This window comes from Staphylococcus sp. HMSC065D05 (assembly GCF_001813195.1).
Taxonomy (GTDB): domain Bacteria; phylum Bacillota; class Bacilli; order Staphylococcales; family Staphylococcaceae; genus Staphylococcus; species Staphylococcus epidermidis.
The window spans coordinates 1,272-58,942 of the sequence record NZ_KV811774.1 but is presented as its reverse complement, the minus strand read 5'-3'; the positions used below and the strand labels follow the sequence as shown (position 1 = coordinate 58,942).

Sequence of the window (57,671 nt, the reverse complement as noted above, 5' to 3'; positions counted from 1 at the left end):
GGCTTTGGTGCAATGAGAAAACAACCTCCTCTAAAAGCCAAGTTGAAATTATATGAGCAAATGCTTGAAAATTCCAGCACTTTATCAGACCAAGGTATGTTCGTTTCGGCAGAAACAATGCTTAATCAAAGCACAGTCCCTTATCTAAATAAAATACATAACGAAGTGGTAAATGACATGAAATGTAGCCGTCATGAGATTCACCCAATGTATCCATCTGATTTTGCTAGTCAATTAAATGTATTATCTCTTAAAGAAATGAAAGAAGCTATTCATCATTTATTAGATATACGTGATGAAAACACATGGATGTTGTTTGGTACTCTACCTATCTATCCTTGTTTAAATGATGAATATGATCAACATTTATTGCAACGTTTAAGAAAATCAAAGAATGTTACAATGAGAAATGACCCAGATGGTCGTAGCCGTTTGAATGTTAATGTATTTACTGGCGATGTTATTGTGACTGACTTTGGTGATGAAAATGGTACAATATCTAATATACAAAAGGATAAATTGACAGATGTATTCAACAAGTGGTTAAACACTGATCTTGCACAATCTTTAAATTGTCATTGTGCAGAATATCACTGTCTTGGTCCAAATGTTTTAGTTAAAAATATGTATTACCCAAATACTGATTTCAAGAAAAAAGAACAAAAAATGCATCAATATCAAATATTTTCGTAATTAATTTTGGTATAAACAAACAGTAACCACTCTATGTAGTTTTTAACATTCATAGAGTGGTTACTGTTTTATTAAAAGAGAAAACTTTATTGTTAAAATTATATTATCTTATCATTTAAATTAATTACTAAATTCTTACTTTTCGATATGTCTAACTCTAGATAAATATTCAATTGTATCTATACTTTCTTTACGACGTTCTTTACGTCTAGCAACACGTTGTGGTGCAGTTTCATGGAACCATTTTTCTACAGATGTTTCAGGTTCAACATCAGGTACTGATGTTGGCTTTCCATCACTATCTAATGCTACAAAAGTTAAAAAACTTAAAGCAGCCAAATGGCGCTCGTTCTTATAAACATCATCGATAACAATTTGAACACATATCTCCATTGAACTTGTTCCAGCATAAGAAACCATTGCTTCATATGATAAAATATCTCCTGTTGTAATAGGTCTTAAAAAGTCAACAGAATCTGTTGATGCAGTAACAACTGGGTTCCCAGCGTGCTTCATAGCAGTAATAGCAGCTATTTCATCTATATTTGCCATTAAAGTTCCACCGAACATTGTGTGATGATGATTGGTATCTTGTGGATATACCTGTCTTGTTTTGACGCATTTAGCATCTGACATTTTTTTGCTTTTTCTATTTGTGTTAGCCATAAATCATAATCTCCCCAATTTATAATATTTAAACAAACTCCCAATTCATTTCAATAAATTGATTGTTTATTCCACTTATACTATTTAGCCCAATTTCCATTTTTAAAAACTAATTCTTTTGTTTCATCTTGCAATATCCCATAAATTGTTAAATCAGGACTACCAATCATGAAATCTTCATGAATATTGGAATCATTAAGTCCATTTGTAATTTTTTCTTCTGTAGTCATTTCAGTACCACCTTTGATATTAAAACTATAAGCTGACCCAATAGCTAGGTGGCATGATGCATTTTCATCAAAAAGAGTGTTATAGAATATTGTGCGTCGGTTTGATATTGGTGAATCGTCGGGCACTAGTGCTACTTCCCCTAATCTACATGCACCTTCATCAGTTGCAATCAAATCTTTAAGTAATTTCTCACCTTTTTCTGCTTTGACATCAACTATCACACCATCTTTAAAAATCAATGTAAACCCGTCTATAATGTTACCATTAAGATTTAAAGGTAATTTGTTTGTTACATATCCATTAACATTGTTTCTATCTGGAGCTGTAAAAACTTCTTCTGTAGGGATATTAGCAATAAAAGGTTGACCGTCCCCATTTACATAACTTGTTGCATCTTCCCATATGTGTCCTTCAGGTAACCCTACTATTAAATCCGTGCCTTCTGATATGTAATGTAAAGCTTGATAGTTTTTCTCTTGTAATCGTTTAGCGTGAACACTTAAATCTTTAACGTGTTTTTCCCAATTTTCAATTGGATTTTGTCCATCTACACGAACAATATCAAATACTTCATCAATGAATTTAATATATGCCGATTCAACATCCAACTCAGGATAGACACGATGTGCCCAATCTCGCGTAGGAAAAGCAGCCACTACCCATGGAAACTGGTTTTTTTGACTTGCTTCCATATATGGTTTAAATCCTTTTGAGTATACAGTTTGATACGCTTTTAACTTATGCGCGTCTATTCCACTTAATAGCTCTGGATCTTCAGCAATGAGTGCCAAGTTCGCTGCACCACGATTAACATAATCAAGACGCTCTTCAATATCATATTGTTTGAGTTCTTGGTTTTCAAAGTGTTCAACTGATTCGTTTTCAAATTTTAATCTTTTTAATCTCGGGTCTGTGTAACTCACTCGAACATCTTCTGCCCCTGCTTTATATGCTTCCTCAACGATTAAATGAGTTAATTCTAAAGCTTCGACAGATGAACGTATAAATACTGGTTGATGTGGCTGTACATTCATTCCCACTCTTACTAATAATTCTGCATATTGTTTTAACTTATTATGATAACTCGTCATATTAATCCTCCATATCTTGTCTAAGTTGTCCTAAATGGTCCGCAATGGCCGTAACCTCACTAGGCGAGAATGAATCTTTAGACATTACGAATTCATATATTTCGCTTATGTCTTGATGAGGTGTTGATTTAAATTTTTCCGGATTAAGTAATGCTTGATTTACAATATTTAATTTTTGTCTAATATTAGAAATCATTTCTTCATTAGATAATGACATTTAATTCACCTCTTTAGTTCAATATTCTATCAAAATATCATATTTTGTTAAACTTTGATAGAATTTGAGGTTAAGTACTTTCTTATTGTTTAGATAGTATATAAAATGGGCATATAAATACATAGTTTGGAGTGAATACTTATGATACATGTAGCATTTGTATGTCTAGGTAATATATGTCGTTCTCCAATGGCTGAAGCTATCATGAGGCAAAGACTACAAGAAAGAGGCATTTCAGATATAAAAGTTCTTTCTAGAGGTACAGGACGTTGGAATTTAGGCGAACCTCCACATAATGGAACACAAAAAATTCTACAGAAGTACCATATTCCTTATGATGGTATGGTGAGCGAACTTTTCGAACCTGATGATGATTTTGACTATATTATTGCTATGGACCAAAGTAACGTAGACAATATCAAACAAATCAATCCAAATTTACAAGGACAATTGTTCAAATTGCTAGAATTTAGTAACATGGAAGAGAGTGATGTACCAGATCCATACTACACTAATAATTTTGAAGGTGTTTTCGAGATGGTGCAATCATCTTGTGATAATTTAATTGACTACATCGTAAAAGATGCAAATTTGAAAGAGAGGTAATTCAACTATGGAAAATAAATTAGTGCCTGGTATTTTAATTGGTGCCGTAATTGGTGGCGCGGCTGCTCTTGCTGATAAATCTACACGTCATTCTTTAAAACAATCATTCAAAGACATCAAAGAAGGAAATCGTACACGTAAACCTTCAAAAATAAGTAGCATCAAAGATGAAGTAATGTATTGGAAGGATACATTAGAAGAAATACGTCGCAATAATCCTGAATTAGAACGTTCAATTAAAGATGCTAAAGAAACTTTTGTAAATCGTAAAAATCAACGCTTAGGTAAATAAACTTTTAAATACGTAGCATTTTCTGAGAAAGTAGGACTTCAATTGGAAAATGTAGGCATATAAGTTTATGATATTCAATGACTATGAAGTGGAACGGAATTCATTCTAAATGAATTCTGCTCCACTCTTTTTATCTTTGTTGATTATAAACTCTACATTGATTGTTAAACTTTGACTCGCCCTTGTTTAATACTTTAACTCGTGTTTAAAACTATAAATCAATATTCAAAAACTATTGCCTTTCTATTTAATTTAGGCCAAAATAATCATTGAGTGTTAAAAATACATTACTTTTTAAAGGGTATTGGATTTATCATATATAAATAAAACCATTTTTGTTTTACTATACCGCAAATATGGGAATACAAGTTTAAATGTAAAACATAAAAAGCGAAGGAGATTGTTATGTCAAAAAAAGAGAAAACAACTTCTAAATATCTTAATTCAATAGAAGATAAAGAGCATAAAAAGAATAAAAAAATAGAAGTTGACCGTACATATATAGAACCGCAAGAATTCCAATCGAAGAAACCTAAAAAAAAGAATCAAGTATTTTTTGTTTCTCGGCTGAATAAACCAGCAAAATACACCGAAAACTCTAATTTCTTTTCCTACCTTATTTATAGGATAGGTAAAGATGACGCTGCAGGTTTAGCAGCACAGATGACGTATCATTTTGTATTAGCACTTTTCCCAATGCTAATTTTTTTACTTACGCTACTTGGTCAATTCATCACGATTGATGCTAATCAGATTAATCAAAAAGTAAGTCAATATGTCCCTGATCAAGAAACAGCTAGTATCGTTGGCGGAATTGTTAAAGATATCTCTGACACTGCCAGTGGAGGTATTTTGTCAGTTGGGTTAATTTTAGCTATTTGGTCAGCATCAAATGGAATGTCCGCTATCATTAACTCATTTAATGTTGCTTATGACGTTGAAGATTCTCGAAACGGTATAGTAGTTAAATTATTAAGTATACTATACACACTTGTTTTAGGTGCAGTATTTGTTGTTGCTGTTGTACTTATTACACTAGGTCCAGTCATTAATAAATTTTTATTTGGACCACTAGGTATTGATAATCAAATTGAATGGATTTTTAATTTAGTACGAATTGTTATTCCATTGATTATTATTTTCATCATATTTACTGTACTTTATTCAGTTGCACCTAATGTTAAAACAAAATTACGTTCCGTTATTCCTGGCGCTATTTTCACTTCCATTATTTGGTTACTAGGGTCGTTTGCATTCGGTTACTATATTTCAAACTTTAGTAACTATTCGAAAACATACGGAAGTTTAGCTGGTATTATCATTTTATTCTTATGGTTGTATATCACAAGCTTTATTATTATTATCGGTGCTGAAATCAATGCAATTATTCACCAAAGAAAAGTCATAGCTGGTCACACACCTGAAGAAGCTGCTATTAAACATGAGGATAACAATGAAAATCATTATAACGAAAATACGACTTATGAATACTACAAAGATAATAAAGATGTAGATATTTCTAATGAAGATGATACTTATAATATCAATCATCAATCTAAAGAAGAACATCACACAACCGACTGATAATATCGAAAGGCGAAAGTATCGGTAGATGCACCGTTACTTTCGCCTTTAATAATTTATTGAATTAAATTATGCTGAAACGCATAGATTACTGCTTGTGTTCGATCTTGTACTTCTAATTTACTCAGTATGTTACTTACATGAGTTTTTACTGTTTTGATGGTGATATGAGAGGCGCTTGCAATCTCTTGGTTAGAGTATCCTTTAGCTATAAGTAATAAGATCTCCATTTCTCTTTCTGTTAACATTTCATAAAGCTCGGCACGTTTTTTCATACGGTTGCGCATTTTTACTAACACTTCTGGTTCAAATACTGATTCACCTTCATACGTTTTACGCACAGCGTCAGCTATATCACTTGCACTTGTTGTCTTTAAAATATAACTATCTACTCCAGAATCAAGTGCACGATAAACTTCTTTATCTTCTATAAAGCTTGTTAACATGACTACTTTAATTTGAGGTAAATCTTTTTTTATTTCAGTAGTAGCTTCTACACCATCCATATCGTCCATAAGTAAATCCATTAATATTAAATCTGGTTTTAGCTCATGCGCTTTAGTGATAGCCTCCTTACCAGAAGCACCCTCACCTACTACTTCTATATCTTCTTGTGTTGAAAGATAGCTTGAAATACCGATTCTTACCATTTCATGATCATCAACAAATAAAACTTTAATCGCCACTTGAATTCTCCTCCTTATTCAATGGTGCCTTAACTTCAATTCGTGTACCTGAATCAGGTAAAGATACAATATGAAACGTCGCACCAATTTCTAACGCTCGTTCTCGCATATTTTTTAAACCATAACTTTGTTCAAATTTTTCATCTACATTAAATCCTTTTCCATTATCTTGAATTCTTAGTAAAAGATAATCCTCTTGATTAAATAATTCCACAGTTACTTTCGTACCATTTGAATGTCTCAATGTATTTGAAATAGCTTCTTGTGTAATTCTGAACAAATGATCTTCAATACCTTTTGGCACTTCAAAATCTTGAATTTCATGCAAAACTTTCATTGGTACTTTCTTTTGTAAATCGATGACTAAATCTTTAATACCTTCACCTAGAGACTTATCTTTTAAACCTATCGGTCTTAAATGTAACAACAAAGCTCTCATTTCAAGTTGTGAGTCTTGAACCATTTTTTCAAGAATTGGTATCTGTTGATTTAAAGGTGGTTCTAATTTCGACTCTTTTATTGCTGATAGCATCATGCTCGCAGCAAATAATTGTTGGCTAACAGAATCATGCAATTCCCTAGCAAGTCGCTGTCGCTCATCTTCGATAATCTTTTTGACTTTTACATCATTAATATTGTAGTTTTCATTAGTTAAATTCTGAGTCTTCATTCTAAGTCGATGTAATTCTTGATTTAATGGAACTAGTGTATGATAAATATCTATCGTTTCTATATATAATTCGATATTTTGATCATTGATACCCACTGTTTGTCCTTCTATTGATCTTTCTATTTGGGAAATAATCCAATCATTTTGTTGATTAATTTTATAAGCTAAAACAGATCCAACTATAATACATAAAAAAACTATTAATAAATTTAAAAATAGAAAAACAGGTATTCCAAATATTTGTGTATAAAACATCCCTTGAAAAAAGATAATATTTACAAACACTTTATCAATAAATAAAAAAGCAATAAACATACTATATACTAATATAAGCATTGAGCCTATAGCTCTTATGTAGTGATTCATCTGTAAATCACCTCTACGTCTCCAATGAATGATGAAACGTAAACATTAACAGTATAATTATCATCTTTCGTTTTTTCTTCAATTTGAACATGGTTATTCTCAATCTTATAAGATTTATCATTCACATAAGCAGTACCGTAGAAGAGAGTCGCACGTAAATTTATATTATAATTAAGAGGTACAACTACTTGTACTTTACCTAAAATATGACGCACAACTATGGTATTTGTTTCCTTAATATTTGCTGCTTTTGTCATATCAATGTGTATGTCTCCTATACCGTGTTGAATTTGTACGTCTTCCCATTTATATACATACACTGGTGTATGTTGTTCACCAAACCATTTTTGTTTAATGAAAATGGGTGATGTGATGTCTTCATCTGTAGCAATCACTTTTAAAGGTCTAAACTTATAAACCAAGTAACGTATGATGACTACAATTAAAAAGACAAATAGAATAATAATCGTATACTTATTAGACAAAAGTGTAAAAGCAATTAATAAAGTTCCTATCCAAAAAGATAATAGTCCTCTAACTTTATGGAAATACACATATCCTACATATACAAGTACACATCCTAATAGGAGTACTAGTAAAAAACCAATTTTCTCAAAAAATATATAATAAAAATTGGCAATAATCATTAAAGCAGTAAAAATAATCAACATTTCAGTTGATATATATTTGCGTGTCATATTTCGCCACCTTTCTATGCTACAGCACTCATATGATATATAAAGTGGAATGCTTCTTCAGTAGTTATTTTCATTCTAGATTGTAAATTTATATCCGCTTCAATTCTCGCATAATAAGACTCAGCATCATTTAATTGTGATTTAATCATATCAATATCATTATCATGTATTTCCTCAGCACAATAGATTGCTTGATTGTTTACTAAATCTATATATTTATTTTCTAATGAGAGCGTGAGGGTGTCAATTAACTTCTTTAGTTGTAATCTTTTTTCTCTTAAATAATTAATATAAGTATCAATATTTTTAATTTGCTTATCTAATGACATTTTATAGTCATTGATACTTTTTTTAGTAATACGTTTTATAAATTGTTGTAAATATGAATCTAAAATATTCAATGATATCACCTCGTCACTGATTAAGCTTTATTATAAAACAATTCCGAAACCTAATGAAATAGGCTTCGGAACCATATACGCTTCATACTTTAGTCTGACGAGATATGAAAAAAGTAAATCATAATCTTAAATTCTAATTTGAATTACTAATATTTAATTAATCATCAATCTTAGTTGTAAGTAACGGACCATCTTTAGTTACTATAACCGTGTGTTCAATTTGGGCGACATAACTTTTATCCTTAGTTTCAAATGCCCATTCATTTTTACCTTCAGTTACAAATGTAGCATGTGTTGATATGAATGGTTCTACTGCAATGACTTGCCCTTCTTTTAATAATGTTTTATCTTTAGGATCAAAATAATTCATGACATGATTAGGTGCCTCATGAAGTGATTGTCCAACACCATGTCCAGTTAAATTCTTAATCACAGTCAAGTCATTTTGTCGTGCCGTTGCATGAACAGCTTTTCCAATATTACTCAATTTTGTACCTGGTTTCACCTTTTTCATAGCATTTTCAAAAGCCATTGTGGCTACGTCACAGACCTTTTGCTTAAGAGGTTGATCTGATTTCCCTACAACAAATGAAATACCAGTATCAGCATAATACCCATTTTTTAAAGCTGATACGTCAATATTGACTAGGTCACCTTCACGAATTACTCGTTTACCAGGGATTCCATGTGCGACCTCTTCGTTAACACTAATGCAAGTTTGACCTGGGAAGTTTTCATCATGAATAGGCGCTGATATCGCTCCATGCTCTTCAAATAAATCTTTGGCAATGTGATCTAATTCACGGGTAGTCACTCCAGGTTGAGTAGCTTCTTTCATAGTATCTCTGACTTTTGCACAAATGTAACCTATTTCTTTTAACGCTTGTAATTCTTCATCAGTTTTAACAATCATTTTATCCCGTTCCTTTATAAATTATATTACATCTTATTATAGCAAAAATTTTTTGATATACTAAATATGAATGTATAACGATTCGTAATAGTTAAATTAATTTTCAAAGAAAGAGAATTTGTCTAAAGTAAAGTCTTTTCGAATTTCCTTTTCTTAAGAGGAGTCAGTATGATATGAATGATAAATGGTATAGACATATAATTGGAGCGCGAACTATTAAAACTGGTTTGGCTACTTTTTTTACGTCTTTATTTTGTATGTTGTTAAACCTCACTCCAATTTTTGCCATACTTACTGCAATTGTTACAATTGAACCTACTGCTAAAGCATCATTAAAAAAGGGGTATAAAAGGCTACCAGCAACAGTTATCGGTGCGTTATTTGCTGTTGTCTTTACATATGTCTTCGGTGATCAATCGCCGTTAAGTTATGCTTTAAGTGCTACATTTACCATTTTGATTTGCACTAAACTTAATTTACAGGTAGGAACAACTGTTGCAGTATTAACTTCCGTTGCGATGATTCCAGGTATACATGAAGCATATGTATTCAATTTCTTTTCACGGTTACTTACAGCTCTTATAGGGCTTGTTACGGCTGGATTAGTCAATTTTATCATCTTACCACCTAAGTATTATCATCAACTTGAAGAGCAATTAGCCCTTAGTGAGAAAAAAATGTATAATTTATTTTATGTACGCTGTAATGAGTTATTATTAGGAAAATTTAGCTCAGAGAAGACTAGTAAAGAATTATCAAAATTAAACATAATTGCTCAAAAAGCTGAAACATTAATGAGTTATCAAAGAGATGAACTTCATTATCATAAAAATGAAGATAATTGGAAATTATTAAATCGCCTTACAAATCGCGCTTATAACAACCGTTTATTTATTTCACATTTATCTAACATTATTTATTTACCCAAACATACGTCTATTGCATTTGATGCTAATGAGAAGATAGCATTGATTAATATTAGTAATAGTATTAATGGCATCATTCAAAAAGGAAGCTTTACTCGTCAAAAAGAATCTATTGCAACATTAAAGTCTTCTGTTAAACAGATGGATGAGTTTGACCAAAATCAAATGAAAAGTACACTCATATATGAAATTCTACTCATATACAAAATTTTAGATTCACGTTATGCAAAATAATATGACGTTAAAAATAATTACTTTATTACCTATTCAAAAAATAATTAAATATGATACAAAGCCGTAGAACAAAGTTTATCTACGGCTTTCTTGATACATATAAATATACGCATAAATCTCGTTAACGCTTTAAATTTGAATGTTTGGCAAACTATTCATCTACACCTTCACCTATCGTCACGCTCGTAACAAATCCTTGTGTCACTTTGTATTGTAATTTAATCATTTTACCATGATACACATATATACCGTCTTCTGGATATTGTGAATCACTGCTTGTATGTGGAATATGATTCAATCTCTCTTTTGGGTATGCATCTTTCATACTTTCAAGTGATAGTGATTGATTATTAATACTGAAACGTACACTTATCGCTGTATGATTGCTTGTAGCTCTGATTTCTTGATCATAAATCTTTTTGTATTCAATATCATTAGTATCATCTTGTTGAATCTGATAACCATTAATATTTAAATGACCATTATCTAGAGAAGTAATAAATTGAGGTTGAGTTAAAAATGTTGGATTTTTACCTGCCTCACCTTCTAATGAAAAGCTATGAGATTGTTTGGTTTCGTTTGTTTGATGATGCTTTTCTAAGTAAGTATGTGCTTGTGCGACATGTGAAAACGGAAAGGCTAACGTTAAAGCAGCTAGAGTCAATGACGTCAATTTAAAAATCTTCATATTTTCACTCCTATATTTATTGTATGGTTCAATTACAGTTTAACAACTATTATATGTTTCAAAGTATTTTTTTCGTAGATAATAGAAATTAGCACTTGAGTGTCAATGTTTCAAGGTCAATGAACATTAACGTTTCCTAAATGTATATCAAAAGGTGCTACGTATTCATATAGAAGAAATTGTTTTTTTCATCTCAACACATCCCACTTTCCACATTTTCTTTAGCGTTTTAGAAGAAAATGCTCATCACTTCGTTCCTGACCTTTTGTTAATTAACATCTTCATAAGTTATTTACAATTCAGTCAATGGCTGCTAATACGTTAAAATGCCACTAGAACATGCATTGATGTTCTAGTGGCATTAATATAATAAGTTTTTTACAAATAATCAATTATCGTCATGATTAACAAGCATTATTAAAAATTAAGTTATATTGAGTTATTTTTTATTTTCTTTTGCACGTTTAATTAGAATTTGCTTAGCAGCTTCTTCCTCAGTGTTATCAATCTTTTTAGGCTCAAATTGTATTCCTTTTCTTTCACATGCTTTCTCAAGTAGATAATCAGTTATTTCATGATTTTTTGGTAAAATTGGGCCGTGAAGATAAGAACCTAATAGATTTTTATAGTGTATACCTTCTTTTCGATCGTTATCATTATTACCATAACCATACGTTACTCGACCTAATGTTCCATACGGATGATATGTTCTACCACCATGATTTTCAAATCCAACAATCGTGCCAAAAGTATCACTCTCTATAATGATATCTCCAGTTAAGCGTTCTTTTTTAGACTCGGTATAGAAATCAAGAACACCCAATCCTTCTAACTCGGTACCATCAGGAGTAATATACTTATGACCTAAAAATTGATAACCACCGCATATAGTTAACCCAGGCATACCATCTTCAATTGCATTTTTTAACGACGTTTTAATCTTACTTAATTCCTTTGTGGCAAGCGCTTGTTCCCTATCACTCCCACCACCAATGAAGAAAATATCGCAATCATCAAATGTGACTCCTTCAGTCTCATTGATTTCTTTAACATTTATTTTAATATTTCTTTTTTTAGCTCTTTGTTTTAATGCCATGATATTACCAATATCACTGTATAAATTAAGCTTATCTGACATGAAATGATAAACCGTTAGTTCATTCATCTTACGATTGCCCTCCTTCAAATGAGCGATTAAGTTGTTCAAGCATTGGTGTTAATGATGTATAGTTTGGAATTGCTACCGTAAATGAACTGTATTTCATAGTTAATGCAGTCGCTTTGTAGATATCCTTTTCAACCTTAATAGGCACTTCAACTTCAGCAAGTTTGAGACGTAATTGTAGTTCCTCAGCACGTGTACCACTTACAATGATAGCTTCGATATCTTGGGTAGCCAGCTTTTCAAAGTCAGCATCGTATATCCATGAAATATCTCGACCATCTGCCGCGTTGTCATTAAGACTAATCACATAAACTTTTTTATCATCAATTTGTTCGCCTACTGATAGGCTTGCATTCATTCCAGCTGGATTTTTTGCTAGATTAATCATAGCTTCCTTCTTATTTTTTGAAAAATACTGCATTCGACCATTATCAGACGTATATGTTTCAAAACCTTTGCGTATTGCATCATCATTTAATCCCAATTCTCTTAATACGGTATAAGCTGCTATTGCATTATAAGAATTAAAATCTCCTGCAATTTTCATATTAAACTCACTTTGGTTTATTATCATTTTTAAGAATGGTGAAGCTTCAAATGATGACACTTCATATGTAGGTACTTCTCGTTTAAATCCACACTCACAGTGATAATGTCCAATTTGATTATAATGTATATAGTCATATTGCAATAATCGTCCACAATTAGGACAATATTTACTTTCATTCATTGTACTTTGTTCAAATTCATGTGCAAATTTTTTCATTCCGTAATACACAATGGAATGACTTGCAATTTTCAAACGACTCACAAACGGATCATCTGCATTTAATAATAATTTTATCCCTTTGTTACTTATTGATTTTGCAATATTATCAACCATAATATCGATTTCACCAAATCGATCCATTTGATCTCTAAAGAAATTTGTAAACACCATCATAGAGGGTGTAATTTCGTTTAAAACACGTGGTATAGATCCTTCATCTATTTCAATTATCGCAATATTAGTATCCTTAGAGCTTTGCATAATGAAAGCAGAAGTTATCCCTGCTGCCATATTTGCCCCTTCATTATTGTGAATAATGTTTATTTGATTTTTCTTTAAAGTATGTCCAATTAAGTTAGATGTAGTCGTTTTACCATTAGTCCCACTAATAAAAACAATGTCATCTACTTGTTTAGCTAATTTTCTTAAAATATTATGATCCACACGTCTTGCAATCTGTCCCGGCAAGTCTGTACCCTTTTTACCTACAGCTATACTTGCTTTCCTTGCTAACTTAGCCATGTGGGTTGCAGTCCATTGTCTCATGCGTTTCCTCCTCCAATTTGCACTCGAGTAATTATAACACGTAAAGGGTATAACAAAAAAGATTCTCATCTAAGATGTGCTATTCATTTCACAAATTAGAATAATTATTAATAAAAACGATAATCACTACTTATAGATTAGAATAATTATTATTTGCTATTGAGAAATGTTTTGTTATAATATACAAGAATCTTATTTTTATTTATACGGGGTGATTGAAGATGTTAAGTAAAGAACTATTAGCAGCTTTAAATGAACAGATGAATCAAGAATATTTTGCAGCGCACGCATATATGGCAATGGCGGCATACTGTGATAAAGAATCTTATGACGGATTTGCAAATTTTTATATAGAACAAGCTAAAGAGGAACGTTTCCACGGTAAAAAAATCTATGACTATATCAATGATCGTGGCGAACATGCTATTTTTGATACAATTAAAGCTCCTAAAGTAGAATTTTCTTCTATTTTAGAAACATTTAAAGATAGTTTAGCTCAAGAACGTGATGTTACTCAACGTTTCTATAATCTATCGGAATTAGCTCGGAATGATAAAGATTATGCTACAATTTCATTTTTAAACTGGTTCTTAGATGAACAAGTTGAAGAGGAATCTACATTTGAAACTCATATAGATTACCTTACTCGTATTGGTGACGATTGTAATACACTTTACTTATATGAAAAAGAATTAGCAGCGCGTTCATTCAACGAGTAATAATTACAATAACTTATTCCTAAATATTGTGTTATTTACCCTTAAATCTCCTCAAAGATAAATGATTTAAGGGTTTTTTTAATGCATAAATCATTTGTTTTAACCCGTTTTACTATCTATAAAATTGTTATTGTAATAAAATATTGACATTAAATACTCACATAACCAAAAATAATTGAAAGGAATGAAATAATGGCACAAAATGCATTTGTTGCACTGGACTTTGAAACTGCTAACGGTAAACGAACAAGCATATGCTCTGTAGGAATGGTCAAAGTTATTGATAATCAAATAACAGAGTCATTTCATACCCTTGTGAATCCTTTTGACTACTTTACTGAAACAAATATTAATGTACACGGCATCCACCCCGAAGATGTGCAAGATGCTCCTGGATTCAAGCATGTCTATCCATATATGTTACAATTTATTGATCAACTTCCTGTTGTTGCCCATAATGCTGCTTTTGATATGAATGTGTTACATCAAAGTTTAAAAAGTCTTAATATAGATACTCCTTCTTTGACATACTTTTGTTCATATCAATTAGCTAAACGAACAATTAATGCATATCGATATGGACTAAAACATTTAATGAACCATTACCATTTAGATTTTCACGGTCATCATGATGCGTTAAATGATGCTAAAGCTTGTGCAATGATTACCTACCGCTTATTGAAACATTATGATGATCTTCAAAGCATGTTAAGTATATATGGAAAAAATCTTAAAGATAAAGGCTGATTGTCCACTTAACCTGTGTTCATCAGCCATTTAAATAAAATCATATATTGTTAAATTTTTAAAATCAGATTGCTCTAAACTCCCGACCGTAACACCTATTAATCGAATCGGAATCTCTGGATCTTTTAAGTCGTTATATAAAGTATATGCAATATTATAAATATCAGTTTCAGTACGAATAGGATCTCTCAAACTTTTTTGTTTTGAGATTGTTTCATATTGATAAGTCTTTATCTTTACAGTGACTGTTTTTCCTGATTTTTGAATTTTATTTAAACGCTCTGCTGTTTTTCCTGAAAGCTCTCTTATTTTTCTTAAAATAACATCATCATCGTTAACATCTGTAGAAAATGTCCTTTCAGTCCCAACAGATTTACGAACTCTACTCGCCTTTACTTCATTATGGTCTATACCTCGAGCTTTATTATACAAACCTCGTCCTCTTTTACCGAACAAGCGTATTAATTCAAATTCATCTTTATTATATAAATCTTGACCTGTATATATATGATGTTGATGCATTTTTTTCTTCGACGCTTTGCCTACCCCTGGAAAATCTCCAATATCTAATTGCATTAATATTTCATGTACATTATTGTAATCAATAACTGTCAAACCATTTGGCTTGTTCATACCACTCGCTAACTTAGCTAAAAACTTATTATAAGACACGCCAGCTGACGCAGTTAAACGTGTTACTTCGTATATATCTCTGCGAATATAATTTGCAATAGTTGATGCTGATAAATCCGGTCTCACTAAATGTGTAATATCTAAATAAGCTTCATCTAAAGACATAGGTTCTACTAATTCTGTATAACTTCTGAATATTTCCATGATTTGACCAGATACCTCTCTATAAGCATCAAAACGGCTTGTTACATAATAGCCATTGGGGCACAGCTTATGTGCTTGAGTCATAGGCATAGCAGAGTGAACACCATAAGCTCTTGCTTCGTATGATGCCGTAGAAACAACGCCTCGATGACTCGCTTTACCACCAACGATGACAGGTTTTCCTTTTAATTTAGGATTATCTCTCATTTCAACTTGAGCAAAAAAATAATCCATATCTATATGAATAATTCTTCTTTCAGTCATCGACTCACCTCACTATGTCTTCCAAAAAATAGCTTTATACTATTATACGCCATCAGTTTTATCATTACATGTATTGTGCACATGATAATACTTGTATTGTTTATTTACTTAATGTAATAGCAAAAAATAGGACTACAATTTTAGAATAAATTCATAGTCCTATCCTTTCCTACATAAGTGGTTATGTGAATGTAGTTGCATATTTTAATGAGATATTTGTTTATTACGATGGAAACGAGTTGAAAAATAAGAAATGAAATTTTTAAATCAATTATCAACTTTAATATATGCGCTTGTCAGTATAATTAGTGATTATTCATAATAGGTTTGAGTGGGCTTTTGTTGATAAAGATACAAACCTTCTCCATAAGTTTGTATATATTTGAATTTGCTTTGTAATGCCAATGCTACTAAAAACACATCTATCATGCAATAACTTGTATGTATACTAAACATAAAGATTAAAGATGAGAAGGAATATATTTGAATAAGTGCTAGTAAGGTCGCACTTATGATAACAAGTGGTGCTATCATGATAATTGTAAATTGCCACCGATGAAAACAAGTCTGAGAGAACTGTACAATAATTTTGTTTTTATCATATTTTAAAGATGGTTTTTCACCTTTAGAAAATATAATGAACAAAATACGATGGATAAACTCGTGCAAAATAACTAACACTGCGAAACCTACAAAGCCCAAAATAAGATTCATGACAAGATTTTGTTCAATGATATGTGTTGTTTGATAAGCCCATTTATAAGTAAATAGTATTGTAAATAGCGCCAATACAATTTGTAACAGAACAAATCGTTGGATTTGAAATTTATTGCCTGATAAATCTATTTTATGCACATTCACCCCTCCAGTTCTCTATTTTCAAAAATAGTATACAATTTTTATTATAGCTAAAAAAGACCTTTTTCAATAAAGTAAGTTGCCTGTAATACAATCTTAACAATCACTTCAAAATAATAATGAATTGACTTCTATTAAATTCACTCTTCGTCTTTACGTACAAATAAAGCTACAGTCTCAATATGTGTTGTTTGTGGGAACATATCAACTGGTGTAATTTCTACTAACTCGTATTGTTCAGCCAATATTTGCGCATCTCTTTGTTGCGTTGAAGGGTTACATGATATATAAACAATCCTTTTCGGATTTAATTTTAAAAGAGTAGTTAAGAAAGTTTCATCGCATCCTTTTCTAGGTGGATCTACCATGACTACGTCAGGTTTAATCCCTTGTGATTTCCATGTTAAGATAACATCTTCTGCTTTTCCACATTCGAAAGTCGTATTTTTTAGTTGGTTTTTAGTCGCATTGTCTTCCGCATCTTTTATGGCTTGCGGAACAACTTCTACTCCATAAACATGTTTGGCTAGTGGTGCCATATATAGCCCAATCGTTCCTATACCACAATACGTATCCAATACTATTTCTTTTCCTGTTAATTGAGCATAATTCAGAGCTTGCTGATAAAGTTTTTCAGTTTGTGATGAGTTAATTTGATAAAATGATAAATCAGAAATATGATAAATTACTTCACTTAATTGGTCTTCAATTTTGTCTTTACCATATAAAGTCATTGATTGACGCCCCATAATAACATTAGAATGGCTATTGTTTATATTCTGTTTAATACTTGTTATATTTGGAAATTCTTTTTTCAGCTTGTTTACTAACAGTTCTGATTGTTTAAATGTTGCTCCATTTGTAACAAAGATAACCATCATTTCATCGGTATGATAACCAGTCCTTACTACTAAATGACGTATTAAACCTGTTTTCGCTTTTTCGTTATATATAGATATATTTAATTCATTGAGCCAGTACTTCACTCGATTCATTACTTCTTGATGTTGTTTATCTTGTATAAGACAACTATCCATATCTATAATGTCATGGCTACGTTGTCTATAGAATCCCATTATAACTTGATTGGAGTTACCTTGACCTACAGGGATTTGAGATTTATTACGGTAACGCCAAGGATTATCCATGCCAATAGTTTCCTTTATGATGGTATTCTCAAAAGGGCCTTTTCTGTGAAAAAGATTAACTACTTGTTCTCTTTTCATATCCAATTGTGCTCTATATGTCATATGTTGTAATTGACAACCACCACACTTTGCATAATAAATACAAGGCGGTGTCACTCTATCATCACTTTCACTTATGACCTCTATCAATTTTCCTATAGCAAAATTCTTTTTCACTTTAATTAATTTAAATTTAATTTCTTCATCAATTAAAGCATTAGGAATAAAAATTGGATATCGATCAACTTTAACAACTCCGTGTCCCTCATGAGTTAAATCAATAACCTTTCCCGTTTTAACTTCGTTTTTCTTAAATGTTTCCAATTTTTTCCCTCCCACATACAAAAAGGTTAGGAATATAATATGTGGCATTCCTAACCTTAAATTTGATGTCGTAACTATTCATAATAATTTCATTGCTTATCTGGCGTAATATCAGGTATTGTACTATTTTCTAATAGTTCTTCGTTAAATACATCTTTAGGTGTGAAAATTTCTATGTGCTGTTCTAAATTAAGGAAATTTGCAGGTAATTTCCCACCGTATTCACCATCAACATTAAGTTGCATATCAGTAAATGATGAAATATTAATAGACTTCGCTTTAGCATAAATGACTTTAGGATGCTTTGTGTGCTCACCTCGAGACGCTAATGTCATAATATGGCCCAATTCAGCAAGATTTGCTTTTTCTACAATAATTAACGTGAAATAACCGTCGTCAAGCTTCGCATCTGGAACTAATTTTTCAAAGCCAGCCATTGAATTCGTTAAACCTAGAAGGAATAGTAAAGCTTCTCCTTGGAAGATATTATCATCATATTCGATACGTACATCTACCGCTTTCATTTGAGGTAACATTTCAAATCCTTTAATGTAATACGCGAAAGGTCCTACAATTGATTTCAACTTACTTGGTGTTTCGTAAGATACTTGTGTTAGTTTTCCCCCTGCAGCTAGGTTAATGAAATAACGATTATTCATCTTTCCAATATCTACCTTGGTTGTATGACCATCAATAATTACATCAATCGCTCCCATTATATCGTTTGGTAAATGAAGCGCTCTTCCAAAGTCATTAACGGTTCCCATTGGTATTACACCTAATTTAGGACGATTGGGTTGCTCGGCGATTCCATTGACCACCTCATTTAACGTACCGTCACCTCCAGCTGCAATGAGTAAATCATATTCATTTTCTAGTGCTCTTTCAGCTTCAAAAGTAGCATCACCAATTTTTTCAGTTGCATATGCACTCGTTTCATAACCTGCTTTCTCAAGTTTAATCAGTGCATCTGGTAATACACGTTTAAAAAGTTCTTTTCCTGATGTTGGATTATATATAATTCTTGCACGTTTTCTCATAGTTAATCCCTCAAATTCATATACTCATTACTTATATTATATGATTTATACATCAGTTAAAAGTATTTATTTCCGATTTCTCTAAACTATTCGGTACTACAAAGGTAAAATATATGTAATTTTAAACATTAAGAAACTTAATACCTATACTTTTCAAAAGTAATAAAAGCTTCTAACAAAGTTCATATCCTTTGTTAGAAGCTTAAAGTATTATAATTTTCGAATTAACGGTTATCTAATTCTTGTTTTAATAGGCTATTAACTTTTTGTGGGTTAGCTTGACCTTTAGAAGCTTTCATAATTTGACCCACTAAGAATCCCATAGCTTTACCTTTACCATTTTTATAATCTTCTATTGATTGTGGATTATTATCTAAAGCATCAGTTACAAATTTAAGTAATGTTGCTTCATCAGAAATTTGTACTAAACCTTTATCTTCCATAATTTGTTTAGCATCTCCACCATTTTCAGCTAGTTCTGGAAAAACTTTTTTAGCGATTTTACTACTCATTGTTCCGTCTTCTATTAATTTTATCATACCAGCTAAATTTTCAGGAGTTAGTTGCGTATCTTTTAATTCAACTTGATTTTTATTAAGATACTCGTTAACACCACCCATTAACCAGTTGGAAGTAAGTTTAACATCTGCACCATGGTCAATTGCGCCTTCAAAGAAATCAGACATTTCTTTAGTTAATGTTAATACATGCGCATCATATTCTGGAAGTCCAAGATCATTTACGTATTTAGCTTTACGTTCATCTGGTAATTCTGGAATTGTTTGTCTCACACGTGCTTTCCAATCTTCATCTACATACAATGGTACAATATCTGGTTCAGGGAAATATCTGTAATCATCTGAACCTTCTTTCACACGCATTAAAATTGTTTTACCAGTAGATTCATCAAATCGACGTGTTTCTTGACCAATCTCTCCACCATTTAATAATTCTTCTTCTTGACGTTTTTCTTCATATTCTAAACCTTTTTTAACGTAGTTAAATGAGTTAAGGTTTTTCAATTCAGTTTTTGTACCAAATTCTTTTTGACCATATGGACGAAGTGAAATATTAGCATCACAACGTAGGGAGCCCTCTTCCATTTTACAATCAGATACACCCGTATATTGAATGATTGAACGTAGTTTTTCAAGGTAAGCATATGCTTCTTTAGGTGAACGAATATCGGGTTCAGATACAATTTCAATTAATGGTGTACCTTGACGGTTTAAGTCTACTAAAGAATATCCATCTTTATGTGTTGATTTACCTGCATCTTCTTCCATATGAAGACGTGTAATACCGATACGTTTTGTTTCTCCATCAACTTCAATATCAATATAGCCGTTTTCTCCAATAGGTTGATCAAACTGAGAAATTTGATATGCTTTTGGATTATCTGGATAGAAATAGTTTTTACGATCGAATTTAGAATTTGTAGCAATATCCATATTTAATGCCATTGAAGCTCTCATTGCCCAATCTACTGCACGTCTATTAACTACTGGTAACACACCTGGATAAGCTAAGTCGATAACATTTGTATTTGAATTTGGTTCAGCTCCAAAATGTGCTGGTGATGGAGAGAACATTTTTGAGTCCGTTTTTAACTCAACATGAACTTCAAGTCCGATTACTGTTTCAAAATGCATGATTTCCACTCCTTATAAATTTTCGTATGCGTCATGTAAGTTGTATTGTGTTTCAAATTGATAAGCGACACGATATAACATTTTTTCATCAAAAGGTTTACCAATTAATTGCAAACCAATTGGGCGTCCGTTTGATTGTCCACAAGGAACTGAAATACCAGGTAAACCAGCAAGGTTAACTGGTGTAGTTAATAAGTCATTCGCATACATAGTTAAAGGATCATCAATTTCTTCGCCAATATTAAATGCTGTTGTAGGTGCTGTCGGTCCAACCACAACATCGTAAGATTCAAATACTTTGTCAAAATCATTTTTAATTAACGTTCTAACTTTTTGAGATTTTTTATAGTATGCATCGTAATAACCTGAGCTTAAAGCAAAAGTACCTAAAAAGATACGTCTTTTGACTTCTTCACCAAAGCCTTCCGATCTGGACATTTTATATAATTCTTCTAACGATTGTGCTTCTTTAGAATGATATCCATATCTAATACCATCAAATCGCGCTAAGTTTGCTGAAGCCTCTGATGACGCAATAACATAATATGATGGAATACCATATTTTGTATTTGGTAATGAGACTTCGTCAACTTCAGCACCAAGTGATTTTAACGTTTCAACCGCTTCTTTTACAGAAGTCTTCACTTCTTCACTTACACCCTCACCTAAATATTCTTTAGGTAATGCAATTTTAAGACCTTTAATATCTTTACCAATATCAGAAGTAAAATCTACATCATCAACAGGTGCGCTTGTAGAATCATTCGCATCAACACCGGAAATTGCCTCAAGTACTAATGCGTTATCTTTAACATTACGCGTGATTGGTCCAATTTGATCTAAAGAAGAAGCAAATGCAACTAAACCAAAACGTGATACACGGCCATAAGTCGGTTTCATACCAACTACGCCACAATAAGATGCAGGTTGTCTAATAGAACCACCAGTGTCTGACCCTAAACTAAAAGGAACTAAACCTGCTGCAACTGCTGCTGCAGAACCACCTGAAGATCCACCTGGTACTGCTGTGTGATCAAAAGGATTTAATGTTTTCTTAAAATATGAAGTCTCTGTAGAGCCACCCATTGCAAACTCATCCATGTTTAATTTACCAATTAATACCGCGTTTTCATCATGTAGTTTGTTCATTACAGTGGATTCATAAATAGGTACAAACCCCTCTAACATTTTACTTGCACACGTAGTTTCTACATCTTTTGTGATGATATTATCTTTGATTCCCATTGGAATTCCAAATAGTTTACCATCCATTTGATCTTTAGCTTGTAATTCATCTAATTCTTCGGCTTTTTTTATTGCATTTTCTTTATCTAAAGCTAAGAATGACTTGATTGTTGGATCAGTTTCTTCAATAGCTGCGTATATATCTTTTACTACATCAGAAGGTTTAATTTCTTTATTTTTGATTAATTCAGTTAATTTTTCGATAGATTCAAAACGAATACTCATCTTAAGCGTCCTCCCCATTCATGATGGATGGCACTTTAAATTGACCATCTTCTGTTTCTTTCGCATTTTTCAATGCTAATTCTTGAGGAATGCCCTCGATTGCTTTATCGTCACGTAATACGTTTTGTAAATCTAATACGTGATAAGTTGGCTCAATACCTTCTGTATCGGCACTATCATTTTGTTTCGCAAAATCTAAAATACTTTCTAAAGTATTAGCCATTTCTTCTGTTTCTTCAGAAGAAATTTGAAGTCTAGCTAAATTAGCAATATGTTCAACTTCTTCACGTGTAACTTTAGTCATTAAATAAAAGCCTCCTTAATACTCATTCATCACCAAATTGTATCAAATTTCGGACCAAAAATCTAAATATTTATGAATAAGTTACTCAAAATAAACACTTGATATTTAAGGTGTTTAATAAACTTTTACATATGAATACCGCTAATTGTCATCTCTATGTCTTAAAATGATAGATGAATTAAATTTTAATTCTAATAATAATCTTGTACATATTTATGCAATAGATATTGATTAATCAAAAGACACATTTACGGTTAAACACCTTTTATCAAAGACTTTTAATACTACCATTAAAAGTTTTACTTTTCTGAACATTTAGTTACATTGTATAATATTACATGTATCTTATATCATTATTTAATAAAGGGAGTGTTAATTATGTTTACATTAGGTACAGCTCTCAGTAATCAAATTGATGCAAATTGGCAGACTTACGTTATGATTATTGTCTATTTCTTAATCCTTCTAATTATCGGCTTCTATGGTTATCGACAAGCTACAGGAAACTTAAGTGAATTTATGTTGGGAGGGCGTAGTATCGGACCATATATCACAGCATTATCTGCTGGTGCCTCTGATATGTCTGGATGGATGATTATGGGACTTCCAGGTTCAGTATACAGTACAGGTTTATCCGCCATTTGGATAACAATTGGATTAACCTTAGGTGCATATATTAATTATTTTGTTGTTGCTCCAAGACTACGTGTATTTACTGAGATTGCGGGAGATGCTATTACACTCCCAGACTTTTTTAAAAATAGACTAGATGATAAGAAGAATATTATTAAAATTATTTCAGGATTGATTATTGTCGTTTTTTTCACTCTATATACGCATTCAGGTTTCGTTTCTGGCGGAAAACTCTTTGAAAGTGCATTTGGATTAAACTATCACGTAGGACTTTTGATAGTGGCTATTATAGTTATTTTTTACACTTTCTTTGGTGGCTATTTAGCTGTATCAATTACTGATTTTTTTCAAGGTGTGATTATGCTTATTGCTATGGTAATGGTACCTATCGTTGCAATGCTTAAACTCAACGGTTGGGATACATTTCATGATGTTGCTCAAATGAAACCTACAAACTTAGATTTATTTAGAGGAACCACTATTTTAGGCATTGTTTCATTATTTTCATGGGGACTCGGATATTTTGGTCAACCACATATTATAGTAAGATTTATGTCTATTAAATCACATAAATTACTACCAAAAGCCAGACGTCTGGGAATAAGTTGGATGGCAGTCGGTCTATTAGGAGCGATTGGTGTGGGATTAACAGGAATTTCATTTATATCTGAAAAGCACATTAAATTAGAAGATCCTGAAACACTATTTATTGTGATGAGTCAAATTTTATTTCATCCGCTTGTAGGTGGATTTTTATTAGCAGCCATCCTTGCTGCAATAATGAGTACTATCTCTTCACAATTACTAGTAACATCAAGTTCTTTAACTGAAGATTTCTATAAACTAATCAGAGGTTCAGATAAAGCATCATCACACCAAAAAGAGTTTGTTTTGATTGGACGCTTATCAGTTTTACTTGTTGCGATAGTTGCTATTACGATTGCTTGGCATCCAAACGATACAATATTAAATTTAGTTGGTAATGCTTGGGCTGGCTTTGGAGCTGCTTTTAGTCCTTTAGTACTCTACTCTTTGTATTGGAAAGATTTAACACGTGCAGGAGCTATTAGCGGAATGGTAGCTGGTGCTGTAGTTGTTATTGTTTGGATTTCTTGGATTAAACCTTTGGCTGCAATCAATGCATTCTTTGGTATGTATGAAATTATACCAGGTTTCATAGTTAGCGTATTGATTACTTACATCGTAAGTAAATTAACAAAAAAACCTGATGATGTTGTTATTGAAAATCTAAATAAAGTTAAACACATCGTTAAAGAATAAATGTACAATTATCAGACTATATCAACATTATAAAATTGATTAATTAAATAACAATTACAAGTATAATTTAAATACTTTTCTAATATACAGTGTCAATTTCTTTCATTCACTTAAGAAAATAGCTATGAAGAAATCTATCAATATAAATTTCTTCATAGCTAATTTTTTATATTTAAATTTATTGACGACTCGAAAAATGAGTCAAAATTATCAATAATATCAAATTGCAAATATATTCCTTTGGTGTTAGATTGACCAGTAAACTTAATTTGAATTCTATCCTATTCTTTTCTATACAATGAAATGGGTGTCATACTTCATAGGTAACTAATTATGATAAATATGAACTTGTGGTTCTTTATCGTCTTTAGTTTTACTAATGAGAGCACGTGGAGTATTTCCATCTTTGATTCTAATTTCATACTCATCTAGTTTATCAAAATACTTTTCGGCTTGTTCTGTAACATATTGTGTAATACCTATCGTTTCTGCCTGTCCGTAATAATCTATAGGCAAATCAACTGTAAGTTGTTTAGCTTTTTTATTTACGAATTTAACCTTACCAACTGCTTGTGTGAAGTTTGAAAAATACGATTGCAAATTATCATTAAACTGTTTAAAGTTATTATTCAGCGTTTCATCATAATCAGCTGCAGTTGACGAAGGAATTAAGGCTGCTTTTTCATTAATATTATCCCATGAGTTAATTTTAGTTTTACCCTCTTCAACTGTAGTACCAACTATAAATTCACCTGGTGTAATGGAATCTTGACTAGATTGTTTATAGATAGCAAAATGAATAGGAATATCTTTTAAATCACTATTCTCACGTAAACGAGAGAGCATTTCACTAGCCATCTGTTTACCTTGCTTTTTAATCTCTTTATCAGATAAATCTTTACTATATGTTTCGCCATCTTTCTCTTTTTTGTAATAATAAACACTATTCATAGCTAAACCAATTGACATGCCTTTTATATTTTTACCTTTAGAATCACTGTTTCCATAAAAATCCTGCTCGAGTATATTTGAAAGATAGGCTGGAGAATTTTCAGCTATTTTCTCTTCATCTGTTTCACCATTGTGAGATGGATTGAGTCCAAGATTCTCATTAGCATTTTTGCTTTGCTTTTCTTTTTCGCTCATCTTGTCAATTTCTTTTTTTGTATATTTCGGATCTAGGTATGCATTAATCGTTTTTTTATCTAAATATTGTCCATCTTGATATAAATACTTATTTGTTGGAAAAATTTCTTTACTTAATTCTAGTAAACCACTTTCAAAATCTTCTCCATTATAACCATTTGCCATATTATCTTGTAATAACCCACGAGCCTGGCTTTCTTTAAAGGGCAATATAGTCCTATAGTTATCTCCTTGAACTTTTTTATCAGTCGCTATTTGTTTCACTTGATTTTTATTATGGTTATCCTTATGTTCATTTTGTTCTTTATCTGATGAAGTTTGTTTATGTCCATCTCCGCAAGCCGTTAATAATAACAGTATCGACATGAGTAAAAATATTGTTCGCTTCATTCACGTACTCCTCTAATTATTAGATTCCATTTTGTTTTTCTATAAATGCTGCTTCAGTCCAAATTTCAGTACCGTACTTCTCAGCTTTGGCTAATTTAGACCCTGCATCTTCTCCAGCTATGACAATATCAGTACTTTTAGTCACGCTATTTGTAACTTTAGCACCTTGCATTTTCAACCATTCAGATGCTTCATTTCTTGTCATTTGCTCGAGTTTGCCTGTTAATACAATTGTTTTCCCACTAAAATCAGGATGACCATCAATTTCAGTTGTTTTAATTCCTTTATAAGACATATTAACATTTTTATTACTTAATTTTTCAATTAATGAACGAATATCACTATTTTCGAGATATGTTACAACAGATTGTGCAAGTTTATCTCCAATATCTTGAATTTCAATTAATTCACTTTCTGTTACTTTAAAAAGTTGATCCATCGTTTCATATCGCTCAGCAAGTACTTGACTAGCTTTTACACCTAAATGTCTAATACCTAGTCCAAATAATAAATGCTCTAATGACTGTTCTTTAGATTTTTCTACTGCTAATAAAAGATTATCAACTTTCTTCTTTCCCATTCTCTCTAATGGTAATAAATCTTCTTCTTTTAAATAGAAAATATCTGCGACATCTTTGATTAACTGATTTTCGTATAGCTGATGAATAATTTTGGTACCTAAGCCATCTATATTCATCGCTTGTCTTGAAACGAAATGTATAAGTCCTTCAATAAGCTGTGCCTGACATTTTGGATTAATACAACGTAAAGCAACTTCTCCTTCAATACGAACTAATTCATGTCCACAACTAGGACAATGTGTTGGCATATGATAAATTTCCGATTCGTTAGGTCGTCTATCTAAAATACTTTTTACAACTTCAGGGATGATGTCCCCGGCTTTTTTAATAACAACACTATCTCCGATACGTATATCTCTTTCATGTATTAAATCTTCATTATGAAGAGAGGCTCTTGAAACTGTAGTACCAGCTACTTTTACAGGTTCTAGAATTGCAGTTGGTGTCACAACACCCGTACGTCCAATACTTAGTTCGATATCCAATAATTTTGTAATAACTTCTTCAGCTGGAAATTTATAAGCAATCGCCCATCTTGGAGATTTTTGTGTATAACCCATTTCCTCTTGTTGAGATAAATCGTTAACTTTTATAACAATACCATCAATATCGTATGATAAAGATTCTCTTTTGCTTGTCCATTTCTCTATATAATTAAGTACGCCCTCAATATCTGATACTCGTTCACGTTCTTGGTTAGTTTTAAAACCTAGTTGGTCCAATTCCTCTAGCGCTTCACTTTGTGTTGTTGCATTAAACTCGGTTAGGTCATTCACACTATATAAGAAGACACTTAATTTTCTTTTCGCAGCTAGTTTAGAGTCAAGTTGTCTTAAAGAACCAGCAGCAGCGTTTCGTGGGTTTGCAAAAGGTTGTTCACCATTTTGTTCTTTTTCATTATTCAAATGAATGAATGAACGACGTGGCATATAAGCTTCCCCACGGACCTCAAAATTGAGAGGTTCTTTAATTTTTAGTGGTATAGCATGTATAGTTCTTAGATTTTCAGTTATATCCTCACCTGTCGTACCATCACCACGTGTAAGTCCTTGGACAAAACGGCCATTTTCATATTTGAGTGAAACAGCCAAACCATCTATTTTAAGTTCACACATGTATTCGACCTGACCAATACTATCACGAATACGTTGATCAAATTTTCTTAAATCTTCTTCATTAAACGCATTACCTAAACTTAACATCGGCGTGTCGTGATTTACTTTTTCAAAAGAAGACTGGGCTTCGCCACCCACACGCACTGTTGGAGAATCTGTCGATTTGAATTCTGGATATTTTTCTTCAATTTCAATCAGCTCATGTAATAACTTATCATACTCGCTGTCAGGCACTGAGGGATTATCTTGTACATAATATTCATAGCTATATTGATTCAACAAATCATGTAATTTTTCCACACGCTTTTTAACATCTTGCATCCCCTATGAGTCCTCCTTCTTTGTTATTGGTGCGAACTGAGCTAATAATCGTTTTGGACCTTCTGATTTAAATATAATATCCAACTCTACAGATCCGTTTTTTTCATTCACGTTACTAACCATCCCTTCACCCCATGCTTTATGCATAACTTTATCTCCTACTTTCCAATCAGATGAGGAAACTTGTTTTTTAGTTGATGTCGTACGCTTACTAAACCCTCTTTTAGGTTGAGATTTAGGAGATATAGTTTGTCTTTTTTGACCGGTATGACTATCAAGTAGGTCTTCTGGGATTTCTTTTAAAAATCGAGATGGCATATTGGATTGAGAACGACCAAACAACATTCTGGTCGTTGCATTTGTGATATAAAGCAACTCTTCTGCTCGTGTAATTGCTACATAACAAATACGACGTTCCTCTTCCATTTCATGATCATCTTCACTTTTAATTGCTCTTATATGCGGGAACAACGACTCTTCCATTCCCATAATAAAAACTATAGGAAATTCAAGACCTTTTGCTGAATGCATTGTCATCAATGTAACACCATTCTGTGTATCTGCTTCGTCAATATCAGCAACTAATGATAAATCTGTTAGAAAATTAATAAGCGATTGTTCCTCTAAAGGTGTATTTTCCTCATAATCTTTAGGTACAGACATAAATTCATCTAAGTTTTCTAATCGACTTCGTGATTCAATACTTTGTTCTCGATCAAGCATGTCTTTATAGCCTGATTTTTGTAGTACTTCATCTACGATTTCACTAATTTCGAGAAATTCTTGTTCTTTGATTAAATTTTGAATCATTTCATAAAAGCTGATACATTCTTGAGTAACCTTTTTAGAGAGACCTATAAAATCTACCTCAGCCAGTGCGTCAAACATACTTATATTATTTTGAAGTGCATAGGTTTGGATTTTTTCAACAGATGAAGGTCCAATACCACGTTTAGGCACGTTAATAATACGTTGCAAACTAATATCATCATTGCTATTAGCAATAACCCTTAAATAACTAAGTAAATCTTTAATTTCTTTACGGTCGTAGAATTTTTGACCTCCAACCATTGTATAAGGAATATTTGATTTCATAAATGTTTCCTCAAGTACACGTGATTGGGCATTTGTTCTATATAATATAGCCATTTCACTATATTTTTTACCACCGCGTTGATGCTTCATTATTTCTTTAACAACGTATTCTGCTTCATCTCTTTCAGTCATAGCTTCATAATACTGAATTTTGTCTCCTCCAGAATTTGCAGTCCATAGACCTTTAGGTTTTCGTTCAGAATTATGTTTTATAACTTCATTTGCAGCATTTAAAATATTCTTAGTTGAACGATAGTTCTGTTCGAGGAAAATTGTCTTTGCTTCAGGATAGTCCTCTTCAAAAGATAAAATATTTTGTATATCAGCTCCTCTCCAACCATAAATAGATTGGTCAGAATCACCAACAACACATAAATTTTTAAATTTGTTTGCTAATAGTTTTACTAAAGTATATTGTGCTTTATTAGTATCTTGATACTCATCTACATGTATATATTGAAATTTATTTTGATAGTATTCTAGAGTTTCGGGTACTCGTTCAAATAAATTAATAGTTGTCATAATTAAATCATCAAAGTCGAGTGCTTCATTACGTGATAACTGTCTTTGATAACCTTTGTATACCGTTGCAACCATTTGAGAGTGAAAATCATTCGCCTCTTTTTGAGCATCCTCAGGTGTTTTTAATTCATTTTTTAAATTGCTAATTGCACCAATAAACATACGCGGCTCAAATCGTTTACTGTCAATATTTTCACTTTTCAATACATCTTTAATCACTGATTTTTGATCTGTAGGATCAATGATAGTGAAATTTCTTTCAATGCCAATACGATCAGCATCTCTTCTCAGAATTCTTACACACATGGAGTGAAAAGTGGACATCCAAATCACTTGCGCTTCTTCTCCCACAAGATGTTCTACACGTGCCTTCATTTCTTTAGCTGCTTTATTTGTAAACGTAATAGCTAAAATATTATAAGGTGATACATCTTTTTCATCTAATAAATACGCAATGCGATGTGTTAACACACGTGTCTTTCCTGATCCAGCACCTGCCATAATAAGTAATGGCCCTTCTGTTGTTCTAACCGCTTCACTTTGCTCTGAATTCATATTTTTTACTAGCGCATTCATTTATTAGACTCCTTTATCTTTACAGTTTTTAATGCTTTTTTAATGTCGTTATATATAATATCGCCAACAACAATGGTATCCGCAATGTTAGACATTTCTTTAGCTTTGTCAATGTTTGTTATACCACCGCCATAAAATAATTGCGTATGTTGAAGCATATTTGCAATCGCTCTAACCTTATCAACATCTCCATATGTGCCACTATATTCTACATACATAATTGGAAATCGATATAATTCTTCTGCCATTTGTGCATATGCTTCGACGTCTTCTATATCTAATTGAGTATAAGCTTTGGTAATTTTTGCAACTTTACTATTCGCGTTTAGAACGACATATCCCTCGAAAAAAACTTCATCAAAATTAATCACATGTCCATATTTTTTAAGGGCTTCTAGCAAAATTTCGTTATGATATTTTGTATCCTTACTATTCATGACTGTTGGAATAAAATAGAAATCAAAACCAGGCATCACACTTTCTACATTCGAAACTTCTAAGACAAGTGGTAAAGGATAACGTCTTACTCTACTCATTAAATGAATAACATTATCTTCTGTTACATCATCTGTCCCACCAATAATTATTGCATCAGTGTTAGACATACACAGTGCCTCTAAATCTTCATCCGAAATTGATTTAGCCGGATCTAATTTAAACATATGTTTCCACTTGGTTATGTCGTACATTTTATGAAACTCCTTTATTTAACATACCCTAAATTATAGCATTTTTAAGTTTTAAGTTCTAAAGACTAAATGAGTTAATCATATATGATTTTAAGTCATATTTAATTTAACATATGCTTTAAGCAAAAATGAGTATCTTGCTATTAAATTCAATAACTAGATACAGTGTGGATTCGTTATAATAGTTCACACAGAATGCTTAAATTAATTATCTTTAAAAATTTAGCTTCATTAAAAAATAGCTTTGAAAGATTTCAATAAATCTTTCAAAGCTATTAATGTATTAAATGAAACAGTGAAATCAGACGAAAATATATGCATTCTTATGCCTTTGTTTCAATATTTAGTCTATTCAAAATCATTGTATAAGCATCATTACCCCATTGTAACGAACGCTTTACTCTAGAAATCGTTGCAGTTGATGCACCAGACTCTTCTTCAATAGTTGCATAAGTATAACCTTGTTTAATCATTTTAGCAACTTGAAGTCTCTGAGATAATGACTGTATTTCATTTACAGTACATAAATCATCGAAAAACTGATAACATTCTTCTCTGTTTTCTAGTGCTAAGATCGCATCAAATAATTCATCTAATGACTGACCTCTTAATTTTTCAATTTGCATCTCGAACAACCCCTATACAAATATTCTCTCATTATTTTAACTTACTAATTCGTTAAAGTGTAGTAGTTTCATGAAAAATGTATAGGAAATTAGAATCATTTGTCTTGTATTAAATTTGATTTAATTAAGATAAACCTGCACGTGCGAATATAGTGTCGACCTGATTAAGATGATGTTTAGGATCGAAGCAATCATCTAATTCTTCAGTTGATAGAACGTCAGTTATGGATGAATCTTGTTCAATTAGCTCTCTAAATGGTGTTTTTGTTTCCCAAGATTCCATTGCTTTAGGTTGAACTTTATCATAAGCTTCTTCACGTACCATGCCTTTATTAATTAATGCTAGTAGAACGCGTTGTGAGAAGATTAAACCATACGTTTTATCAATATTATTTCTCATATTATCTTCATAAACTGTAAGTCGATCAACAATATTCGTAAATCGATTAAGTGCATAATCTAGAGCAATTGTCACATCAGGTAACATGATACGTTCTGCAGAAGAATGAGAGATATCTCTTTCATGCCATAAAGGAATATTCTCGTATGCAGTAGTAATATATCCTCGAATCACACGAGATATACCTGTAATATTTTCAGAACCAATTGGATTTCTTTTATGTGGCATAGCTGATGATCCTTTTTGTCCTTTTGCAAATGCCTCTTCGACTTCTCTAGTTTCAGTTTTTTGTAAATTACGAATTTCTACTGCAAATTTTTCCATTGATGTAGCAATCAGTGCTAATGTAGCAATGTAATAAGCATGACGATCTCTTTGTAATGTTTGTGTAGAAACAGCTGCAGTGTCTATTCCTAAATGTTCACATACGTAAGCCTCAATTTCAGGTGGAATATTGGCAAATGTTCCTACTGCTCCACTCATTTTCCCTACTTCTATTTCTTTACGCACTTCTTTAAAACGCTTAAGATTACGTTTCATTTCAGTATACCAAAGTGCCATTTTCACGCCAAAAGTTGTAGGCTCAGCATGAACACCATGTGTACGCCCCATCATCAATGTATACTGATATTTTTTAGCTTTGGCAGCTAATACATCTATAAATCTTTCTAAATCTTTTTCAAGGATTTCATTTGCCTGTTTAATTACATAACTTAAGGCAGTGTCAACTACATCAGTGGAAGTTAATCCATAATGTACCCACTTACGTTCATCACCTAAAGTTTCAGAAACTTGGCGTGTAAATGCAACTACATCGTGTCGTGTTTCTTGCTCAATTTCTTTAGCGCGTTCAACATTTACCTTGGCATTTTCACGAATTTTTTTTACATCTTCTTTAGGAATATAACCTAACTCACTCCATGCTTCACACGCTAGAATCTCTACTTCTAACCATGCTTCATAGCGATTTTGGTCTGTCCAAATACTAGACATTTCATCTCTTGAATAACGTTCTATCATTCTTTGTAAACTCCTATCGTATGTATTATAGCTCCTACAAAAACTGTACATTATCACATTTTTTATAAGAAAAGTTCGTTTCTAAGCTTTCATCTATAGTTTAACAGAACTTGATTAAAATGTATAAGTGTTTATCTAGTTATTACTATTTTATTTGAATCAATCTAGAAACACAATCTAGTAAAAACTATAATTAGATGTAAGATAATGCTTTATTTAATTCTTAGTGTGAAATTTTCAACTCGTTTTGCCTATAAAATTTTAGAACAACACTTTTCAGTTGAATCACCAAGTGTCTAAAAGCAATTGATATAAGACTGGCATTAACATTATGATCAGTAATCAATGCATAAAAATACCTAGGACAATAGTGGATGTCCTAGGCTTTATTATTCTATAGTTAATCATATTTATTGGATTAACGCACCTACAAATATAATATCCTGTTTTAAAATCTCTATACTGCCATCTTTGTTCTCTTTATAAACTGGTTTCTCAATACGACGTATTGGCATAAATCCTTCTTTTTTCATTCTGTCGAGACAATCTGCAATTGTTTCTTGATCTTCAACTCTAAACTTTTTGCTCATTTGAGCTACCACCTACTATTTCTTCGTGATCTACTACAACTTCCAATTGCTCTGGTTCATAATCTTTCAGTTTACGTTTACGTACACCCTTAACCCAGAATCCTCCGTGAATATTTCTTGGTTCATACGCTATAATAAATGCCTTAGGATCTAAGTTCTTTACAGTATTCATTAACTTTAATTCATATTTTCTTGGTGTTAATATTTGCATTACCATTCGACTTCCGTCTCTACCAAATGCTTCGTAGTGGGTAACACCATATCCTAAATTTCTTAATTCATTTGGTAAATCTAACTCATATTCCGATGAAGTAACATTGACAACTGTATAACCCAACGCAAGTTTTTCCTCGATTTTCATTCCTACTATAATACCGACGGAGAACCCTAATGCATAAGCAAAAATATTTTGAATTTGGTCTAAGCTAGACATTACTAACCCTAAACCAACGACATAAACTAAGACCTCCATAAAACTAACTACTGCTGCAACATAACGATAACCTTTCAAAGTCAATATCGTTCTCATTGTTAAAAATGTGACATAACATACATTAATTATAAAAATTGCTAAGACCATTAACCATGGATTTTGAGCAATTGCTGACATATTATTCCTCTTTTCTTACTTTTAAATCCAGATTATTTTATCAGTCGCCAATCATTTTGTCACTTATAAAATTTTCATTTGTTATTTTTAGGCCATGAGTATCGTGTATAAGCAAGTTCACGCTTATGTGCATTTCTAACATAATGTTTTTCGATTGTTTCACGAGCAGTTGCAGGAATTTCTTTACCTTCTAAATAATCATCAATATCATGATAAGATACGCCTAGTGCCTCCTCGTCTGGTAACTGAGGTTTATCATCTTCTAAATCAGCTGTTGGCACTTTTTCATAAAGGTGTTTAGGTGGTCCTAGATAAGCTAGTAATTGCTTACCTTGTCTTTTATTTAACCCAAAAATAGGTGCAATGTCCGCAGCACCATCTCCATATTTAGTGTAAAATCCAGTAATATTTTCGGCAGAGTGATCAGTTCCTAAAACTATACCTTGAGTATTAGAAGCAATTGAAAACTGAACTTTCATTCGTTCACGTGCTTTTTCATTACCTTTTTGAAAATCAGTAAGTTTGATGCCTGCTTCACTAAGTGATTGAACACTCTGATCAACTGCTGGTTTAATATTAACTGTATACGTTATGTCAGGATTAATAAACTCAAGTGCATCTTCTACTTCATTAGCGTCTTGTTGCACACCATAAGGTAATTTCACTGCTATAAATTTACAGTTACGTCCCTCTTCCTTCAATTCATTTACTGCTAATTGTGCTAACTTACCTGTTAGAGTGGAGTCTTGACCGCCTGATATTCCAAGAACAAGAGTTTGTATAAATGAATGTGATTTTACATACGCTTTAATAAATTGCTTAATTTCTTGGATTTCCTTCACACTGTCAATTTGTTTTTTTACTTTCATTTCATTAACTACAACATCTTGCAATTTACTCATTTTCATCCTCCATCTCTTTAACGTGTTCAGCAACTTCAAAAATACGCTTATGCTTATTTTCCCAACATTTAGTGCTTAAATCTACTGGATAATCTTGCGGGTTAAGATATCGTTTATTTTCTTCCCATAAAATATTTAGATTATTTTTAAGATAGTCCTGAGCTTCAAATTCATCTGGAAGATGGTATACAAGTTTGCCATTTTCAAAAATAGATTGATGTAGATTAACAGCTTTAAATGATTTAATAAACTTCATTTTATAAGTGTGAACAGGATGGAACATTTTCAATGGAGATTCGTCATTAGGATTTTCACCTTCAAGCGTGATATAGTCGCCCTCAGCCTTGCCTGTTTTGTTATTAATGATACGATAAACATTTTTTTTGCCTGGTGTAGTGACTTTCTCAGCATTATTTGATAATTTAATGCGATCACTCATTGTGCCATCATCTGTTTCAATAGAAACCAATTTATAAACTGCACCTAAAGCTGGTTGATCATATCCTGTAATGAGTTTTGTACCTACTCCCCATGCGTCAACTTTAGCGCCTTGTGCTTTTAAACTTGTAATAGTCTGCTCATCCAAATCATTTGATGCGATAATTTTAGCTTCTGTAAAACCTGCCTCATCTAACATTCTACGGGCTTCTTTAGATAGATACGCAATATCACCAGAATCTAATCTGATACCTATAAAATTAATAGTATCTCCCAACTCTTTCGCAACCTTAATTGCGGTTGGTACTCCTGATTTTAAAGTATGGAAAGTATCAACTAAGAACACACAATTTTTATGTCGCTCAGCATACTTTTTGAATGCTATGTACTCATCACCATATGTTTGTACTAGTGCGTGTGCATGTGTGCCAGATACAGGTATATTAAAAAGTTTTCCTGCTCTAACATTACTTGTCGAATCAAACCCTCCAATAAAGGCTGCTCTAGCGCCCCACAGTGCAGCATCAATTTCTTGAGCTCTTCTTGTACCAAATTCCATCAAAGTGTCATGAGTTGCTATTTGACGAATTCGACTGGCTTTAGTTGCAATTAATGTTTGGAAATTAATGATATTTAACAAAATAGTTTCAATAAGTTGTGCTTGGATTAAAGGGGCTTCAACTCTTAATAATGGCTCGTTGCCAAAACAAATTTCACCTTCTTGCATAGATTTAATATTCCCAGTAAATTTCAAATCTTTTAGGTAGTTTAGAAAATCTTCTTTATAACCTATCGATTTTAAATATGTGATATCTTCATTTGTAAACCCAAAGTTTTCGATGAAATTCACAACGCGTTTCAATCCGTTAAATACCGCATATCCACTATTAAATGGCATTTTTCTAAAATACAAATCAAAAACAGCTATTCTTTCATGGATACCATCATTCCAGTAGCTTTCAGCCATATTAATTTGATATAAATCATTGTGTAACATTAAGCTATCGTCGTTATATTGGTACACATTAACCTCTCCAATCGACCTAAATATTTACAATTAGTTTATCATAATTCATATATAGTAGGTACTTGCATGTTTGATTTACATTTATTTCTTAATAAATTCTAATTTAGTGTCGACAAATTTATGACAATTCCCTATATTATTCAAGAAACAGTATATGCTCACGTATAATGACGATTGAGGTGTTTTAAATGCTAATAGATAAAGCAAAATCATTTATTCAGACCATGTATAGCGAATTAAAATATAATGCTAATGAAATTGAAAATAGAATGAAAGAGATTGAGCAAGAAATTAACTTGACTGGTAGTTACACACATACTTATGAAGAATTATCTTACGGTGCAAAAATGGCATGGAGAAACTCAAATCGTTGTATTGGTAGATTGTTTTGGGATTCTTTAAATGTTAAAGATGCCCGAGATGTATGTGACGAAAAAGAATTTATAAAATTTATACATACACATATTAAAGAAGCTACAAACGGTGGAAAAATCAAACCATATATTACAATTTTTAGTCCTGAAGATACACCTAAAATTTATAATAATCAATTGATCCGTTATGCTGGTTATGAAAATGCTGGCGATCCATCTGAAAAAGAGGTTACTCGTTTGGCTGAACATCTAGGTTGGAAAGGTAAAGGTTCAAATTTTGATATTTTACCTCTGATTTATCAATTGCCAAACGACACTATAAAAATACACGAACTTCCACATGATATTGTAAAAGAAGTTTCTATACATCATGAAAACTATCCCAAGCTTTCAAAATTAGGTTTAAAATGGTATGCAGTACCTATTATTTCAAATATGGATTTAAAAATCGGTGGTATTACTTACCCTACAGCACCTTTTAATGGATGGTATATGGTAACCGAAATTGCTGTACGTAATTTCACAGACACCTATCGTTATAATCTTTTAGAAAAAGTTGCAGAAGCTTTTGAATTTGATACACTTAAAAATAATTCATTTAATAAAGATCGAGCACTTGTAGAGTTAAATCATGCTGTGTATCATTCATTTAAAGCTGATGGTGTTTCTATTGTTGACCACTTAACTGCAGCGAAGCAATTTGAAATGTTTGAACGAAATGAACATCAACAAAACAGAGATGTTACTGGTAAGTGGTCTTGGCTGGCACCTCCACTTTCACCAACTTTAACTTCTAACTATCATCATGGATATGATAATACAATGCATCATACGAATTTCTTCTATAAAAAAGAAGAACCTATGAAGTGCCCTTTCCATTAATTTAAACGAGGTGGCATAATGCATTTATATTATCTAGGACCTAAAGGAACTTTTTCATATCTAGCGGCTAAGCAATTTGAATCACACGAACAGTATGACTTCATTCCATTATCCAACTTGCATGAAGTCATTCAATCCGTATCTAAAGATAAACAGGCTGTAGGAATTGTCCCTATTGAAAACTCTATTGAAGGTACTATCAACATCGTGGCAGATTCATTAGCACATCATGATGTATACGCACATGGTGAAATTCAACTAGATATAGATTTTTCACTTTACGGTCATCATTCAAATTCACTTGATGATATTCATAAAGTATATTCAATTGCTCCAGCAATCAGTCAAACAATAAACTACATTCATCGTCAACAGTTTGACTATGATTATGTAGATAGCACTATTCAAAGCCTTAACATGATAAAAGATGGTATTGGAGCAATAGCTCCTCTTGGGAGTGGGGAAACTTATGGTTACCATACTTTAGATCAACATATACAAGATTATCCTCATAATGTAACTAGATTTTTAGTAGTAAAAAATCATACTCATTTTATTGAACATCCAAACACTACTATCTTTCTTATCACGCCTAAGTATGATAAGCCAGGACTTTTAGCCAGTGTTTTAAATACTTTTACTTTATTCAACATAAATTTATCGTGGATTGAATCTAGACCACTTAAAACTCAATTAGGAATGTATCATTTTTATGTTCAAGCCGATACTGCTATAAATAATGATGTGAATAAAATTGTTTCAATTTTAGAGACTTTGGATTTTCAAGTTAAAATCATAGGCGCTTTTAACAAGAAAAACTAACTTTACATGATTGATAAAAATTCTTGAAAGCACTATATTTTTTACAATTCCATAAAGTTAAAAGGCTAGGACATAATTCCTAGCAAAATAACCCGTAAATGAGTTTTTTATAAATTCATTTACGGGCTTCTTTATTTACAATACTTCGTATTGTTGGATTGATTTCTTAGGGGACAGCTTCATCCTGTAGTCTTCAGCTTGTCCTGTTCCCTCAAGAGTCTCTCCAAAATACTTTGTGTTTATATGTCATTTTACATTGAAATACTTAAAAAATTAGGCCCTTTCGTATAATTTAATAAATACCACTAAACTAAATTAACAAGGTGCCTAATGTATAAAGAATATAATGCGGCTCAACTTACTTTACCAAAGGAAACTTCAGTCCTTATCCCCACTAATGATAGTGTAGAAACAATTCCTAAGACTGAATACAGACATTATCGTGGTGCAACATCTTTTCTTGTCACATTTTCTATTTTAATCGTGTGAATATGTGCTGGTCACCAAGTTCTATCAAAATTTCGTTAATCATTTTACCTATTAAAGATTGTACTCTTATATTTTTACTAAATGATTCAATGATTAATATATTTCTGAATCTTTAATTACTAATTTTTTTCACATCAATACTCTTGATTTTGATTTTTGTTTGTTCCTGATTTAAAGTAAGTCCATTAATATTTTCTAAATGTATTGATTGTGAAGCATCTTCAAATTGATTTGCCGCTATAAAAACGTGTTGATGTCGGACGTTATGATAACTTCTAATATGAATCGCATCTCTTTTCATCTTCCCAATAAAAGTATTACCTATCACATTGAAATTCTCGCCAGCTTGAGTTTCCATCACTTGTCCTGTAATAGGATCGGCAGCATTTTTACCATCCTTCACTCCAAGAAATCTTATTCCACCATTACAATTTATAAATTTATTTTTTGTAATAAATGTGTCTTTTGACTTTAGAGGAGTTAAAGCATACTCATTTAAATTATCAAAGATGTTTTGATTGATATGAATGTTTTCATAATAGCAGTTATATCTACTGGCATGAGAGCCAATAGCTCTATTCCACGCTTTCATTTTAGGATGATCTGAACGACCAAAATAGCATTTTTCAATGACAACATTTTTCGTAATCGTTCCATCTGTAGTTCCAAATTTAGGAAAAGCGCCAGGTACTTGTATATCCAATTGTACTGCTTCAGAGAAAGAACGATCTCCATCAATATCAAGAAATCCTTTAAAATCACATTCTGATATGTGTAAACCATTGATTCCACATGCGTCGAGTGCATGCCCCCCAACAATATTTTTGAATGTTACACCTAAAATTTGAATGTCTTCTGCATGTCCCATGCACATGGCTGTATTATTATATGGATATTCGCCTCCATTCATATCAAAAGTTCCTCCTTTAATATAAATGTGACTATTTCCATTATAGCCGTGATATAGCTTTAAACGTCTACCATTTTTTAATAGTGCGTCTTTCCCTTGTCTTAAAAGTATTGCACCTTCATCCAATAACAATGTTGTAGAATCATAAATAACTAAAGCTTTTCTGATATAATAAGTTCCTTTAGGTATATAAACAGTGTGTCTGCCTTTTTTTGCGTAATTTAATGCTTTTTGAATCGCTCTTGTATCTTTATATTTACTTTTTCCTTTTAATCCGAAATCTTTTGCATTGATAAACATGTTATAACTCCTCATATATTTTAAATAATGATTGTGTGCTTAAAGTAAAGTCTATATACTATAATTACATTTCGTTTTAATTATGGTATATATATTTTTTGTGCTAATTTAATTTAAACGATTACAAAAGTCTTAGCTTTATATAAATATACCAATCTAACGCTTTTCAAACACATATTGGGAGGAAGTTCTATTGAGTAACAAAGCATTAATCATTGTAGATTACTCTTTTGATTTTATTGACGATAATGGTAAATTAACATGTGGCAAACCCGGACAAGAAATTGAAACTTTTATTACTCAACGTATAAAAAATTATCATGATAATCAACAGGAAATATTTTTCCTAATGGACTTGCATTATGAAAATGATCAATTTCATCCTGAAAGTAAATTATTCCCCAATCATAATATTCATCAAACACCAGGTCGTGAGTTATATGGAGAGGTAGGAAGATTATACAACTCTATTAAAGACCAAATGAATGTACATTATTTAGATAAAACGAGATACGATTCATTCTACGGCACGCCATTAGATAGTTTATTACGTGAAAGACAAATCAATGATATTGAAATTGTAGGTGTTTGCACGGATATTTGTATTTTGCACACCGCTGTTTCGGCATACAATTTAGGTTATAACATCACTATCCCAATTAGAGGCGTAGCATCATTTAACCAAGATGGTCATCAATGGGCACTCTCTCATTTTAAAAATTCCCTTGGTGCAAAAGTAGAAGATTAAACAACAATCATGATAAAATATGATTAACAATATATGTATAAGGAGATATTGAAAATGACAAAAACTTTTATTTTCGGTCACAAAAATCCAGATACTGATGCTATTTCTTCAGCTTTAATTATGGCTGATTTTGAGCAACAAACTGGTAATACTGAAGCAAAAGCTTATCGCTTAGGTGAAATAAGTGCGGAAACTCAATTTGCACTAGATCATTTTAACGTAGAAGCTCCAGAATTATTAAACGAAGATTTAAAAGGACAAGATGTTATTTTAGTCGACCATAACGAGTTTCAACAAAGTGCAGATACCATTTCAAACGCAACAATTAAACATGTGATAGATCATCATAGAATTTCTAACTTTGAAACAGCTGGCCCTTTATACTATAGAGCAGAACCTGTTGGTTGTAGTGCAACAATTTTATATAAAATGTATAAAGAGCGTGGTTTTGAAATTAAACCAGAAATCGCTGGACTTATGATTTCAGCTATCATTTCTGATAGTTTATTATTTAAATCACCTACGTGCACAAAAGAAGATGTAGATGCTGCTCAAGCACTTAAAGATATTGCAAATGTTGATTTAGAAGCATATGGTTTAGAGATGTTAAAAGCAGGTGCTTCAACAACAGATAAATCTGCTGAAACACTTGTCAATATGGATGCTAAATCATTCAATATGGGAGATTATGTAACACGTATTGCTCAAGTCAATACTGTAGATATTGATGAAGTTTTAGATCGTAAAGATGAATTTGAAAAAGTTATGTTAGAAATGAGTGCCAATGAAAAATACGATTTATTCGTTCTTGTAGTTACTGATATTATTAACAGCGATTCTAAAATCCTTGTAGTTGGTGCTGAAAAAGATAAAGTTGGAGAAGCATTTAAAGTACAACTAGATGATGGTATGGCTTTCTTATCTGGTGTTGTATCACGAAAAAAACAAGTTGTTCCTCAAATCACTGAAGTTTTAACTCAATAATTTTAAAACCATTAAAACTATGTTGTTGCCAATGATATATTTTTTCATCCTAGAGTAATTTCTCAGTAGTTGATTGATTTAATAACACATTGATATCAGGTGTTATTAAATTGTTAGTTCTAAATTTCAGGAGTGGACTAAGAATTCGATATGAATTCTATTCCACTCCCTTTTTGTAACTTTTTAAACAAAATTTTTATATTTAAGAAGAAATAATCACTAATCTTTTTATGTTCTCATTTAATATATTCAGGACTATCTCAACCTCTTTACCAAAAAAATAATTTGGAGGTAATTTTATGACAATAATTAGAGATAAATTTAACAATAGTAAAGCTTTTTTTAATACGCATAAAACAAAAAACCTTAAATTTCGAAAACAACAACTTAAATTACTAAGTAAAAATATCAAAAATCATGAAAATGAATTATTAGATGCCTTATATAAAGATTTAGGTAAAAGTAAGGTTGAAGCATACGCAACTGAAATAGGTATGCTTTTGAAAAGCATAAAACTAATGCGCAAAGAGTTAAAAAATTGGTCGAAAACCAAACAAACGGATACACCACTCTACTTATTCCCTACAAAGAGTTATATTAAAAAAGAACCTTACGGTACGGTGCTTATTATAGGACCATTTAATTATCCGGTTCAATTAGTTTTCGAACCTCTCATAGGAGCAATAGCTGCCGGAAATACTGCTATAGTTAAACCTTCAGAGTTAACACCTCATGTTGCTATTGTGATTAGGGACATCATTGAAGATACATTTGATGAAACATACGTCTCTGTTGTTGAAGGTGGCATTGAAGAAACTCAAACGTTATTAAGTTTACCATTTGATTATATATTCTTTACTGGAAGTGAAAAAGTCGGAAAAATTGTCTATGAAGCTGCAGCAAGAAAATTAATTCCAGTTACTCTTGAACTTGGCGGTAAATCACCTGTTATTGTCGATGATACAGCCAATATCAAAGTAGCGAGTGAGCGTATTAGTTTTGGTAAATTTACAAATGCTGGTCAAACGTGTGTCGCTCCAGATTATACATTAGTTCAGCGGAAAGTTAAAAATGATTTAATAAAAGCGCTTAAAAAAACAATTACTGAATTTTACGGAGAAAATATTGAAAAAAGCCCTGATTTCGGACGGATTGTTAATCAACAGCACTTTAATCGGTTGAATGACTTGATTCAAATTCATAAAGATAATGTTGTTTTTGGAGGTAATAGTTCTAAGGAAGATTTATATATTGAACCAACTCTTTTGGATAACATAACCAATGACAATAAAATTATGAAAGAAGAAATATTCGGTCCCATTTTGCCTATCATTACTTATGATAATTTCGACGAAGTACTTGAAATCATCCAAAGTAAATCAAAACCATTAAGTTTGTATCTTTTTAGCGAAGATGAAAACATGACACATAGAGTGCTTGAAGAATTATCATTTGGGGGCGGTGCAATTAACGATACCTTAATGCATTTAGCTAATCCTAACTTACCTTTCGGTGGCGTAGGTTCTTCAGGCATAGGTCAATATCATGGTAAGTATTCCTTTGATACATTTAGTCATATGAAATCATATACATTTAAATCTACACGTCTAGAATCGAGTTTATTTTTCCCTCCATACAAAGGTAAATTTAAATATATTAAAACCTTCTTCAAGAACTAGTGTTAGTTATCTCCATATGAATTGCCCTTGAGTGATATACAGAGTTTTGTTTTTTTAATCTCATAATCACTCAAGGGCTTTTATATCGCTTTTATATTATTCAAAGACATCTTATAGTAGTACACAGACACCTTCATTAGCTATAGCTTTTTTATCTTTTAATGAAAGTTTACCAGTTATGTTATCACGCTCAAAAATTGAAACTTTTGATTCCCCTTCTTGATGTGCGCAAATTAAATAATTATCTGATTCAGTTATATTAAAGTCTCTTGGAAAGGCATCGTAACTTGGTTGTATTTCAATACTTCTCAGTGACCTGCCATCTTTTAAAACTTCAAAAATAGCAATACTATCATGCCCTCTATTACTTATATATAAGTGCTTCCCATCATGCGATAGTCTTACTGCTGCTAGTTTCGATTCCCCGTCAAAGTCTCTTGGAATAGTTGAATGTCTTTCTAGCTCAATGAACTTACCATCTTGGTATTCTGTAACACTCACCTCATTTGATAGCTCATGAACGATATACGCGTGTCGCCCATCTTTACTAAAAGCGATGTGACGAGGTCCATCTGAATTATTGAATTGAGAAACTGCATATTGGTTTAAACCATCCTCACCAAATTTGTATGTTACAACTCTATCTGTACCTAAATCAGTAGCTACAACATACTTATGATCAGGTGTTTCATTTAAAAAATGAACATGTGATGAATCTTGTCTTTCATGTGAGCCAGTTGGAAATTCATGCGCAAGTTCTTCTATTAATTTCTCTATTGCTCCCGTAATTTCATTTAATTTATAAATCCTTGCAAGTCCTGCACCATAAACCGCTTCAAATAAATATTTACCATTACTAGACACTTGAATGTAACAGCCAGTTCCCTGTTTTGATGCTAGACATTTATTAATTAATTCCAGTTGTCCATCTTCTTTAATGTTAAAACTAGCTACACCACATTCTTCACCTTCTTTAGTAATCGCATATAAAAACGATTCCTTACGAGTAAGATAAGTTGACGCTTCAATTTCATAACCAGTTTCTAACGCTTCAATGACTCCTGTTTCGTCATTTAATTTGAAGCGATATATACCTTTACCATTCTTTTTAGTATAAGAACCTATATAACCTAATGTCATACCAAAACCTCCATAAAATCATTAATCATTGATTCAATTTTACCTTTAAGTATGTTTAATTTACAACGAAAAGTCATTTTACATATCACCTTACTACTTATAGTAACGAAATCAAATTAGAAATTACTTCTATCACACTAAAACATCACGAACAATTATATTGCTAAAAACTTTATATTGAAAAACAGAACAAATGTTCGTATAATGATACTATAAAGATTGAGGTGATTGAATAATGAAAGATATATTTAATGAAATGGATTACCGTAATATACCACGAGACATGTTAGATAAAAATATTCCTACCGGTCGTGGTATGGTTAAATGGGCACCATTCGCAACTTTACCAGAACAGTTTGAAACAATTTATCAATATATGATAGATCAAAATAAAGTGAGCAGACCAGTGCTTTCAGACGACCAACTTTCGCAACTAAATATACATTTACATGAAGCACTACAACAATCACGCCCAGTCAATATCAAATATTACGAAGAAGGATATATTAACTTTATAGAACTCATTATACATCGGATTGATTCAATGAATTATGAGATTGAAGGTACTGCTCCTCATTCAAGAGAACGTCATAAAGTTTCATTTTTAGATATTATAGATATTTCTTTTATATAAAGAGTACAAGAGAATTTATTATGAATTTATTATGAATTTCTCATTTTACACTTATATAATCACCAACATACTTAGTGTTATCTAAAGCCTTTCTGAATGAAACCATTTAATTATTAATTTTAGAATTCAATAATTAATTTTGACTGATAATTGATAAAATCAACTAATAAAAATAAGCCTACACATCTCAATGATGTACAGGCTTATTCCTAAATTATTATAAATTAATTGTTGTTTTCGATATCAGAAACGATTTCTTTCGTTTTTCTTTCGATATCTTCAAAGTCTTTTTTAAAAATATAAGCAAAGGCAACTACACCGATGCCTACTACTACTGTAGTAATAGCTAATAAACTAAAGACAAATTTGAATAACCCTTTAATAAAGTTCCACATTAGTTTTCACCTCTATAATTAATATGCATAGCTACATTTCATAATGATAGCATACTTAACTTTGTCATTAAATATATACCCTTTTTACGGATAATTATTCTAAATATGAATATAAATTATGATAATATATCAACTAAAGATGCTTAAAATGAAACAATTAAATGATTTCTTTAATCATGGTACACACAGATCAACTTAGCAACCAAGATTTTAATTTATCAGTGATTACTTTGTAATTATCAATATTCAGAATGATCACTCCTATTGAGATAATGTCATTGTCTTAATTTAGATTGTATGATTTACACAAATCAAGTTCAATTAATACTAAGTTACTTTTATATTACATTGAAGTAAAAATATAAGGAGAGATTATAAAATGCAAAAAGTACGTTCTGATATAATGACTCATCGCGGTTCGCACTATGATTTAGGAGTAAAGACTGCTCTTTGGTTACAAACCACTCCTTTATTAAAAAATCGAAATAAAGAATGGCGAAAGAGAATTCCACGTTTTGATATTGATGTCAAAGAAACCTATGATATATTTCAAGTCTATTCACCACAGATTTGGGAAGAAATAATTGGCATGCAAGATGTATTGAATCTACCTACAAAACAAATGATTTTAAATTTTGGCCATTATCGATTTACTGATTTAAAGGACAGCGGCTGCACAGTATATAAAGGTTGTGATTTTTTAGTTCGAAATTATGATTATCATCCTGCAACATATGATGGTAGATACTTATTATTTCAACCTAATGACGGGGGATTATCTCAAATAGGACCGACTTCAAGAGTGACTGGTAGAATGGATGGTATGAACGAGTATGGTTTAGTTATGGCATATAATTTTATGCATCGTAAAAAGCCTGAAAATGGATTTGTATGTTACATGGTTGGTCGGCTTATACTTGAAAACTGCAAAAATGTAACTGAAGCAATCAAATTTTTAAAAGAAGTACCGCACCGTAGTTCATTCAGTTATATACTAATGGATAGACATTCGAATTATGCCATTGTCGAAGTTACACCTCGATCAATAGATGTAAGGTATGAACATATATGTACAAATCATTTTGAATTGCTTACCCATGAAAATAGAAATTATACAAGAGAATCTAAAGAACGCTTAAATCGTGTAATAAATAAAACAACTCCTTCTACAAATAAAGATATCGCATTCAAATTATTTAACGACCCGCAATACGAAATCTATAGCAAACTATTTAAGAGTTGGTCTGGTACAATTCATACTTCACTATATGAACCTAATTCATTAATAGCATGGATGGCATTAGGTCAAAACAGTCATCCAACCTCAATCAATTTCTCTAATTGGTTAAAAGGTAAGAAATTGAATATAAATTACTTTGAAGGCGAAATAGATACACCATTAACTTTTGCCACATACTAATTAAAAATTCGACCCTATCTTAATAAATCAAAGGGTCGAATAATTTATATTATTTATTCAATTATAATATCGCCATCTACAGTGTAAAATTCCAATATATTATCGCTGTTTCCTACTTTTCCTTTGTCGAAATATCGATTTTTAATTTCTTTATTTCCATGACCAGGATGAAGTTTAAGCAAGGTGTTTTTGGGTTTTTCGCCAAAATGGTAATTAATATTACCTTTTTGTGTAGAAGCTTTTATATCATTGCTAGATTTCATGTCCGTCATGGAAATATCACCTCTATTAACCAAGAAAACAGTATCACTTAATGTACTATTTTTAACATGAGTTAAGCCCTTATCAAGCTTCATACGACCTTCCCTGATTAAACAGTCTGTAATATAAAAATTTGCTTTAGAGGATTCGATATTTAGCTGATTGAGTTCAGACCGTTTAAGTTGTATAATTCTATCAGTTTCCAATGATACATGTTTCAAATTCACTTGATTTAAATCAATTTCTCCCAATAACGATTGAATATTAAGAGATTTAAGGTCTTTTTCTGGTACAACAATTGTTAGCTTCCTATTATTTGAGTGAAATGGATTAAAATTTAATCCATATCCTCTATCTACTGCACGTTTTTCTTTAATACTTAACCTTTTATTATTTTTTGTAACATTTATTTTATTATCTCCAGTAAAATAAACAGCTAATTTTTTCCCAGAAATTACATTAACATTGGTTGTTACTGTACTTATTGATAAATGTTCAATTTTACTATTTATAGTTTTGTTATAATGTCGATTATCGTATTTCTTTTTATCTATAGTAAACCACGTCATAGTACCACTAGCAAAGAAAATGATAAATATGATTAAACCACTAATAAAAAGCTTTTTCATTCTTTAACGCTTCCTTTAACAGTCTTTATATACCAAAGAAGATATTTCAAAATAAGTTTATGAATTATTTCACCAATTTTCAAAGTAATAACAATAAACATAATTCCTAAACCTGTAAAAGAAATTGAAAAAAACACATTACTTATAGCATTTTCGAAACCATGTAATACTGAATAAAATAATAAAACAAATGGTGCAAAGATAAAACAAATAGAAATAAGGAAACAGAGTAGAATAAGTAATGCAATGATAACAACCGGTATTAAAATAATAAATAACGACAAAATACCAAGACTTAACGATGCTAGTATTGCTCTTACGATGTTTGCTAAGGTTGGTTTGTAACTAGCATAATGAATAGCACTTCTAGCTTTTACTTCTTTGGAAATATGATAAGGATCATTTAACTTTTTTATAATTTGTGATTCACTAATCCCTTTCAATTCTTCTTCATAGAATAAGTTTTCATACTTGTGCATAATACTATCTTTTTCTTCTCTAGGTAAATCATCTAAAGCTAATTCTAATTCATTTAAGAAGGTTATTTTATCCATATTTACGCACGCTCTCAATCTGAACTAAAAAATATCTAATACTTTTTGATTATTATTTACTAAAGAACTCAATTCTTTTAACAATGTTATCTTTATATAAAATGTTTAATTTCAGTTTATTAAAACGGTCTACATATGTCATTGAGTGATAATTTTTACCTACTTTATTAATCTTGTAGTTTTCTCCCAATTTATTGATGACTTTATCAATTGGGTCACCCATTTTAACACCAAAATTTGTTTCAACTTTATCATCTTTGACTAAAACCATGCCTTTAACCTTATGCGTTTTATTTTTTACTTTTACTGTAAAATCTTTATGATTTTTATCATTGTAAAATGTATATCTATCTAATTTAATTTTCTTATTAACCACAAATCCTTTTTGATTAAAACCATGATTTAAACTAATTTGATTCACACTGTAACCAGATAAATCAACAGATTTTATACTTTTGTAATAAGTCAAACCTATCAATAAAGAAATAGCTCCAGTTAAAAAAATAGCGAATATTAACCATCTACTTTGAATTCGCACCTGAGTCACCACTTTCACTCTTGTTCTAATTAATATAGCATATGCACAATGTAGTTTCATCTAACAAGATAGTCACATTATTTAATATACATATATTAAGTTATTTTAATTTCTTTAAACTCAAAAAATTGATATAACATTTTAAATTATTCAAGGGAGGGTTTTTATATAAGAAATTTAGAAACTTATTTTAATAAAAGTCAAACACTCAATGAATTCATTAAGGAAATACAAGTAAATAAAGACAATTTATTATCCATTTATAATTTCTTCCACCTACCACTTAATGATGCACGTTTAAACCAATTAAGAGAATCGAATTATTTTAAGGTGCTTATAATTAAAGAGTATTGGTGTGGCGATGCCATGATTAACATTCTAATATTAAAGTATATTATTGAATTTCTGAACATCGAAGCAAGAGTTTTTCATAGAGATGATGATACACATCTGATTGATCAATATTTAACAAATAGTTAATCAAGTGCTATCCCTATCTTTGTCTTCATGAACGATTTATTCAAACGATTAACAGTTTGGGGACCAAAAGCAAAAGAAGTACAAATTTTGTCAATAAAATTGGAAGTAATAAGTTGCCAGATAAAACCCATCCTAATTTTTGAGGATTGACTTAAAGAAAGACATATCATTATTAGTCAAAAGTATAAAATTAATTCAATATTTTGGAATCAGTTTTAACTCAATAATAAATCTACTTGTATATAAATAAAACGAGTGGGACAGAACTCGTCATGAATTCTATGTCCCACCCTATAAAATACACCTCATAAATTTTAATTAATGACTAAACAATTTTTATATGTCTGAGTTACTTAACTAACTTCTCCACGTTTTATTATTTAAATATCTCTCTTTGAGGCATATAACATATTTGCAATAAATAAGACCACTATTGATGCAATAGAGATAAACCATTGCCAATGAGAGAATTTAATCTCACCAGTCATTTTTTCAGTTAAATACGTAAATGGTATATATTTAAATGAATCTTGAATATCATCGCCAATATTCGGAATCATTGGAATAAATGGCTGAATAAAGGGAACGATGAGTATTAAGAAAATACCTAGAGTAAATATGACAGCAGGTTTTTCTACTATTAAAGTGATTAATAATAAGAATAATCCAAAGAATAAAAAGAAAATAAGGTAAAACCAAATATTATTTAAAAATCTATCTCCATCTATTTTTTCACTTTTAGTTGTAGATTGTATAATAATTATTACCAAGTAGTGAATAATTGTAAATAAGAATGAAATTAATACAATAGATACTGTTTTAGTAATGATATAGCCCATTCTGCTAGTTATTCTGCTCATAAACAATTGTATAGTACCTTGTGAGTAATCTCTTGTTATTGTTTTTATAATGAATAAAAGTCCAGCAAACAAGAAAAGCCAATTAGCTAAATTAAAAACCATATCTATATTAACTTTATGTGCAGAACTATAATTTGCCATCATGCTAGCTTGGAATACCGTCATTCCAATTACAAGTATAAATGCTAAATAAGTATACGGACTTTTAAGTATACTAATTAAATCATATTTGACTAATTGTAAGCTCTTCATTATTTATCACCTCTTTGATTAATATTAAAGTAAGTATCACGTAGTGAACTTTTACGTGTTTCAATATATTTTGGATAAATATCTAGTTGGGATAACGATTTAAGTAACTCTCTATAATCATTTTGAGCTTTAATGATAATTTCTCCAGATTCTTTTTGAGACTGCTGTACTTTAAAGTTTTCAGAAAGATAATCTAAAGCTTTATTAAAGTCATCTTTTTGTAAAGTAAGAATGGTACTATCCTCTGGTCCCCCATCTTTCATATCTACATCTTGAACGAACTTACCATCTCTAAGAAATACTGCTCTATCACAAATCAATTCAATGTCTTCTAATTTATGACTTGAGATTAATATTTTCATTTCTAATTGTTGAACAAGTGATTGAATTGTCTTTAGTACATCTATCGAACCATCTGGATCCATACCATTTGTAGGTTCATCTAAAATTAAGTATTTAGGTTTGTTCATTAATGAAACTGCAATTGATAATTTTTGTTTCATTCCCATTGAATATTTGTTAACTTTTTTCTTGATATATGGTTTCATTCCAAAAGCTTCAATAATATGATTTGCATATTCCTTATCGAAACCATCGCCTAATACTTGTGCAAATAATTTTAAGTTAAATAAACCTGTCTTATTTCCATATAACTTAGGATGCTCAATTAAATAGCCAACATTCTCACTTTTAGGCATGTCGACCTTTCCTTGATAGTTAATAATGTTATTATTCATGACCTTCATCAAAGTTGTTTTACCAACTCCATTTTTACCGATAAGACCAACGATTTGACTCTCGCCAAAATCAAAATCTATATCGTCTAAAACAGTATTTTGACCATATTTTTTTGTGATATGTTGTAATTTCATCATAGACCTCCTTAAAAATGTTAATTCTTTATTTTTTTAATTTGAATCAAATAATTAATGACTAAGAAAATGCTACTTATAACTAATAGACCATAATTTAAGAAATATGAGTATATCATTGGGATATGGCTATCATTGTGTGTAAGATAATTGATTAAGATGAAAACGACCGATAAAGTAAATGGCAGAACCACCATAATCCCTACAATATAAGCTAAATATGGGATATCTCGATCTTTACGTTCAGTACTCTTACTAAACGCTATAGGTATAGAAAAGAAATTTCCTACAATGAATGAAAAAGTCGTCGAAAAATAAATCGAATCTGTTTTTATTGTGCTTGTATTGTATCCATATAAACTAATGATAAGCGCACCTATAAAAGTTAATAAAATACACGTCATGTAATTAGCGTTAAGCAAATCTTTCTTTGAAACAGGCAAACTATAAAAGAAATAATATGAAGATGAACCACCTAATCTACGGTTAACTCTAAATAAATGACCTATATCTATCAAGCATATCATCGTCAGTATTAATCCGATTGGTCCTGAGATAATTGAATATAATGGTGTATCTTTATTTAACAAATGATAAATGGGGAAGAATAAAAGCAATAATGCGTAAAGAATTAATGTCCAACTACGTAATTTTATGTTTCTAATCATTAATTGCTTCATAGTTAAATCTCACTTTGTGTTTTGAATTTGTATTTCGTTCCTGTTTACTTTTTTCTAAATAAATCATCAATTGTTCTATAGATGCATCTTTTATTTCAACGCCACTACCAAATAGTTCATTAAATGTTTGATAATATTCTGTTAAACCAATATAACCTGTTTGCTTACTTTCTTTGTATATCAAGAGTTCATTCAACTCTTCATCTAAGTCTTCATTAGAACCACTAACGATTTTGTATTTTTGCGATAGTTTATCCCTAGACTCATTGAATATGATTTCACCCTCACTGAGAAAAACGATATAATCCGCAATTTTTTCCAAATCAGAAATAATATGTGTTGAAAAGAAAACTGTCTTATTTTCATCTATCAATTCTTGTTGAATAATTTCAAGTAATTCATTTCTTATTAACGGGTCTAATCCTGATGTTGGTTCATCTAGGATAAATAATTCTGCATGATGACTGAATGCAATTGCTAACGATAGTTTCATTTTCATACCAGTTGAGAAAGTTTTTATTTTATTTTTATATGGAAGCTGAAAAAAATTTAAATATTTTATAAATATTTCATGATCCCAACGATCATAAAAAGGGGCAATGATATTTTCTAATTTTTTTACTGTCCATTTTTGATTAAAATAAATCTCAGAATACACAAATCCAATTTTATTTTTTATTTCACGAGGATGGATTTTTATATCTTTCTCAAAAACGGTGATCGTACCACTTTCAGATTGAATTAAATCCATAATTAATCGTATTATTGTAGTTTTCCCCGCACCATTTCCACCTATAAAACCTGTAACATATCCTTTAGGAACATTGAAGGAGACATCTTGCAATTGAAATGCGTTAGATCGATAATTAACATCTTTAAGTTCTATCGCGTTCATTAGTCGTCCTCCTCATAAATCATAGTCAATATTTCTATTAATTCCTCTAAAGGCATTCCAATTGTTTTGGCTTCTTTTGACATAGAGTGAGCTAAATTTTCAATAACAAAAAATTGCTTTTCTTTTAAAATAGAATTATCTTGTTCCTTTACAAAGGTTCCTTTACCTCTAATAGTTGTTACAAATCCATCTTTTTCCAAATCTTCATATGCTCGTTTTGTCGTTATTAAACTCACTTTTAAATCTTTAGCTAACTCACGCATTGATGGAAGATGTTCACCAGGGGAAACATAACCTTTCAAAACATTTTCTTTAATTTGTTGTTTAATCTGTTCATATATAGGACTTTCACTATTGTTCTTCAAAATTATTTTCATTGATGTCCCCCTTTTCTTCTGTATATACATAATATATACAATATATACACTTTTGTAAAGTGATTTCGAAAAATTAGTAGAAATCTCTATTTCATCAGGAATATACTGTATATATCATCTATATACAAAAAGGATGAAACTGAATTCATTTGAATTCTACATTTCATCCTAAAATTAAATATTTTACCAAATTTTGCCAAATATTTACTAATGATTCTTTTAAAATTACAGTTAAAATAGCAAAATATACTTCACCTGTTTGATTTTATGTACTTAAAACTTAAAGTAATATTTGAAGTTTTATCACATGAATGTATCTATTTTTTTTTACGCTCGTTATGTCTATTGATAAAAGCACAAATCATGAACATAATTGCTGCTAGCAATAATTTTACCCCTTGCGAATCATGATCTGTCGCTTGTAAATAATACCCTACTATAAATAGTACAATAGCTAACCCAACAAATATTTTAGTCAAGTGTTTCATTTATTTCACCTCAGTAATATAAAAGTATATCAAATTAAAACAAAACTATGAACCACACTCAATAGCATCACTTTATATAATATTGTTTGCGGTCTATTTAGTACAGTGTTACAATTTAATTGTATCCACGTATTATACTACACAACCCCAAGTCTGGTACCAGCAGACTTGGGGTTTTTTTGTCATCTATTTGCCTTTCCATTTTATTTCCAACCAAATACGAAAGACAATGAGTATGCCACCGGTAATTAATGTTATGATTCCATCTTGCCACCACGTCATTATACTACACCTCCCAAAAAGATGAGTGTCATATAATATGATGACCTATCAATAGTTTAACATAAAAATAGAACATATGTTCTATTTTGGTAGATAATTTTTAATTTATAACTTTAGTACAACACTTTATCTTTAAAGCAATACAAGATAATATATATATAAACACTTTATTGAAAAGAGGTTAAGACAATGATGAATCCATTAGCCCAAAAATTGAATGATGAAATAAAGCAATCAAGTCCAGAAGTATTAGATATGATGTCACAATTAGGTAAAGAGATGTTTTATCCAAAAGGAATTTTATCACAATCCGCCGAAGCAAAACGTACTACATATAATGCTACTATTGGTATGGCAACCAAAAAAGAAGGTAAAATGTATGCAAATTCACTTAACCAAATGTTTAATGACCTTACACCGGATGAAATTTTCCCATATGCACCTCCTCAAGGTGTAGAGGAATTACGTGATTTATGGCAGAAAAAAATGCTTAAAGAAAATCCCGACTTAAAGTCAAAATCTATCTCTCGTCCCATCGTTACAAACGCGCTCACGCACGGTCTTTCTCTAGTAGCTGATTTATTTGTAGATACAGAAGATACCATCTTATTACCGACACACAACTGGGGCAATTATAAACTTGTATTTAGTACACGTCACGGTGCTCATATCGATACGTATTCTATTTTTGATGACTCAGGACACTTCACTACATCTGAGCTTGTAAAAACATTAAAAGAATATAAAAAAGACAAAGTGATTATGATTTTAAATTATCCTAATAACCCAACTGGTTACACACCAAATAAAGAAGAAGTTAATACTATTGTAGATGCAATTGAAGAATTAGCTAATAAGGGTACTAAAGTAGTAACTGTTGTCGATGATGCATACTATGGGTTATTTTATGAAGAAGTTTACCAACAGTCGATTTTCACGGCTTTAACACAGGTTAAATCTTCAAACCTTTTACCAGTGCGTTTGGATGGAGCTACTAAAGAATTCTTCTCTTGGGGATTCCGTGTTGGCTTTATGACGTTTGGAATTAATCATGAAACGTTAAAAAATGCACTAGAAGCTAAAGTAAAAGGATTGATTCGTAGCAATATTTCAAGTTCTCCACTACCTTCTCAGAGTGCTATCAAACATGTACTTAAACATCATGAGCAATTTGATAAAGAAATCGATCAAAATATCAATATTTTAAAAGAACGCTACGAAGTAACTAAACAAGTGGTATATGATAATAAATATGCTAAATATTGGCAAGCCTATGACTTTAATTCAGGATACTTTATGTCATTGAAATTAAATCAAGTCGATCCAGAAGAATTACGTAAACATTTAATTAATAACTATTCAATTGGTATTATTGCTTTAAATAGTACAGATATTCGTATTGCCTTTAGTTGTGTAGAAAAAGAAGATATTCCTTATGTCTTTGAGTCTATTGCTAATGCAATTGATGATATTAAATAAGTTTGAGCTGTGAATTTAGTGTAAATTCACAGCTTTTTTCACCACTACTAGATTTGTCTAAAAATTTTATTATGACATTATAACTACCGAAACGTTAAACAACATATTATCTTCGATTATTAACATTAAAGAGCCTACCCATATTAGTGAGTAGACTCATTAATGATTTACTGCTTCTCTTTTCTTTTTCGTGAATAAGATAAAAAGCCAAAACCTAGTAAAAGTACACTTAATATGTTCGATTTTGATGCCTTATCACTATATCCAGTATCAGGAAGTTGAGTTTTCGATATTTGTTTATTTAAACAATTTTTCACACCACTACATTCATCAAATTGAATACGCTTTTTATTTAATGATACCGACACGGGCACATTAAACATAGGTTCTAATTCTATTTTTTTAACTACTGGCACCCTTAAAGAAACTGATATACTTGCATCGCTGTTTCCTTTTTTAGCAAAGACAATAATCTTACTATTAGTTAATAAGAATTGTGGCTGTAATACTATTTTTCCTGTATTTGGATCGATAGATATATAACTAACACTTGAATCAAACTTCCATCTATTATTAATTTTGAGCGCTTTAACCTTCAATGATTGATTATTTTTATCCACATACGATAATTCCATTTCAGTGGCATTACTATTAGGTGCAATCAATACCGTATTTTTTCTATTATCATAGGTTAAGGATGGTGAATGTGGTGCTATTTCCTTTTTAGGCATTTTAACTTTAACCCATTCACTAGCATCACTATTTCTCACATACTGTGCTGCTAGTATATCACTTTCTGGATATACTGCTTGATGGTTGATTACTACTTGTCCAAATTCTGGATTTATAGTCACACCACTGATTTGCTCGTTTGCTTTCCATATATTTTTAAATTTTTTAACTATAAGTACTTTTGAATCTCCTTTTTTATCTCGGTATTTAAAATCCAGTTTTGTTGCATTCGATTGAGGTAAGATAGAAACTGTCGCTTTTTTATAGTTAGTCTCTAATAAAGGTGCAAGTGGTGTAACCTCTTTAATAGGCATTAATACTTTAACCTCTTCACTCTTATCACTATTACCATTGATAGCTGTAGCAATTATTTCACTATTCTCTTGTACGATTTGATAATTAATGATAACTGTACCGGTTTTTTCATCGATTTTTACATACTTAATTTTTTCGTCTAATTGCCATTGATCATTGTTTTTAATTGCAGTAACCATAGACTTAATGCCTTTTTCATCTATGTAATGTATATTAATAGCTGTAGTATTTTTGTAAGGAATAATAGCTAAACTTGCATTCATTTCATCTACTTTTATAATAGGGGGTTTTGGTGTAGCTGTTTTTCTTGGCATGATAACGCGACTCTCAGCACTTGCATCACTGTTTCCTTTTGTCTCGGTTGCGATAATTTCACTTTCTGGTTGAACTGCTT

58 protein-coding genes and 1 pseudogene (1 of these 59 only partly in view) are annotated in these 57,671 nt (G+C 31.2%); 18 read left to right on the top strand and 41 right to left on the bottom strand.

What is annotated here, in order from left to right:
• On the top strand, window positions 1–693 hold the 3' portion of the coding sequence (gene yfkAB, locus HMPREF2897_RS11485; RefSeq protein ID WP_038812422.1) for a radical SAM/CxCxxxxC motif protein YfkAB. Its footprint begins 450 nt before the window's first position; only the last 693 of its 1,143 coding nucleotides appear in the window; the start codon falls outside the window, past its left edge; it ends in the stop codon at window positions 691–693.
• 135 nt (window positions 694–828) lie between these two features.
• Here yfkAB and HMPREF2897_RS11480 read toward each other — a convergent pair whose 3' ends face one another.
• From HMPREF2897_RS11480 to HMPREF2897_RS11470, 3 genes are all read right to left on the bottom strand, one after another.
• On the bottom strand, window positions 829–1,359 hold the full coding sequence (locus tag HMPREF2897_RS11480; RefSeq protein WP_002447436.1) for an acyl-CoA thioesterase: 531 nt from the start codon (window positions 1,357–1,359) through the stop codon (window positions 829–831).
• Between the two features lie 80 nt (window positions 1,360–1,439).
• Window positions 1,440–2,681, bottom strand: a complete 1,242-nt coding sequence (locus HMPREF2897_RS11475; RefSeq protein WP_070593293.1) for an aminopeptidase — start codon at window positions 2,679–2,681, stop codon at window positions 1,440–1,442.
• Between the two features lies 1 nt (window position 2,682).
• Complete coding sequence (locus HMPREF2897_RS11470) at window positions 2,683–2,898, bottom strand: DUF1128 domain-containing protein (RefSeq protein WP_001830421.1); 216 nt, start codon at window positions 2,896–2,898, stop codon at window positions 2,683–2,685.
• A gap of 141 nt (window positions 2,899–3,039) precedes the next feature.
• On the opposite strand from HMPREF2897_RS11470, the gene HMPREF2897_RS11465 reads away from it, so the two are divergent.
• The 3 genes from HMPREF2897_RS11465 (at window position 3,040) to HMPREF2897_RS11455 (ending at window position 5,380) form a co-directional block, all read left to right on the top strand.
• The gene (locus HMPREF2897_RS11465) at window positions 3,040–3,504 is read left to right on the top strand and encodes a low molecular weight protein-tyrosine-phosphatase (RefSeq protein ID WP_070593291.1); all 465 of its coding nucleotides are present in this window, start codon (window positions 3,040–3,042) and stop codon (window positions 3,502–3,504) included.
• 7 nt (window positions 3,505–3,511) lie between these two features.
• On the top strand, window positions 3,512–3,796 hold the full coding sequence (locus HMPREF2897_RS11460; protein ID WP_002447438.1) for a YtxH domain-containing protein: 285 nt from the start codon (window positions 3,512–3,514) through the stop codon (window positions 3,794–3,796).
• A 405-nt stretch (window positions 3,797–4,201) separates the two neighbouring features.
• Entirely contained in the window at window positions 4,202–5,380 is a 1,179-nt protein-coding gene (locus HMPREF2897_RS11455) for a YihY/virulence factor BrkB family protein (RefSeq protein WP_002458547.1), read from the top strand.
• Between the two features lie 56 nt (window positions 5,381–5,436).
• On the opposite strand, the gene vraR is transcribed toward HMPREF2897_RS11455, so the two are convergent.
• From vraR to map, 5 genes are all read right to left on the bottom strand, one after another.
• On the bottom strand, window positions 5,437–6,066 hold the full coding sequence (vraR, locus tag HMPREF2897_RS11450; protein ID WP_002473914.1) for a response regulator transcription factor VraR: 630 nt from the start codon (window positions 6,064–6,066) through the stop codon (window positions 5,437–5,439).
• Window positions 6,056–7,102, bottom strand: a complete 1,047-nt coding sequence (locus HMPREF2897_RS11445; RefSeq protein WP_070593289.1) for a sensor histidine kinase VraS — start codon at window positions 7,100–7,102, stop codon at window positions 6,056–6,058. The genes vraR and HMPREF2897_RS11445 overlap by 11 nt, the downstream gene beginning before the upstream one ends.
• Entirely contained in the window at window positions 7,099–7,800 is a 702-nt protein-coding gene (liaF, locus tag HMPREF2897_RS11440; RefSeq protein ID WP_070593287.1) for a cell wall-active antibiotics response protein VraT, read from the bottom strand. The genes HMPREF2897_RS11445 and liaF overlap by 4 nt, the downstream gene beginning before the upstream one ends.
• Window positions 7,801–7,814: 14 nt before the next feature.
• A complete protein-coding gene (locus tag HMPREF2897_RS11435) occupies window positions 7,815–8,201 on the bottom strand; it encodes a hypothetical protein (protein ID WP_002495657.1) in 387 nt (128 codons plus the stop codon).
• A 157-nt stretch (window positions 8,202–8,358) separates the two neighbouring features.
• Window positions 8,359–9,114 (bottom strand): type I methionyl aminopeptidase, encoded by a 756-nt coding sequence (map, locus tag HMPREF2897_RS11430; RefSeq protein WP_002447444.1) that lies wholly within the window; start codon window positions 9,112–9,114, stop codon window positions 8,359–8,361.
• A gap of 173 nt (window positions 9,115–9,287) precedes the next feature.
• On the opposite strand from map, the gene HMPREF2897_RS11425 reads away from it, so the two are divergent.
• Window positions 9,288–10,274 (top strand): FUSC family protein, encoded by a 987-nt coding sequence (locus HMPREF2897_RS11425; RefSeq protein ID WP_002447445.1) that lies wholly within the window; start codon window positions 9,288–9,290, stop codon window positions 10,272–10,274.
• Between the two features lie 151 nt (window positions 10,275–10,425).
• On the opposite strand, the gene HMPREF2897_RS11420 is transcribed toward HMPREF2897_RS11425, so the two are convergent.
• From HMPREF2897_RS11420 to HMPREF2897_RS11410, 3 genes are all read right to left on the bottom strand, one after another.
• A complete protein-coding gene (locus tag HMPREF2897_RS11420) occupies window positions 10,426–10,962 on the bottom strand; it encodes an immunodominant staphylococcal antigen IsaB family protein (protein WP_002447446.1) in 537 nt (178 codons plus the stop codon).
• Window positions 10,963–11,401: 439 nt separating this feature from the next.
• Window positions 11,402–12,127 (bottom strand): lipid II isoglutaminyl synthase subunit GatD, encoded by a 726-nt coding sequence (locus HMPREF2897_RS11415; RefSeq protein WP_070593284.1) that lies wholly within the window; start codon window positions 12,125–12,127, stop codon window positions 11,402–11,404.
• Window position 12,128: 1 nt separating this feature from the next.
• Window positions 12,129–13,442: a lipid II isoglutaminyl synthase subunit MurT gene (locus tag HMPREF2897_RS11410; RefSeq protein WP_002447448.1), complete on the bottom strand. Its 1,314-nt coding sequence runs from the start codon at window positions 13,440–13,442 to the stop codon at window positions 12,129–12,131.
• 221 nt (window positions 13,443–13,663) lie between these two features.
• On the opposite strand from HMPREF2897_RS11410, the gene ftnA reads away from it, so the two are divergent.
• Together ftnA and HMPREF2897_RS11400 are read left to right on the top strand one after the other, a co-directional pair.
• Complete coding sequence (ftnA, locus tag HMPREF2897_RS11405; protein ID WP_002447449.1) at window positions 13,664–14,161, top strand: H-type ferritin FtnA; 498 nt, start codon at window positions 13,664–13,666, stop codon at window positions 14,159–14,161.
• Between the two features lie 192 nt (window positions 14,162–14,353).
• Entirely contained in the window at window positions 14,354–14,908 is a 555-nt protein-coding gene (locus HMPREF2897_RS11400) for a 3'-5' exonuclease (protein WP_002447450.1), read from the top strand.
• 30 nt (window positions 14,909–14,938) lie between these two features.
• Here the strand turns inward: HMPREF2897_RS11400 and dinB are convergent, their stop codons facing one another.
• The 7 genes from dinB to gatC form a co-directional block, all read right to left on the bottom strand.
• Entirely contained in the window at window positions 14,939–16,009 is a 1,071-nt protein-coding gene (dinB, locus tag HMPREF2897_RS11395) for a DNA polymerase IV (protein WP_002447451.1), read from the bottom strand.
• Window positions 16,010–16,321: 312 nt separating this feature from the next.
• Entirely contained in the window at window positions 16,322–16,864 is a 543-nt protein-coding gene (locus HMPREF2897_RS11390; RefSeq protein ID WP_002497011.1) for a DUF3267 domain-containing protein, read from the bottom strand.
• A gap of 143 nt (window positions 16,865–17,007) precedes the next feature.
• Window positions 17,008–18,378: a 23S rRNA (uracil(1939)-C(5))-methyltransferase RlmD gene (gene rlmD, locus HMPREF2897_RS11385; protein WP_002475853.1), complete on the bottom strand. Its 1,371-nt coding sequence runs from the start codon at window positions 18,376–18,378 to the stop codon at window positions 17,008–17,010.
• Window positions 18,379–18,467: 89 nt separating this feature from the next.
• Window positions 18,468–19,418 carry a diacylglycerol kinase gene (locus tag HMPREF2897_RS11380; RefSeq protein WP_002447454.1) on the bottom strand — a complete coding sequence of 317 codons (951 nt, stop codon included), beginning with the start codon at window positions 19,416–19,418 and terminating at the stop codon, window positions 18,468–18,470.
• 224 nt (window positions 19,419–19,642) lie between these two features.
• Entirely contained in the window at window positions 19,643–21,070 is a 1,428-nt protein-coding gene (gene gatB, locus HMPREF2897_RS11375) for an Asp-tRNA(Asn)/Glu-tRNA(Gln) amidotransferase subunit GatB (RefSeq protein ID WP_002447455.1), read from the bottom strand.
• 12 nt (window positions 21,071–21,082) lie between these two features.
• Window positions 21,083–22,540, bottom strand: a complete 1,458-nt coding sequence (gatA, locus tag HMPREF2897_RS11370; protein WP_002475858.1) for an Asp-tRNA(Asn)/Glu-tRNA(Gln) amidotransferase subunit GatA — start codon at window positions 22,538–22,540, stop codon at window positions 21,083–21,085.
• 1 nt (window position 22,541) lies between these two features.
• A complete protein-coding gene (gene gatC / locus HMPREF2897_RS11365) occupies window positions 22,542–22,844 on the bottom strand; it encodes an Asp-tRNA(Asn)/Glu-tRNA(Gln) amidotransferase subunit GatC (RefSeq protein WP_001830435.1) in 303 nt (100 codons plus the stop codon).
• 378 nt (window positions 22,845–23,222) lie between these two features.
• Here gatC and putP point away from each other — a divergent pair, with 378 nt between their 5' ends.
• A complete protein-coding gene (gene putP, locus HMPREF2897_RS11360; RefSeq protein ID WP_070593282.1) occupies window positions 23,223–24,758 on the top strand; it encodes a sodium/proline symporter PutP in 1,536 nt (511 codons plus the stop codon).
• A 327-nt stretch (window positions 24,759–25,085) separates the two neighbouring features.
• Here putP and HMPREF2897_RS11355 read toward each other — a convergent pair whose 3' ends face one another.
• The 10 genes from HMPREF2897_RS11355 to HMPREF2897_RS11310 all read right to left on the bottom strand — a co-directional run bounded on the left by HMPREF2897_RS11355 (window position 25,086) and on the right by HMPREF2897_RS11310 (window position 36,803).
• Window positions 25,086–26,294 carry a CamS family sex pheromone protein gene (locus HMPREF2897_RS11355; RefSeq protein ID WP_070593279.1) on the bottom strand — a complete coding sequence of 403 codons (1,209 nt, stop codon included), beginning with the start codon at window positions 26,292–26,294 and terminating at the stop codon, window positions 25,086–25,088.
• A gap of 19 nt (window positions 26,295–26,313) precedes the next feature.
• Entirely contained in the window at window positions 26,314–28,311 is a 1,998-nt protein-coding gene (ligA, locus tag HMPREF2897_RS11350; protein WP_070593278.1) for an NAD-dependent DNA ligase LigA, read from the bottom strand.
• A 3-nt stretch (window positions 28,312–28,314) separates the two neighbouring features.
• On the bottom strand, window positions 28,315–30,504 hold the full coding sequence (pcrA, locus tag HMPREF2897_RS11345; protein WP_020359867.1) for a DNA helicase PcrA: 2,190 nt from the start codon (window positions 30,502–30,504) through the stop codon (window positions 28,315–28,317).
• A complete protein-coding gene (locus HMPREF2897_RS11340) occupies window positions 30,501–31,193 on the bottom strand; it encodes a heptaprenylglyceryl phosphate synthase (RefSeq protein WP_002447864.1) in 693 nt (230 codons plus the stop codon). Before HMPREF2897_RS11340 ends, pcrA begins: the two co-directional genes overlap by 4 nt.
• 323 nt (window positions 31,194–31,516) lie before the next feature.
• On the bottom strand, window positions 31,517–31,819 hold the full coding sequence (locus HMPREF2897_RS11335) for a YerC/YecD family TrpR-related protein (RefSeq protein WP_002458557.1): 303 nt from the start codon (window positions 31,817–31,819) through the stop codon (window positions 31,517–31,519).
• A gap of 124 nt (window positions 31,820–31,943) precedes the next feature.
• Window positions 31,944–33,239 (bottom strand): adenylosuccinate lyase, encoded by a 1,296-nt coding sequence (purB, locus tag HMPREF2897_RS11330; RefSeq protein ID WP_002458558.1) that lies wholly within the window; start codon window positions 33,237–33,239, stop codon window positions 31,944–31,946.
• A gap of 410 nt (window positions 33,240–33,649) precedes the next feature.
• Window positions 33,650–33,829: an NETI motif-containing protein gene (locus HMPREF2897_RS11325; RefSeq protein WP_002447465.1), complete on the bottom strand. Its 180-nt coding sequence runs from the start codon at window positions 33,827–33,829 to the stop codon at window positions 33,650–33,652.
• On the bottom strand, window positions 33,813–34,439 hold the full coding sequence (locus tag HMPREF2897_RS11320) for a DUF2179 domain-containing protein (RefSeq protein ID WP_002447466.1): 627 nt from the start codon (window positions 34,437–34,439) through the stop codon (window positions 33,813–33,815). The genes HMPREF2897_RS11325 and HMPREF2897_RS11320 overlap by 17 nt, the downstream gene beginning before the upstream one ends.
• Before the next feature lie 74 nt (window positions 34,440–34,513).
• Window positions 34,514–35,341, bottom strand: a complete 828-nt coding sequence (gene nadE / locus HMPREF2897_RS11315; RefSeq protein ID WP_070593276.1) for an ammonia-dependent NAD(+) synthetase — start codon at window positions 35,339–35,341, stop codon at window positions 34,514–34,516.
• Window positions 35,334–36,803 carry a nicotinate phosphoribosyltransferase gene (locus HMPREF2897_RS11310; RefSeq protein ID WP_002447468.1) on the bottom strand — a complete coding sequence of 490 codons (1,470 nt, stop codon included), beginning with the start codon at window positions 36,801–36,803 and terminating at the stop codon, window positions 35,334–35,336. The genes nadE and HMPREF2897_RS11310 overlap by 8 nt, the downstream gene beginning before the upstream one ends.
• A gap of 191 nt (window positions 36,804–36,994) precedes the next feature.
• Here HMPREF2897_RS11310 and HMPREF2897_RS11305 point away from each other — a divergent pair, with 191 nt between their 5' ends.
• From HMPREF2897_RS11305 to HMPREF2897_RS13020, 3 genes are all read left to right on the top strand, one after another.
• Window positions 36,995–38,062: a nitric oxide synthase oxygenase gene (locus HMPREF2897_RS11305; RefSeq protein ID WP_002447469.1), complete on the top strand. Its 1,068-nt coding sequence runs from the start codon at window positions 36,995–36,997 to the stop codon at window positions 38,060–38,062.
• An 18-nt stretch (window positions 38,063–38,080) separates the two neighbouring features.
• Window positions 38,081–38,884 (top strand): prephenate dehydratase, encoded by an 804-nt coding sequence (locus HMPREF2897_RS11300; RefSeq protein WP_002447470.1) that lies wholly within the window; start codon window positions 38,081–38,083, stop codon window positions 38,882–38,884.
• Between the two features lie 330 nt (window positions 38,885–39,214).
• On the top strand, window positions 39,215–39,373 hold the full coding sequence (locus HMPREF2897_RS13020; protein ID WP_002447471.1) for a hypothetical protein: 159 nt from the start codon (window positions 39,215–39,217) through the stop codon (window positions 39,371–39,373).
• 112 nt (window positions 39,374–39,485) lie between these two features.
• On the opposite strand, the gene HMPREF2897_RS11295 is transcribed toward HMPREF2897_RS13020, so the two are convergent.
• Window positions 39,486–40,583: a glycosyl hydrolase family 28-related protein gene (locus HMPREF2897_RS11295; RefSeq protein ID WP_002447472.1), complete on the bottom strand. Its 1,098-nt coding sequence runs from the start codon at window positions 40,581–40,583 to the stop codon at window positions 39,486–39,488.
• Between the two features lie 193 nt (window positions 40,584–40,776).
• Here HMPREF2897_RS11295 and HMPREF2897_RS11290 point away from each other — a divergent pair, with 193 nt between their 5' ends.
• The 3 genes from HMPREF2897_RS11290 to HMPREF2897_RS11280 all read left to right on the top strand — a co-directional run bounded on the left by HMPREF2897_RS11290 (window position 40,777) and on the right by HMPREF2897_RS11280 (window position 43,994).
• Window positions 40,777–41,331, top strand: a complete 555-nt coding sequence (locus HMPREF2897_RS11290) for a cysteine hydrolase family protein (RefSeq protein WP_002447473.1) — start codon at window positions 40,777–40,779, stop codon at window positions 41,329–41,331.
• 54 nt (window positions 41,332–41,385) lie between these two features.
• The gene (locus HMPREF2897_RS11285) at window positions 41,386–42,315 is read left to right on the top strand and encodes a manganese-dependent inorganic pyrophosphatase (RefSeq protein ID WP_002458565.1); all 930 of its coding nucleotides are present in this window, start codon (window positions 41,386–41,388) and stop codon (window positions 42,313–42,315) included.
• A gap of 299 nt (window positions 42,316–42,614) precedes the next feature.
• Window positions 42,615–43,994, top strand: coding sequence for an aldehyde dehydrogenase (locus HMPREF2897_RS11280; protein ID WP_070593273.1), 1,380 nt, complete (start codon window positions 42,615–42,617; stop codon window positions 43,992–43,994).
• 111 nt (window positions 43,995–44,105) lie between these two features.
• Here HMPREF2897_RS11280 and HMPREF2897_RS11275 read toward each other — a convergent pair whose 3' ends face one another.
• Window positions 44,106–45,134, bottom strand: a complete 1,029-nt coding sequence (locus tag HMPREF2897_RS11275) for a 6-phosphogluconolactonase (RefSeq protein WP_002491495.1) — start codon at window positions 45,132–45,134, stop codon at window positions 44,106–44,108.
• A 235-nt stretch (window positions 45,135–45,369) separates the two neighbouring features.
• Between HMPREF2897_RS11275 and HMPREF2897_RS11270 the strand changes: the two genes are divergently transcribed.
• On the top strand, window positions 45,370–45,768 hold the full coding sequence (locus HMPREF2897_RS11270; RefSeq protein ID WP_002447477.1) for a YolD-like family protein: 399 nt from the start codon (window positions 45,370–45,372) through the stop codon (window positions 45,766–45,768).
• 224 nt (window positions 45,769–45,992) lie between these two features.
• Here the strand turns inward: HMPREF2897_RS11270 and HMPREF2897_RS11265 are convergent, their stop codons facing one another.
• On the bottom strand, window positions 45,993–46,163 hold the full coding sequence (locus HMPREF2897_RS11265) for a hypothetical protein (protein WP_001830431.1): 171 nt from the start codon (window positions 46,161–46,163) through the stop codon (window positions 45,993–45,995).
• Between the two features lie 379 nt (window positions 46,164–46,542).
• On the opposite strand from HMPREF2897_RS11265, the gene HMPREF2897_RS11260 reads away from it, so the two are divergent.
• A complete protein-coding gene (locus HMPREF2897_RS11260) occupies window positions 46,543–47,583 on the top strand; it encodes a C45 family autoproteolytic acyltransferase/hydrolase (RefSeq protein WP_070593271.1) in 1,041 nt (346 codons plus the stop codon).
• A gap of 53 nt (window positions 47,584–47,636) precedes the next feature.
• Here the strand turns inward: HMPREF2897_RS11260 and HMPREF2897_RS11255 are convergent, their stop codons facing one another.
• Genes HMPREF2897_RS11255 through HMPREF2897_RS11245 form a run of 3 tightly spaced genes read right to left on the bottom strand, consistent with a single transcriptional unit; the run spans window position 47,637 to window position 49,565 of the window.
• Window positions 47,637–48,473, bottom strand: coding sequence for a DUF4097 family beta strand repeat-containing protein (locus HMPREF2897_RS11255; RefSeq protein ID WP_002457926.1), 837 nt, complete (start codon window positions 48,471–48,473; stop codon window positions 47,637–47,639).
• Complete coding sequence (locus HMPREF2897_RS11250; protein WP_002447480.1) at window positions 48,470–49,027, bottom strand: DUF1700 domain-containing protein; 558 nt, start codon at window positions 49,025–49,027, stop codon at window positions 48,470–48,472. The genes HMPREF2897_RS11255 and HMPREF2897_RS11250 overlap by 4 nt, the downstream gene beginning before the upstream one ends.
• Window positions 49,028–49,079: 52 nt before the next feature.
• Window positions 49,080–49,565: a hypothetical protein gene (locus HMPREF2897_RS11245; RefSeq protein WP_002457925.1), complete on the bottom strand. Its 486-nt coding sequence runs from the start codon at window positions 49,563–49,565 to the stop codon at window positions 49,080–49,082.
• Window positions 49,566–49,733: 168 nt separating this feature from the next.
• Here HMPREF2897_RS11245 and HMPREF2897_RS12645 point away from each other — a divergent pair.
• A pseudogene (locus tag HMPREF2897_RS12645) lies at window positions 49,734–50,295 on the top strand (thioredoxin family protein).
• Between the two features lie 130 nt (window positions 50,296–50,425).
• Here HMPREF2897_RS12645 and pmtD read toward each other — a convergent pair.
• The 6 genes from pmtD to HMPREF2897_RS11215 all read right to left on the bottom strand — a co-directional run bounded on the left by pmtD (window position 50,426) and on the right by HMPREF2897_RS11215 (window position 54,469).
• Entirely contained in the window at window positions 50,426–51,157 is a 732-nt protein-coding gene (gene pmtD / locus HMPREF2897_RS11240) for a phenol-soluble modulin export ABC transporter permease subunit PmtD (protein ID WP_002490542.1), read from the bottom strand.
• Complete coding sequence (gene pmtC, locus HMPREF2897_RS11235; protein ID WP_002457923.1) at window positions 51,157–52,029, bottom strand: phenol-soluble modulin export ABC transporter ATP-binding protein PmtC; 873 nt, start codon at window positions 52,027–52,029, stop codon at window positions 51,157–51,159. The genes pmtD and pmtC overlap by 1 nt, the downstream gene beginning before the upstream one ends.
• A gap of 20 nt (window positions 52,030–52,049) precedes the next feature.
• The gene (pmtB, locus tag HMPREF2897_RS11230; RefSeq protein ID WP_002497023.1) at window positions 52,050–52,709 is read right to left on the bottom strand and encodes a phenol-soluble modulin export ABC transporter permease subunit PmtB; all 660 of its coding nucleotides are present in this window, start codon (window positions 52,707–52,709) and stop codon (window positions 52,050–52,052) included.
• The gene (gene pmtA, locus HMPREF2897_RS11225) at window positions 52,690–53,604 is read right to left on the bottom strand and encodes a phenol-soluble modulin export ABC transporter ATP-binding protein PmtA (RefSeq protein ID WP_002490544.1); all 915 of its coding nucleotides are present in this window, start codon (window positions 53,602–53,604) and stop codon (window positions 52,690–52,692) included. Before pmtA ends, pmtB begins: the two co-directional genes overlap by 20 nt.
• Window positions 53,604–53,981 carry a PSM export ABC transporter transcriptional regulator PmtR gene (locus HMPREF2897_RS11220; protein WP_001830364.1) on the bottom strand — a complete coding sequence of 126 codons (378 nt, stop codon included), beginning with the start codon at window positions 53,979–53,981 and terminating at the stop codon, window positions 53,604–53,606. The genes pmtA and HMPREF2897_RS11220 overlap by 1 nt, the downstream gene beginning before the upstream one ends.
• A gap of 317 nt (window positions 53,982–54,298) precedes the next feature.
• On the bottom strand, window positions 54,299–54,469 hold the full coding sequence (locus HMPREF2897_RS11215; protein ID WP_002447489.1) for an SE1626 family protein: 171 nt from the start codon (window positions 54,467–54,469) through the stop codon (window positions 54,299–54,301).
• Between the two features lie 474 nt (window positions 54,470–54,943).
• Between HMPREF2897_RS11215 and HMPREF2897_RS11210 the strand changes: the two genes are divergently transcribed.
• Window positions 54,944–56,230, top strand: coding sequence for an aminotransferase class I/II-fold pyridoxal phosphate-dependent enzyme (locus HMPREF2897_RS11210; protein WP_070593302.1), 1,287 nt, complete (start codon window positions 54,944–54,946; stop codon window positions 56,228–56,230).
• A 167-nt stretch (window positions 56,231–56,397) separates the two neighbouring features.
• Here HMPREF2897_RS11210 and HMPREF2897_RS11205 read toward each other — a convergent pair.
• Window positions 56,398–57,671, bottom strand: a 1,274-nt coding sequence (locus HMPREF2897_RS11205) for an LPXTG cell wall anchor domain-containing protein (RefSeq protein ID WP_141751301.1), incomplete at its 5' end; no start/stop codon positions are given.

What these genes read in the sequence shown, in the direction of transcription:
- HMPREF2897_RS11480 (WP_002447436.1), bottom strand. Translation starts at nt 1,359, where the DNA reads ATGGCTAACACAAATAGAAAAAGCAAAAAAATGTCAGATGCTAAATGC.
- HMPREF2897_RS11475 (WP_070593293.1), bottom strand. Translation starts at nt 2,681, where the DNA reads ATGACGAGTTATCATAATAAGTTAAAACAATATGCAGAATTATTAGTA.
- HMPREF2897_RS11470 (WP_001830421.1), bottom strand. Translation starts at nt 2,898, where the DNA reads ATGTCATTATCTAATGAAGAAATGATTTCTAATATTAGACAAAAATTA.
- HMPREF2897_RS11465 (WP_070593291.1), top strand. Translation starts at nt 3,040, where the DNA reads ATGATACATGTAGCATTTGTATGTCTAGGTAATATATGTCGTTCTCCA.
- HMPREF2897_RS11460 (WP_002447438.1), top strand. Translation starts at nt 3,512, where the DNA reads ATGGAAAATAAATTAGTGCCTGGTATTTTAATTGGTGCCGTAATTGGT.
- HMPREF2897_RS11455 (WP_002458547.1), top strand. Translation starts at nt 4,202, where the DNA reads ATGTCAAAAAAAGAGAAAACAACTTCTAAATATCTTAATTCAATAGAA.
- HMPREF2897_RS11445 (WP_070593289.1), bottom strand. Translation starts at nt 7,102, where the DNA reads ATGAATCACTACATAAGAGCTATAGGCTCAATGCTTATATTAGTATAT.
- liaF (WP_070593287.1), bottom strand. Translation starts at nt 7,800, where the DNA reads ATGACACGCAAATATATATCAACTGAAATGTTGATTATTTTTACTGCT.
- map (WP_002447444.1), bottom strand. Translation starts at nt 9,114, where the DNA reads ATGATTGTTAAAACTGATGAAGAATTACAAGCGTTAAAAGAAATAGGT.
- HMPREF2897_RS11425 (WP_002447445.1), top strand. Translation starts at nt 9,288, where the DNA reads ATGAATGATAAATGGTATAGACATATAATTGGAGCGCGAACTATTAAA.
- HMPREF2897_RS11420 (WP_002447446.1), bottom strand. Translation starts at nt 10,962, where the DNA reads ATGAAGATTTTTAAATTGACGTCATTGACTCTAGCTGCTTTAACGTTA.
- HMPREF2897_RS11415 (WP_070593284.1), bottom strand. Translation starts at nt 12,127, where the DNA reads ATGAATGAACTAACGGTTTATCATTTCATGTCAGATAAGCTTAATTTA.
- HMPREF2897_RS11410 (WP_002447448.1), bottom strand. Translation starts at nt 13,442, where the DNA reads ATGAGACAATGGACTGCAACCCACATGGCTAAGTTAGCAAGGAAAGCA.
- ftnA (WP_002447449.1), top strand. Translation starts at nt 13,664, where the DNA reads ATGTTAAGTAAAGAACTATTAGCAGCTTTAAATGAACAGATGAATCAA.
- HMPREF2897_RS11400 (WP_002447450.1), top strand. Translation starts at nt 14,354, where the DNA reads ATGGCACAAAATGCATTTGTTGCACTGGACTTTGAAACTGCTAACGGT.
- dinB (WP_002447451.1), bottom strand. Translation starts at nt 16,009, where the DNA reads ATGACTGAAAGAAGAATTATTCATATAGATATGGATTATTTTTTTGCT.
- HMPREF2897_RS11380 (WP_002447454.1), bottom strand. Translation starts at nt 19,418, where the DNA reads ATGAGAAAACGTGCAAGAATTATATATAATCCAACATCAGGAAAAGAA.
- gatB (WP_002447455.1), bottom strand. Translation starts at nt 21,070, where the DNA reads ATGCATTTTGAAACAGTAATCGGACTTGAAGTTCATGTTGAGTTAAAA.
- gatA (WP_002475858.1), bottom strand. Translation starts at nt 22,540, where the DNA reads ATGAGTATTCGTTTTGAATCTATCGAAAAATTAACTGAATTAATCAAA.
- gatC (WP_001830435.1), bottom strand. Translation starts at nt 22,844, where the DNA reads ATGACTAAAGTTACACGTGAAGAAGTTGAACATATTGCTAATTTAGCT.
- putP (WP_070593282.1), top strand. Translation starts at nt 23,223, where the DNA reads ATGTTTACATTAGGTACAGCTCTCAGTAATCAAATTGATGCAAATTGG.
- HMPREF2897_RS11355 (WP_070593279.1), bottom strand. Translation starts at nt 26,294, where the DNA reads ATGAAGCGAACAATATTTTTACTCATGTCGATACTGTTATTATTAACG.
- ligA (WP_070593278.1), bottom strand. Translation starts at nt 28,311, where the DNA reads ATGCAAGATGTTAAAAAGCGTGTGGAAAAATTACATGATTTGTTGAAT.
- pcrA (WP_020359867.1), bottom strand. Translation starts at nt 30,504, where the DNA reads ATGAATGCGCTAGTAAAAAATATGAATTCAGAGCAAAGTGAAGCGGTT.
- HMPREF2897_RS11340 (WP_002447864.1), bottom strand. Translation starts at nt 31,193, where the DNA reads ATGTACGACATAACCAAGTGGAAACATATGTTTAAATTAGATCCGGCT.
- HMPREF2897_RS11335 (WP_002458557.1), bottom strand. Translation starts at nt 31,819, where the DNA reads ATGCAAATTGAAAAATTAAGAGGTCAGTCATTAGATGAATTATTTGAT.
- purB (WP_002458558.1), bottom strand. Translation starts at nt 33,239, where the DNA reads ATGATAGAACGTTATTCAAGAGATGAAATGTCTAGTATTTGGACAGAC.
- HMPREF2897_RS11325 (WP_002447465.1), bottom strand. Translation starts at nt 33,829, where the DNA reads ATGAGCAAAAAGTTTAGAGTTGAAGATCAAGAAACAATTGCAGATTGT.
- HMPREF2897_RS11320 (WP_002447466.1), bottom strand. Translation starts at nt 34,439, where the DNA reads ATGTCAGCAATTGCTCAAAATCCATGGTTAATGGTCTTAGCAATTTTT.
- nadE (WP_070593276.1), bottom strand. Translation starts at nt 35,341, where the DNA reads ATGAGTAAATTGCAAGATGTTGTAGTTAATGAAATGAAAGTAAAAAAA.
- HMPREF2897_RS11305 (WP_002447469.1), top strand. Translation starts at nt 36,995, where the DNA reads ATGCTAATAGATAAAGCAAAATCATTTATTCAGACCATGTATAGCGAA.
- HMPREF2897_RS11300 (WP_002447470.1), top strand. Translation starts at nt 38,081, where the DNA reads ATGCATTTATATTATCTAGGACCTAAAGGAACTTTTTCATATCTAGCG.
- HMPREF2897_RS13020 (WP_002447471.1), top strand. Translation starts at nt 39,215, where the DNA reads ATGTATAAAGAATATAATGCGGCTCAACTTACTTTACCAAAGGAAACT.
- HMPREF2897_RS11295 (WP_002447472.1), bottom strand. Translation starts at nt 40,583, where the DNA reads ATGTTTATCAATGCAAAAGATTTCGGATTAAAAGGAAAAAGTAAATAT.
- HMPREF2897_RS11285 (WP_002458565.1), top strand. Translation starts at nt 41,386, where the DNA reads ATGACAAAAACTTTTATTTTCGGTCACAAAAATCCAGATACTGATGCT.
- HMPREF2897_RS11280 (WP_070593273.1), top strand. Translation starts at nt 42,615, where the DNA reads ATGACAATAATTAGAGATAAATTTAACAATAGTAAAGCTTTTTTTAAT.
- HMPREF2897_RS11275 (WP_002491495.1), bottom strand. Translation starts at nt 45,134, where the DNA reads ATGACATTAGGTTATATAGGTTCTTATACTAAAAAGAATGGTAAAGGT.
- HMPREF2897_RS11270 (WP_002447477.1), top strand. Translation starts at nt 45,370, where the DNA reads ATGAAAGATATATTTAATGAAATGGATTACCGTAATATACCACGAGAC.
- HMPREF2897_RS11265 (WP_001830431.1), bottom strand. Translation starts at nt 46,163, where the DNA reads ATGTGGAACTTTATTAAAGGGTTATTCAAATTTGTCTTTAGTTTATTA.
- HMPREF2897_RS11260 (WP_070593271.1), top strand. Translation starts at nt 46,543, where the DNA reads ATGCAAAAAGTACGTTCTGATATAATGACTCATCGCGGTTCGCACTAT.
- HMPREF2897_RS11255 (WP_002457926.1), bottom strand. Translation starts at nt 48,473, where the DNA reads ATGAAAAAGCTTTTTATTAGTGGTTTAATCATATTTATCATTTTCTTT.
- HMPREF2897_RS11250 (WP_002447480.1), bottom strand. Translation starts at nt 49,027, where the DNA reads ATGGATAAAATAACCTTCTTAAATGAATTAGAATTAGCTTTAGATGAT.
- pmtD (WP_002490542.1), bottom strand. Translation starts at nt 51,157, where the DNA reads ATGAAGAGCTTACAATTAGTCAAATATGATTTAATTAGTATACTTAAA.
- pmtC (WP_002457923.1), bottom strand. Translation starts at nt 52,029, where the DNA reads ATGAAATTACAACATATCACAAAAAAATATGGTCAAAATACTGTTTTA.
- pmtB (WP_002497023.1), bottom strand. Translation starts at nt 52,709, where the DNA reads ATGAAGCAATTAATGATTAGAAACATAAAATTACGTAGTTGGACATTA.
- pmtA (WP_002490544.1), bottom strand. Translation starts at nt 53,604, where the DNA reads ATGAACGCGATAGAACTTAAAGATGTTAATTATCGATCTAACGCATTT.
- HMPREF2897_RS11220 (WP_001830364.1), bottom strand. Translation starts at nt 53,981, where the DNA reads ATGAAAATAATTTTGAAGAACAATAGTGAAAGTCCTATATATGAACAG.
- HMPREF2897_RS11215 (WP_002447489.1), bottom strand. Translation starts at nt 54,469, where the DNA reads ATGAAACACTTGACTAAAATATTTGTTGGGTTAGCTATTGTACTATTT.
- HMPREF2897_RS11210 (WP_070593302.1), top strand. Translation starts at nt 54,944, where the DNA reads ATGAATCCATTAGCCCAAAAATTGAATGATGAAATAAAGCAATCAAGT.